This window comes from Pseudodesulfovibrio sp. JC047 (assembly GCF_010468615.1).
GTDB lineage: Bacteria > Desulfobacterota > Desulfovibrionia > Desulfovibrionales > Desulfovibrionaceae > Pseudodesulfovibrio.
The window spans coordinates 1-57,671 of the sequence record NZ_WUEH01000013.1 but is presented as its reverse complement, the minus strand read 5'-3'; the positions used below and the strand labels follow the sequence as shown (position 1 = coordinate 57,671).

The 57,671-nt window shown below is 50.0% G+C and carries 56 protein-coding genes and 1 tRNA gene (1 of these 57 running past the window's edge); 13 read left to right on the top strand and 44 right to left on the bottom strand.

Annotated features, from left to right (window positions below; translation table 11 throughout):
- On the bottom strand, positions 1-160 hold the beginning of the coding sequence (gene rsmD / locus GO013_RS10160) for a 16S rRNA (guanine(966)-N(2))-methyltransferase RsmD (RefSeq protein WP_163810737.1). It extends 401 nt beyond the left edge of the window; the window shows 160 of its 561 coding nt (coding positions 1-160); the start codon lies at positions 158-160; the stop codon falls past the left edge of the window.
- Positions 161-162: 2 nt separating this feature from the next.
- Positions 163-1,770, bottom strand: coding sequence for an MBL fold metallo-hydrolase (locus GO013_RS10155; RefSeq protein WP_163810735.1), 1,608 nt, complete (start codon positions 1,768-1,770; stop codon positions 163-165).
- 170 nt (positions 1,771-1,940) lie between these two features.
- Between GO013_RS10155 and GO013_RS10150 the strand changes: the two genes are divergently transcribed.
- Together GO013_RS10150 and GO013_RS10145 are read left to right on the top strand one after the other, a co-directional pair.
- Positions 1,941-2,600 (top strand): TIGR00730 family Rossman fold protein, encoded by a 660-nt coding sequence (locus tag GO013_RS10150; RefSeq protein ID WP_203529512.1) that lies wholly within the window; start codon positions 1,941-1,943, stop codon positions 2,598-2,600.
- Positions 2,601-2,606: 6 nt separating this feature from the next.
- Complete coding sequence (locus GO013_RS10145) at positions 2,607-3,509, top strand: DMT family transporter (RefSeq protein ID WP_163810734.1); 903 nt, start codon at positions 2,607-2,609, stop codon at positions 3,507-3,509.
- 180 nt (positions 3,510-3,689) lie between these two features.
- Here the strand turns inward: GO013_RS10145 and GO013_RS10140 are convergent, their stop codons facing one another.
- Genes GO013_RS10140 through GO013_RS10125 form a run of 4 tightly spaced genes read right to left on the bottom strand, consistent with a single transcriptional unit; the run spans position 3,690 to position 6,469 of the window.
- The gene (locus GO013_RS10140; RefSeq protein WP_163810732.1) at positions 3,690-3,932 is read right to left on the bottom strand and encodes a hypothetical protein; all 243 of its coding nucleotides are present in this window, start codon (positions 3,930-3,932) and stop codon (positions 3,690-3,692) included.
- Positions 3,932-5,464: a 2,3-bisphosphoglycerate-independent phosphoglycerate mutase gene (gene gpmI, locus GO013_RS10135; RefSeq protein ID WP_163810730.1), complete on the bottom strand. Its 1,533-nt coding sequence runs from the start codon at positions 5,462-5,464 to the stop codon at positions 3,932-3,934. The genes GO013_RS10140 and gpmI overlap by 1 nt, the downstream gene beginning before the upstream one ends.
- Positions 5,465-5,482: 18 nt before the next feature.
- Positions 5,483-5,851 carry a ribosome silencing factor gene (gene rsfS, locus GO013_RS10130; protein WP_163810728.1) on the bottom strand — a complete coding sequence of 123 codons (369 nt, stop codon included), beginning with the start codon at positions 5,849-5,851 and terminating at the stop codon, positions 5,483-5,485.
- 27 nt (positions 5,852-5,878) lie between these two features.
- Complete coding sequence (locus GO013_RS10125; RefSeq protein WP_163810726.1) at positions 5,879-6,469, bottom strand: nitroreductase family protein; 591 nt, start codon at positions 6,467-6,469, stop codon at positions 5,879-5,881.
- Positions 6,470-6,792: 323 nt separating this feature from the next.
- On the opposite strand from GO013_RS10125, the gene GO013_RS10120 reads away from it, so the two are divergent.
- The 3 genes from GO013_RS10120 to GO013_RS10110 all read left to right on the top strand — a co-directional run bounded on the left by GO013_RS10120 (position 6,793) and on the right by GO013_RS10110 (position 9,185).
- A complete protein-coding gene (locus tag GO013_RS10120; RefSeq protein ID WP_163810724.1) occupies positions 6,793-8,097 on the top strand; it encodes a phenylacetate--CoA ligase in 1,305 nt (434 codons plus the stop codon).
- Between the two features lie 26 nt (positions 8,098-8,123).
- On the top strand, positions 8,124-8,555 hold the full coding sequence (locus tag GO013_RS10115) for an ACT domain-containing protein (RefSeq protein ID WP_163810722.1): 432 nt from the start codon (positions 8,124-8,126) through the stop codon (positions 8,553-8,555).
- Between the two features lie 288 nt (positions 8,556-8,843).
- On the top strand, positions 8,844-9,185 hold the full coding sequence (locus tag GO013_RS10110) for an Hpt domain-containing protein (protein WP_343219562.1): 342 nt from the start codon (positions 8,844-8,846) through the stop codon (positions 9,183-9,185).
- A gap of 20 nt (positions 9,186-9,205) precedes the next feature.
- Here GO013_RS10110 and GO013_RS10105 read toward each other — a convergent pair whose 3' ends face one another.
- Entirely contained in the window at positions 9,206-10,585 is a 1,380-nt protein-coding gene (locus tag GO013_RS10105) for an MATE family efflux transporter (protein ID WP_343219561.1), read from the bottom strand.
- A 105-nt stretch (positions 10,586-10,690) separates the two neighbouring features.
- Between GO013_RS10105 and cls the strand changes: the two genes are divergently transcribed.
- Positions 10,691-12,127 (top strand): cardiolipin synthase, encoded by a 1,437-nt coding sequence (cls, locus tag GO013_RS10100; protein ID WP_239057821.1) that lies wholly within the window; start codon positions 10,691-10,693, stop codon positions 12,125-12,127.
- Positions 12,128-12,179: 52 nt separating this feature from the next.
- Here cls and dapB read toward each other — a convergent pair whose 3' ends face one another.
- Genes dapB through uvrB form a run of 4 tightly spaced genes read right to left on the bottom strand, consistent with a single transcriptional unit; the run spans position 12,180 to position 18,117 of the window.
- Positions 12,180-12,959: a 4-hydroxy-tetrahydrodipicolinate reductase gene (gene dapB / locus GO013_RS10095; RefSeq protein WP_163810716.1), complete on the bottom strand. Its 780-nt coding sequence runs from the start codon at positions 12,957-12,959 to the stop codon at positions 12,180-12,182.
- A 38-nt stretch (positions 12,960-12,997) separates the two neighbouring features.
- Positions 12,998-15,052, bottom strand: a complete 2,055-nt coding sequence (gene ligA / locus GO013_RS10090; protein ID WP_163810715.1) for an NAD-dependent DNA ligase LigA — start codon at positions 15,050-15,052, stop codon at positions 12,998-13,000.
- Between the two features lie 23 nt (positions 15,053-15,075).
- Positions 15,076-16,110: a potassium channel protein gene (locus GO013_RS10085; protein WP_163810713.1), complete on the bottom strand. Its 1,035-nt coding sequence runs from the start codon at positions 16,108-16,110 to the stop codon at positions 15,076-15,078.
- Positions 16,111-16,113: 3 nt separating this feature from the next.
- Positions 16,114-18,117 carry an excinuclease ABC subunit UvrB gene (gene uvrB / locus GO013_RS10080; protein WP_163810711.1) on the bottom strand — a complete coding sequence of 668 codons (2,004 nt, stop codon included), beginning with the start codon at positions 18,115-18,117 and terminating at the stop codon, positions 16,114-16,116.
- A gap of 74 nt (positions 18,118-18,191) precedes the next feature.
- Between uvrB and GO013_RS10075 the strand changes: the two genes are divergently transcribed.
- Positions 18,192-18,668 (top strand): hypothetical protein, encoded by a 477-nt coding sequence (locus tag GO013_RS10075; RefSeq protein WP_163810709.1) that lies wholly within the window; start codon positions 18,192-18,194, stop codon positions 18,666-18,668.
- Positions 18,669-18,674: 6 nt separating this feature from the next.
- On the opposite strand, the gene aat is transcribed toward GO013_RS10075, so the two are convergent.
- The 4 genes from aat to GO013_RS10055 form a co-directional block, all read right to left on the bottom strand.
- Positions 18,675-19,367, bottom strand: a complete 693-nt coding sequence (aat, locus tag GO013_RS10070) for a leucyl/phenylalanyl-tRNA--protein transferase (RefSeq protein ID WP_163810707.1) — start codon at positions 19,365-19,367, stop codon at positions 18,675-18,677.
- 58 nt (positions 19,368-19,425) lie between these two features.
- On the bottom strand, positions 19,426-21,726 hold the full coding sequence (gene clpA / locus GO013_RS10065) for an ATP-dependent Clp protease ATP-binding subunit ClpA (RefSeq protein ID WP_163810825.1): 2,301 nt from the start codon (positions 21,724-21,726) through the stop codon (positions 19,426-19,428).
- A gap of 8 nt (positions 21,727-21,734) precedes the next feature.
- A complete protein-coding gene (locus GO013_RS10060; RefSeq protein ID WP_163810706.1) occupies positions 21,735-22,049 on the bottom strand; it encodes an ATP-dependent Clp protease adaptor ClpS in 315 nt (104 codons plus the stop codon).
- A gap of 78 nt (positions 22,050-22,127) precedes the next feature.
- Positions 22,128-22,724, bottom strand: coding sequence for a class IV adenylate cyclase (locus tag GO013_RS10055; protein ID WP_163810704.1), 597 nt, complete (start codon positions 22,722-22,724; stop codon positions 22,128-22,130).
- A 46-nt stretch (positions 22,725-22,770) separates the two neighbouring features.
- On the opposite strand from GO013_RS10055, the gene crcB reads away from it, so the two are divergent.
- On the top strand, positions 22,771-23,148 hold the full coding sequence (gene crcB, locus GO013_RS10050; RefSeq protein WP_163810702.1) for a fluoride efflux transporter CrcB: 378 nt from the start codon (positions 22,771-22,773) through the stop codon (positions 23,146-23,148).
- A 21-nt stretch (positions 23,149-23,169) separates the two neighbouring features.
- A complete protein-coding gene (locus GO013_RS10045) occupies positions 23,170-23,508 on the top strand; it encodes a DUF190 domain-containing protein (RefSeq protein WP_163810700.1) in 339 nt (112 codons plus the stop codon).
- 57 nt (positions 23,509-23,565) lie between these two features.
- Here the strand turns inward: GO013_RS10045 and GO013_RS10040 are convergent, their stop codons facing one another.
- The 19 genes from GO013_RS10040 to GO013_RS09950 all read right to left on the bottom strand — a co-directional run bounded on the left by GO013_RS10040 (position 23,566) and on the right by GO013_RS09950 (position 42,729).
- Complete coding sequence (locus GO013_RS10040) at positions 23,566-24,663, bottom strand: chemotaxis response regulator protein-glutamate methylesterase (RefSeq protein WP_163810698.1); 1,098 nt, start codon at positions 24,661-24,663, stop codon at positions 23,566-23,568.
- A 23-nt stretch (positions 24,664-24,686) separates the two neighbouring features.
- Complete coding sequence (locus GO013_RS10035; RefSeq protein ID WP_163810696.1) at positions 24,687-26,864, bottom strand: chemotaxis protein CheA; 2,178 nt, start codon at positions 26,862-26,864, stop codon at positions 24,687-24,689.
- Between the two features lie 140 nt (positions 26,865-27,004).
- The gene (locus GO013_RS10030; protein ID WP_343219560.1) at positions 27,005-29,074 is read right to left on the bottom strand and encodes a methyl-accepting chemotaxis protein; all 2,070 of its coding nucleotides are present in this window, start codon (positions 29,072-29,074) and stop codon (positions 27,005-27,007) included.
- 170 nt (positions 29,075-29,244) lie between these two features.
- On the bottom strand, positions 29,245-29,775 hold the full coding sequence (locus GO013_RS10025) for a DUF2062 domain-containing protein (protein ID WP_239057820.1): 531 nt from the start codon (positions 29,773-29,775) through the stop codon (positions 29,245-29,247).
- A 3-nt stretch (positions 29,776-29,778) separates the two neighbouring features.
- Positions 29,779-31,830: an elongation factor G gene (gene fusA / locus GO013_RS10020; protein WP_163810695.1), complete on the bottom strand. Its 2,052-nt coding sequence runs from the start codon at positions 31,828-31,830 to the stop codon at positions 29,779-29,781.
- Positions 31,831-31,832: 2 nt separating this feature from the next.
- The gene (locus GO013_RS10015) at positions 31,833-32,708 is read right to left on the bottom strand and encodes a hypothetical protein (RefSeq protein WP_163810693.1); all 876 of its coding nucleotides are present in this window, start codon (positions 32,706-32,708) and stop codon (positions 31,833-31,835) included.
- A 32-nt stretch (positions 32,709-32,740) separates the two neighbouring features.
- Positions 32,741-33,469: an outer membrane protein assembly factor BamD gene (locus GO013_RS10010; protein ID WP_163810691.1), complete on the bottom strand. Its 729-nt coding sequence runs from the start codon at positions 33,467-33,469 to the stop codon at positions 32,741-32,743.
- 8 nt (positions 33,470-33,477) lie between these two features.
- A complete protein-coding gene (trxB, locus tag GO013_RS10005) occupies positions 33,478-34,398 on the bottom strand; it encodes a thioredoxin-disulfide reductase (RefSeq protein WP_163810689.1) in 921 nt (306 codons plus the stop codon).
- Positions 34,399-34,401: 3 nt separating this feature from the next.
- The gene (gene trxA / locus GO013_RS10000; RefSeq protein WP_163810687.1) at positions 34,402-34,722 is read right to left on the bottom strand and encodes a thioredoxin; all 321 of its coding nucleotides are present in this window, start codon (positions 34,720-34,722) and stop codon (positions 34,402-34,404) included.
- 151 nt (positions 34,723-34,873) lie between these two features.
- On the bottom strand, positions 34,874-35,962 hold the full coding sequence (gene tsaD / locus GO013_RS09995) for a tRNA (adenosine(37)-N6)-threonylcarbamoyltransferase complex transferase subunit TsaD (protein WP_163810685.1): 1,089 nt from the start codon (positions 35,960-35,962) through the stop codon (positions 34,874-34,876).
- A complete protein-coding gene (gene fbp, locus GO013_RS09990) occupies positions 35,962-36,993 on the bottom strand; it encodes a class 1 fructose-bisphosphatase (RefSeq protein ID WP_163810683.1) in 1,032 nt (343 codons plus the stop codon). The genes tsaD and fbp overlap by 1 nt, the downstream gene beginning before the upstream one ends.
- Before the next feature lie 30 nt (positions 36,994-37,023).
- Positions 37,024-37,812, bottom strand: a complete 789-nt coding sequence (locus GO013_RS09985) for a hypothetical protein (RefSeq protein WP_163810682.1) — start codon at positions 37,810-37,812, stop codon at positions 37,024-37,026.
- A gap of 69 nt (positions 37,813-37,881) precedes the next feature.
- Entirely contained in the window at positions 37,882-38,694 is an 813-nt protein-coding gene (locus GO013_RS09980; RefSeq protein WP_163810680.1) for a tetratricopeptide repeat protein, read from the bottom strand.
- Positions 38,684-39,001 (bottom strand): septum formation initiator family protein, encoded by a 318-nt coding sequence (locus tag GO013_RS09975; RefSeq protein WP_163810678.1) that lies wholly within the window; start codon positions 38,999-39,001, stop codon positions 38,684-38,686. Before GO013_RS09975 ends, GO013_RS09980 begins: the two co-directional genes overlap by 11 nt.
- 5 nt (positions 39,002-39,006) lie before the next feature.
- Positions 39,007-39,285, bottom strand: coding sequence for a hypothetical protein (locus GO013_RS09970; RefSeq protein ID WP_163810675.1), 279 nt, complete (start codon positions 39,283-39,285; stop codon positions 39,007-39,009).
- Positions 39,286-39,572: 287 nt separating this feature from the next.
- Positions 39,573-40,154 (bottom strand): CDP-diacylglycerol--glycerol-3-phosphate 3-phosphatidyltransferase, encoded by a 582-nt coding sequence (pgsA, locus tag GO013_RS09965; protein ID WP_163810673.1) that lies wholly within the window; start codon positions 40,152-40,154, stop codon positions 39,573-39,575.
- Between the two features lie 7 nt (positions 40,155-40,161).
- Positions 40,162-41,043, bottom strand: a complete 882-nt coding sequence (locus GO013_RS09960) for an Mrp/NBP35 family ATP-binding protein (RefSeq protein ID WP_163810672.1) — start codon at positions 41,041-41,043, stop codon at positions 40,162-40,164.
- Positions 41,044-41,100: 57 nt separating this feature from the next.
- Positions 41,101-42,069 carry a DUF368 domain-containing protein gene (locus GO013_RS09955; RefSeq protein ID WP_163810670.1) on the bottom strand — a complete coding sequence of 323 codons (969 nt, stop codon included), beginning with the start codon at positions 42,067-42,069 and terminating at the stop codon, positions 41,101-41,103.
- A 15-nt stretch (positions 42,070-42,084) separates the two neighbouring features.
- Positions 42,085-42,729, bottom strand: a complete 645-nt coding sequence (locus GO013_RS09950; RefSeq protein WP_163810819.1) for a protein-L-isoaspartate(D-aspartate) O-methyltransferase — start codon at positions 42,727-42,729, stop codon at positions 42,085-42,087.
- Positions 42,730-42,896: 167 nt separating this feature from the next.
- Here GO013_RS09950 and GO013_RS09945 point away from each other — a divergent pair, with 167 nt between their 5' ends.
- From GO013_RS09945 to GO013_RS09935, 3 genes are all read left to right on the top strand, one after another.
- Positions 42,897-43,328: a CBS domain-containing protein gene (locus tag GO013_RS09945; protein WP_163810668.1), complete on the top strand. Its 432-nt coding sequence runs from the start codon at positions 42,897-42,899 to the stop codon at positions 43,326-43,328.
- Positions 43,329-43,490: 162 nt separating this feature from the next.
- Positions 43,491-44,843, top strand: a complete 1,353-nt coding sequence (locus GO013_RS09940; protein WP_163810667.1) for a M23 family metallopeptidase — start codon at positions 43,491-43,493, stop codon at positions 44,841-44,843.
- Positions 44,844-45,010: 167 nt separating this feature from the next.
- Positions 45,011-45,553, top strand: a complete 543-nt coding sequence (locus GO013_RS09935; protein ID WP_163810665.1) for a hypothetical protein — start codon at positions 45,011-45,013, stop codon at positions 45,551-45,553.
- Between the two features lie 72 nt (positions 45,554-45,625).
- On the opposite strand, the gene lon is transcribed toward GO013_RS09935, so the two are convergent.
- From lon to GO013_RS09890, 9 genes are all read right to left on the bottom strand, one after another.
- Entirely contained in the window at positions 45,626-48,088 is a 2,463-nt protein-coding gene (gene lon, locus GO013_RS09930; protein ID WP_163810663.1) for an endopeptidase La, read from the bottom strand.
- 110 nt (positions 48,089-48,198) lie between these two features.
- Positions 48,199-49,452: an ATP-dependent Clp protease ATP-binding subunit ClpX gene (gene clpX / locus GO013_RS09925; RefSeq protein ID WP_163810661.1), complete on the bottom strand. Its 1,254-nt coding sequence runs from the start codon at positions 49,450-49,452 to the stop codon at positions 48,199-48,201.
- A 9-nt stretch (positions 49,453-49,461) separates the two neighbouring features.
- Entirely contained in the window at positions 49,462-50,067 is a 606-nt protein-coding gene (gene clpP, locus GO013_RS09920) for an ATP-dependent Clp endopeptidase proteolytic subunit ClpP (protein WP_163810659.1), read from the bottom strand.
- A 281-nt stretch (positions 50,068-50,348) separates the two neighbouring features.
- Positions 50,349-51,830, bottom strand: a complete 1,482-nt coding sequence (gene tig / locus GO013_RS09915) for a trigger factor (RefSeq protein ID WP_163810657.1) — start codon at positions 51,828-51,830, stop codon at positions 50,349-50,351.
- Positions 51,831-51,880: 50 nt separating this feature from the next.
- A tRNA-Leu gene (locus GO013_RS09910) sits at positions 51,881-51,964 on the bottom strand.
- Between the two features lie 70 nt (positions 51,965-52,034).
- Positions 52,035-53,414, bottom strand: a complete 1,380-nt coding sequence (thiD, locus tag GO013_RS09905) for a bifunctional hydroxymethylpyrimidine kinase/phosphomethylpyrimidine kinase (protein WP_163810655.1) — start codon at positions 53,412-53,414, stop codon at positions 52,035-52,037.
- A 92-nt stretch (positions 53,415-53,506) separates the two neighbouring features.
- Entirely contained in the window at positions 53,507-53,935 is a 429-nt protein-coding gene (locus GO013_RS09900; RefSeq protein ID WP_163810653.1) for a hypothetical protein, read from the bottom strand.
- Between the two features lie 121 nt (positions 53,936-54,056).
- Entirely contained in the window at positions 54,057-54,944 is an 888-nt protein-coding gene (locus tag GO013_RS09895) for a MerR family transcriptional regulator (protein ID WP_163810651.1), read from the bottom strand.
- A 167-nt stretch (positions 54,945-55,111) separates the two neighbouring features.
- Positions 55,112-55,555, bottom strand: coding sequence for a hypothetical protein (locus GO013_RS09890; RefSeq protein WP_163810649.1), 444 nt, complete (start codon positions 55,553-55,555; stop codon positions 55,112-55,114).
- A 289-nt stretch (positions 55,556-55,844) separates the two neighbouring features.
- Here GO013_RS09890 and GO013_RS09885 point away from each other — a divergent pair, with 289 nt between their 5' ends.
- Positions 55,845-56,237, top strand: a complete 393-nt coding sequence (locus GO013_RS09885) for a MucR family transcriptional regulator (protein ID WP_163810818.1) — start codon at positions 55,845-55,847, stop codon at positions 56,235-56,237.
- A 26-nt stretch (positions 56,238-56,263) separates the two neighbouring features.
- Here GO013_RS09885 and GO013_RS09880 read toward each other — a convergent pair whose 3' ends face one another.
- A complete protein-coding gene (locus tag GO013_RS09880) occupies positions 56,264-56,923 on the bottom strand; it encodes a TetR/AcrR family transcriptional regulator (RefSeq protein ID WP_203529506.1) in 660 nt (219 codons plus the stop codon).
- Positions 56,924-57,671: the final 748 nt, after the last annotated feature.

The following is a 57,671-nucleotide window of genomic DNA, read 5'->3' as shown; positions in this document are numbered from 1 at the left end:
CTGCAAACATGTCAATGACACGAACTGTCGCAAAATCCACACCCCGCGCCATCAGCATGGAAAAAATGGATTCACGCACTTTCATGGTGGCCGGTCGATAGCCCGGCCCTTCGCAGGTTTTGAGCCTGCGTCCCTTGTATTTTCCGCCAACAATTCTCATAGTTACATTTCCGAGACAAGTTCAACAATATGACGATTAATATCAAGCAGTTTGTCTCGTAATTCCGCCTGATCGACCCATGGCCGGTCCTCGACACCTTTCACCCGTTCCCGCAACTCCTCGTACAGTTTTTCGGAATCCGCCAACAGGAAACTCCAATCCACCCGGGGGCGGGCAACGGCCATATCCACCACAGGCTGAAATTCCCGCCCGGGTTCCAATTCAATTTCTTCCATATATTCAGGAATATGCACTTCAAAACCAAATTTCTCGGTAATAAGTGCACCAAATTCCTTCTGGACCTCGGCTTCGCCGTGCACGAGAATGACCTTCATCGGTTTCCCCTGCATCGTCCCCAGCCAATTCATCAGCTCATCCTGTCCGGCATGGCCGGAAAATCCATTGATGGTAAACACCTTGGCGTTAATCGCCACTTCTTCACCAAAAATCCGAATCTTTTTCGCACCGCCAACGATCTTTCGCCCGGGTGTTCCAACGCCCTGCCATCCGACAAAGACCACACTGGCACCAGAACGCCATAAATTATGCCGCAAATGGTGCTTGATACGTCCGGCATTCGCCATGCCGCTGGCGGATATCACGACTGCCGGACCTCGCGTCTCATTAATAGCCTGCGATTGTTCCCGACTCTCGGTAAATTTCAGATTGGGAAGATCCAGAGGATTCTCCCCATTCTTGATAAGCTCTTGTGTTTCATTGTCAAAAAACTCAGGGTGCTTCCTGAAAATTTCCGTCGCACGGATTGCCAACGGGCTATCCAGATACACGGGCATGTCGTCGGGCAGTTTTCCCTGTTTTCTCAACAAAAACAAGCTGTAAATAATCTGTTGGGACCGTTCCACGGCAAACGCCGGAATAACAACCTTTTCTCCGTGCTTGTAGCTATAGGCAATGGCCTCGCCCAGTTCTTCCAGACTTCCTTCTTCATCCTTGTGATTTCGATTCCCGTAGGTCGATTCGAGAAACAGGTAGTCTGCGCAATCCACATCGCTGGGGTCCTCGACAATCAACTGTTCAGGTCGGCCCAGGTCGCCCGAAAAAACCGCCTTGGTCTTCTTGCCGTCCTGCTCATATTCGATTTCAATAAAGGCCGACCCCAAGATATGCCCGGCATTCATATAGGTGACCTTGATTCCTGGCGCGGGTTCAAATGTCTCCGAATACTTAACGGTCGCGAACAGCGGGATGGTCTTCTCGGCATCTGGAATGGCATACAATGGCCGTACCGGCTGCCCACCGGTCCGCAACCGCTTGCGGTTGGTCCATTCCGCTTCCATCTCCTGAATGTGCGCACTGTCGAGCAACATGATCTCCAACAAATCCCGAGTTGGTGCCGTGCAATAGATGGGATTCTTGAATCCTTTGGAGACAAGAGCCGGAAGGAGTCCGGTATGATCAATATGCGCATGGGTTATCAGGATAAAATCCAAATTTTTCCCATCATAATTCTCAAGATTCCAGTTCCGCTTTTCAATTTCCTTATTGCCCTGATGCAAACCGCAATCAACAGCAAACCGCGTGTTCCCACATTCAAGAATATAGCAGGAGCCACTGACGGTTCGAGCCGCGCCCATGAAAGTAATTTTCATTGATGTTCCTTTGCTTGTCATCTCCCTGTGGAAAGTGGCAAAATCCGCTTTCGAAAGAAGAAGAATCTGTGTACTGTGTCTACAAGCGGGATTCGATATCCGCCGTCACAATTACATGCCTTATAAACCGTTTCCAGGCAACAATTCCAATCGACATCCAAGGAGAATTCATGATCCACCGCTCCAAACAATATCTCATTGATGACCTGTCTATCCACGAGTCCTGGCGGCTTTTCAAAATTATGTCGGAAATCGTGGACGGATTCGAAAACCTTTCGGAAATCGGCCCTGCGGTTTCCATGTTTGGCTCAGCCCGAGTCAAACCGGAAGATCCTCTCTATGAAAAAACCGTGGAACTCTCCAAGGCACTGTCAGATGCGGGCTACTCCATCATCACCGGCGGAGGTCCGGGGCTGATGGAAGCGGGCAACAAAGGCGCGTATGATAACGGAGGCGAATCCATCGGTCTGCATATTCACCTGCCCATGGAACAACACAACAATCCATACATGAATATCAAGAGCGAATTTCGGTATTTCTTCATCCGCAAGCTCATGTTCATCAAATACGCGCTGGCCTACGTGGCCCTGCCCGGCGGATATGGCACGCTGGATGAACTCTCTGAAGCACTGGTGCTGATCCAAACACATCGCATCAAGCCGTTCCCCATCGTCCTGTTCGGCACGGAATTTTGGGGCGGGCTCATCGACTGGTTCAAGACACAGCTTGTCACCAACAAATTCTGCAATGAAGATGACCTCAACCTGTTCTTTGTCACCGACGATGTCGAAGAGGTCGTCAATCACATTAAAAAACACGTCATCATTTAAACACCCGTGACAAACAGCAAAAAAGCCATTTTCTTCGGGCTGGTCACCGTGGGCATCTGGTCCACGGTGGCCTCAGCCTTCAAAATAGCCCTGACCGAACTGGACCCCTTCCAACTTCTGCTCATTGCCTGCACCACATCTATTGTGGCCCTGGCTGGAATTATGGCCTTTCAAGGCACCCTGCATCAACTTTTCGCAATGCCACGCCGTGAGATGCTCCGTTCGGCCCTGCTTGGCATACTTAATCCGTTTCTCTACTACATCATACTTTTCAAAGCGTATGACCTGCTTCCGGCACAGGAGGCCCAACCGATTAATTACACTTGGGCCATCACCCTCTCTCTTTTGTCCATCCCACTTCTGGGCCAGAAGATGTCAAGTAAGGACTTGGGAGCCATCTGTCTCAGCTATTTCGGTATTGTGGTCATTTCCACCCATGGCAATCCCTTCTCCCTCGAATTCTCCAACCTCACCGGCGTCGGCCTGGCTCTGGCAAGCACGGTTATCTGGGCGGTGTATTGGATTTTCAACACCCGGAGCACCGCTGAACCTCTGGCAGGACTTCTGCTTGGATTCCTCTGCGCGTTCCCACTCATTCTTGTGACCACACTCTGCGTCTCAGAGCTGCCAACAGTCTCCACCAAAGCGGCCCTTGCTGCGCTCTATGTTGGCATTTTCGAAATGGGTATCACGTTCGCCCTTTGGCTCACCGCCATGAAGTACGCCGCGACCCCGGACGGCGGCGGCACAGCCCGTATCGCGAATCTCATTTTCCTTTCCCCATTCCTTTCGCTCATCTTCATCCATTTCCTCGTGGGAGAAGAAATCCTGCCCGCGACTGTTGCTGGTCTCGGCTTCATTGTGGCTGGGAATTGTCTCATGCAGTACAAAAAGTCGGCAACGAAATAACACATCCACTCAAAAGACACTTTCAACAACATCAAATGAAGACGCCGTATCTCGACAATAAAAGCTTTTATAAATCAAATAAATATACTTTTATCTAGATTTTATTGAGAGAAAATCTATAAAAAAAAGCCGGTCAAATCCTTCAGGATTTGACCGGCTCTCTTTGTCTCGAAACGATGATTATAAAAAGTCCGGGTCAATCCCGGCCTTACCGCCCGCAAGAACAAGTTTCATGTACCGAATGGTCCGATCATCCACCGGGACAATCGGAAAATTTTCCCGGCACGCGTCACACTGCGCCATGGCAGGACGGGACGGGGCAATAAGAGGGACTTCCCGGCCACAATGCGGACAGGGATACAGGAATATCAATTCCATACCTGTGGGCTTGACCGGGGTCAGAGGCTTCTTTGATTCAACCATTATCTTCTCTTTTTGACCAGGTTCTTTCCGGTCATTTCAGCGGGCTGCTCAACGCCCCACAATCCAAGGATCGTCGGAGCCAAATCGCCCAGAATCCCCTCTTCAAGCTCAGCATCTTCACACCCTTTTTCAATATATACCAAAGGAACAGGATTGGTCGTATGCGCGGTATGCGGACTGCCGTCATCGGCAATCAACTTTTCGGCATTGCCATGGTCAGCGGTCAATAACATGCGCCCACCAGCTTCCAGAACCGTTTCCACAATCCGGCCCACACACGCATCCACGGTCACACACGCCTGTTTTGCCGCATCGATGATACCGGTATGTCCCACCATATCCAAATTGGCAAGATTGCAGACGCACAGGTCATATTCCGGGAATTTGCGTCTGAGCGTATCAGTTACTTCGTCCGCACTCATTTGCGGTTTTTGATCGTATGTCGCGACCTCGCGAGGCGAAGGCACCATGACCCGATCCTCATTCGGGAACGGGTCTTCCCGCCCACAATTGAGGAAATAGGTCACATGCGCATATTTCTCGGTTTCGGCAATTCGCAACTGCTTCATACCCTGACCGGACGCGACTTCCCCCAGCGTTCCACTGTAGGTTTCCGGCGGAAACGCCACGGGCATGGGAAACGAGGACTCGTATTGTGTCATGGTCACGAAATCCGCCATTGCCGGCACCGATTCACGCGGGAATTCGTTGAAATCCGATGCATAAAGCGAACGGCACAACTGCCGTGCTCGATCTGCCCGGAAATTGAAGAAAAACACGCCATCTCCATCACCGATCTGCCCATCCACACCGTGGATAACACTCGGTTTGATGAATTCGTCTGTCTCATCCCGATCATACGAAGCCTGTATTCCGGACATGGGATCGGTCATGGTCACACCTTCCCCGGAAACCAGTGCCTTGTACGCAAGCGCATTGCGATCAAAACGCTTATCCCGATCCATGGCCCAATACCGACCACTCACGGTCGCAATTCGCCCAATTCCAATCTCGTCCATCGCGGCTATCAACTGCCGCATATACCCCAATCCGCTGGTCGGCGAGGTATCCCGCCCATCCATGAAGGCATGGACAAAGACTTCGGGCACTCCCTGTTCCTTGGCCACCCTGAGCGCGGCATAGATGTGGTTCTGATGACTGTGAACACCGCCATCTGAGACCAGACCCATGAGATGCAAACGGCCACTTCCGGCCTTGGTCTTTTCCATCAGGCTCAAGAGCGTTGGATTTGCGTAAAAACTGCCGTCCTCCAACGAAAGGTCAATACGAGTCATGTCCTGATAGACGATACGACCGCCACCGATATTCATATGACCAACTTCGGAATTGCCCATGAAGCCGTCAGGCAGTCCCACAGCCCGTCCCGAACAGGTCAGACGGGTGTTGGGATACTGTGCCAGAAGCCTATCCAGATGAGGCGTTGGGGCGTTACGAACGCAATTGCCCTCGCTCTCGGGCGCAATGCCCCATCCGTCCAGAATCAACAGCAGTGTTTTCTTCGGTTCGGCCATTTCGCCTCCAGCCATTGGCTAAATTTCGAGTTGCGGTGCTTCCGCCCACATCCCTTCGATATTGTAAAATCCTCGCAATTCATCCAGAAAGACATGAACCAGCACGTCATTCAGATCAACGAGGACCCACTCACCTGTTTTATGCCCTTCCATACTCAGGAATTCGATATTCTCTTCAGCGGCCTTGTCCAAAACAAATTCCGCCAGGGCCTTGGCATGTTTCACACCACGGGCAGAAACCACGATTGTCATATCGGTGACCGAACTCATTTTCGAGACATCGATAGCCACAATCTTTTCGCCCTGTTTTTCATCAAGCCATTGTGCGACTCTCCGAGCTTTGTCTTCACTCTTCATCTGCGCAAATTTCTTTTCTTTGTTCAACAATGTAATCCTCGTATCTTTCGATACCTTTTAATCTTTTTCAGGGTAGCACCCAACAAGCAGCTCATCCATCCCACGTTTGGGAACATGGTGTCTGCCATCGTCTCCACTCCAATACGTGATACTGCCGTCAGAGGGAAGCGGTTCCACAACCACATCCTGAGTGGGAACACCCAATGCCAAGACCAACAGTATATCGTATTTTTCGGACAGGTCGAGTACCTCGCCCATCTTTTTTCTGTTACACGTTCCGATAATACATCCGCCAAGACCTTTTTCAACCGCTCCAAGCATGATGGACTGACTGGCTATCCCGTGATCACATCCGGGATCATCCGCCAGATCCTTATCCAAAAGCATGATGATATAGCCGGTTGGCCGCTCTCCTTCTGCCGGACCTTTCCAATCCTTGAGGTATCCAGCCCAGCCCAAAAGGGGAAACAAAGCAGCGCATTGGTCCGGGTCAGTCACGGCAAAATATTTCAAAGGCTGCATATTCCTTCCCGACGGCATGAATCGAGTCAATGCAATCAGTTCGACCAATGTTTCCATGGCAACAGGACGAGACTCGTCAAAAGTCCGCCGTGACCTATTTCGTTCCATCAATTCCCTGAACTGCATATATCCTCCATTCAGTGATCGTTTCATAGCCATGTAATGCACTTTGCCCCGGTTCGCAATGGCTGGTCGTATGGAGTCCTCACGGCAAACACTGTCGGGGCTCGATAAACCTCTTGACGAGGTCTGGAACATGAGGCAGTCTCAGCGTCATGAAAAATTGCTACGCATTTCGCTTCTTTTTCTTCTTTATGTGCCCCCAGTAGGAGGTTCGTGGAGTATTTTGGAGCGAAAAAAAACGCTAACACAGACCACGGGCCGAAAGGACCGTGGTTTTTTATTTTGTCACCACTGGCCGATCAAGGCCGTGCAAGGAGGCTCACGGAATGATTTACGACATCAAAAACGAAACCCTGCCAAGGGAGGACCTGGAAAAACTCCAGCTCCGCAGACTTCAGGCTTTATGCGAACGCGTCTATGCCACTGTCCCCTTTTACAAAAAATCCTTTGATGAAAAGGGAGTAAAACCGCAGGATATAAAAAGTCTGAAGGACCTTACTCGGCTGCCATTCACGGTCAAGCAGGACCTCCGTGACCAATACCCCTTCGGCCTTTTTTCCGTGCCCAAAGACCAAATCGTCCGCATTCACTCCTCGTCGGGCACAACCGGCACGGCCACCGTTGTCGGCTACACCAAACGAGACATCCAGAACTGGGGCGAACTCATGGCCCGCGCTTTCATGGCTGCCGGAGCTTCGGCCAGCGACACAGTTCACAACTCCTATGGCTACGGGCTGTTCACTGGCGGACTGGGCGTTCACTACGGTGCGGAAACACTGGGAGCGACCGTTGTCCCTATCTCCGGTGGAGCCACCAGACGACAGGTCGCCCTGCTCAAGGACTTTGCCCCGGACGTCATCTGTGCCACCCCGTCCTATGCATTGTTTCTGGCCGAAACAGGAAAGGAAATGGGGATCGACATCAAAGACCTTCCACTGCGCGTCGGCATTTTCGGTGCAGAACCATGGACCAATGAAATGCGCCTCGAAATCGAACAGAAACTCGGTATCAAGGCCATTGACATCTATGGACTGTCCGAAATCATGGGACCAGGCGTGGCCATTGAATGTCTCGAAGCCCAAGATGGTCTGCACATTCAGGAAGACCACTTTCTGGCAGAAACCATCAATCCGGAAACAGGCGAACCTGTCGGCCCGGGCGAAGAAGGCGAACTCGTCTTCACCACCTTGACCAAAGAAGGAATTCCCCTCATCCGCTACCGGACTCGCGATCTGACAAGCCTGAACACCGCCCCATGCAAATGTGGCCGAACCACGGCCCGTATGAAACGTATTTCTGGCCGTTCCGATGACATGCTCATCATTCGTGGCGTCAATGTCTTCCCCTCACAAATTGAATCCATTCTCATAAAAACCGAAGGGTTAACACCGCACTATCAACTTATTGTTGATCGGCAGGCCAACCTGGACACGTTGGAAGTTCATGTCGAAGTCAATGAATCCATCTTCTCGGATGAGATTAAGAATTTACAACGGGTCGAATCAAAGGTAATGAAAAACATTAAAGAATTCCTCGGCGTCACCGCCAAGGTAAAATTGGTCAGTCCCAAGGAGATTGAACGCTCCACGGGCAAGGCCAAGCGCATCATTGATAAGAGAAAAGAAGGCTAACGCCTCCAATTCAGAAGGAGATCATTATGAAAGTAGACCAACTCTCCATATTTTTGGAAAACCGTGCCGGACGTCTCGCTGAGGTCACCCGCATCCTGTCCGAGGCTGGCGTCAACATCCGTGCGCTTTCCTTGGCAGACACTTCGGACTTTGGCATTCTGCGTCTTATTGTTTCCGACTTCACCAAGGCCAAGGACACACTGAAAGAAGCCGGATTCACTGTTGGGCGAACCTCGGTTGTCGCTGTGGAAGTATCCGATGTGCCTGGCGGGTTAAACGCCATCCTCACCATGCTTCAAGAATCAGGAATCAACGTGGAATACATGTACGCCTTTGTCCAGCAAAGCGGCAACTCAGCCGTATTGATCTTCCGGTTTGACCGAACCGATCAAGGCATTGAGCTGTTGCATAAAAATAACATCGCCACAATTCCTGGCGACACACTGTACGCCATGTAATATCTCGTTAAAACACGATAAAAGGGGTGAAAACTGTCTGTTTTCACCCCTTTTATCATTTGGACATCATATCTCGATCGACAAAAATATAATCCCACCAGACCAACGATCCATGTATTCTTTCCCATATTCCTCCGAATCACAATTCAACCGTCAACTTCCGCCATCCACCTCCTCCACATGAACCGCTTTCTGCTTCAAAGATGTTGCCGAAAAACGCACGGCATCGTATAAGCAGATACTTCACAACACTGACACCATGGCGGTGTAGATATGAGGATTTCGTCAGTGCACAAAGATATTATAGACAGTAAGTTTCTGGAATCAATGGCAGATAAGCGATCATTTCTCAAAAGAATGTTCACGGTGTTCATTTCTCAAGAACCCAAACGCATTCAGGAAATCAAGAACGCTCTTCATGCGCAGGACAATGAACGATTGCGCCACCTGGCCCACTCTCTCAAGGGAGGTGCCGCGACCATTGGTGTTGAGCGGGTGCGAGAGTGTTGCCTCAACCTTGAAAACGCCTCTAGGGCAAATGATATGGAAGCGGCCAATGCACATTTTGAGACTCTGGAAGTCGAAATGCGCAATGCATACGCGTTCATGTTCGACTTTCTGGCAGAATAGTCAAAACCGTCTTCACTCCTTTACCGCAAGGCGCTCTTTTTTGCCGTCTTTTGTGCGAGTGGCGCATCTCCGATCCCCGGCCACAAGCGAACAATTCCAAAACCCGCGCGGATAAAGGTCCACAGCGCGGTGACCAGCCAAATGAAAACCAAAACATTTGACGGCTGGAAAAAACGCATCATCCAAAGACACGCTCCGCCAATCATGCACGCCACCAACATGGCATTTCGCAAATAGCGAAAATCCCCTGTGCCCCAATGAATACCATCGGTTGCAAAGGACAATGAGCCGAGAGGCTGCGTCAAGGCGACGACAATCCAGGCCGGACCGAATATCCCGTGTGCAGTCGATGGCACCAAAAGCCAGGCCACCCCTTGCTCAGCCAACAGCATGAACAGACACAACACCGTCCCTGTCCCCAGGCTCCACAAACAAACCACACGAGCTACCCGTCGCGCTTGCATACGATCCGCCGCTCCGACAAAATATCCCACAAGACTCTGGCCAGTGACGGCAAAAGCATCCAGAAACAACGCCGAAAAAATGTAAAATTGCCGAATGGCCTGATACGCAGCACCTTCATTCGGGCCATACTGGTTGGCCACACGGGTACACAACGCCAAAAAAACCAACACGGCCCCGGTCCGAATGGAAAGGTCGCCCCCCACCTTCATGAGCCTTGCTACATCGGAACCATGCACTTTCCACGTCCAGCCGAGCCGACGCCAGACACCCCACACACACCAGACTGCACCAATCCACTGACTGATTGTACTGGCAATGGCCGCTCCAGCCACGCCCAAAGGCGAAAGACCACCGCTGCCAAAAATAAGTATCCAATCAAGCACGATGTTGAGAAGATTGACGGCAACGGCCACATACAGTGGGGTATGCATATCCTGAAGCCCCCTGAATGCGCCAAAACATGCCAAAGAAATAAGCACAGCCGGCGCGCCGACAAGTCGATAGGTCATATAGTCACAAGCCAGATCATTGACCACACCCTCAGCTCCGAACAGCGCGGCGATAGGCGAAAGGAATCCGATTGTCCCGAAAAGTAGCCCCCCTCCAAACACCAGGGCCAACAAACAGGCCAACGAGACCACTCTGGTTGCCCGTTGTTGCTCATCACGCCCGAGAGCTTGGGCGACCGCTGTCTGTGTCCCGACACCTAAAAAGGTAAATGCCCAGAATAACGAAGTAAACGCCACGGTTCCAACCCCGAGAGCCGCAACAGGTTCAGCCCCGGCCAAACGAGCGACAAACGCCGTATCGGCAAGTCCGGTCAACGGTTCGGCCACCAGTGAAAACAAAACGGGAAAGGCCAATCGAACCAATGTCCGATTCGGTTTTTTTTGAAAAGGGTGTTCTTTTGAACTTTCTCTTATCGTCTCAGCCACTTTGACAATCTCCCTGTGTACAAACCATGCCCAATGCAATAAAATACGGTTGTTGCACTTTTCTTTTATCCTGTATTTCTGTTAACTCGGTTCAATATGGAATCAATGGAACTTTCATTTCTACTCTGGCTGGTCAGCCTTTTTTACACTGTCATGGAAATCACGGCAGTGATAACCGCAGTTATTGCAATTCACGACACCCGCACGCCACAGGGAGCTGTGGCCTGGGCCATTTCGCTGGTCACATTTCCACTGCTCGCTCTCCCATTATACTGGATTTTCGGACGATCGAAATTCCATGGGTATGTTGACGCCATCCGGACCGGGCAAAAAGAATTCCTCCGACTCATTGGCGATGCGCACGACATCCCGGCCATTCGCCATCTCCATGAACGTAAACAACCGCACGCACCACGCACGGTCTTTGAGACACTCTCCGGCATCCCATATCTCGGTGGAAACGCATTGGAATTGTATACGGATGGTACTTCCACATTTGATGCCATCTTCGCAGGGATCGAAAAAGCGACCAAATACGTGCTGCTCCAATTCTACATTGTTCATGACGACATGCTGGGCAATCGGCTCAAAACACTCTTGATCCGCAAGGCGCAGGAAGGCGTCCGTATCCATTTCCTCTACGATGAAATAGGCTGTCATTCAACGCTGGCCACCTATTGGCAAAGTATGCGTGACGCCGGTATTGAAGCCTGTCCATTTCATACCACCAAAGGACGACACAATCGATTCCAACTCAATTTCAGAAACCATCGAAAAATTGTTATTGTAGATGGTCAGACCGCTTTTGTCGGCGGGCATAACGTCGGGGACGAATACCTCGGAATATCCACACAATTCAAAGGATGGCGCGACACCCATATCCGCGTAAACGGCCCGGGCGTTCTCGGTGTTCAACTCTCTTTTGCCAAGGATTGGTATTGGGCGACGCGTCATCTGCTTGATCTGGATCTGACCATGCCGACTCCAGTAGGAAACGCAGAAGTTCTGGCCCTCGGCACCGGCCCGGAAGATGCTCTGGAATCCTGCTCGCTCATGTTCATCCGAGCCATTGAAGCCGCACAACATCGTTTCTGGACAGCCAGTCCCTATTTCGTCCCGGACAGCGCGGTCATGAAAGCCATCCAACTGGCCGCCCTGCGAGGTGTGGACATCCGCATCATGCTCCCGGAAAAGGCCGACCATCAACTGGTCTATCTGGCGGGATTTGCCTGTCTCAAGGAACTGGACCTACCCAATGTCCGTGTTTTCCGCTACACCGAGGGATTTCTTCACCAAAAGGTCTTTCTCGTGGATGACATCCTGGCTGGTGTCGGCACCGCCAACCTGGACAATCGCTCATTCCGATTGAACTTCGAAATCACCATGCTCATAGAGGATGACAATTTCTGCGCGAAAATGGAAACAATGTTTCTGGAAGACTTCACGCACTGTGTCGAAACCATTCCCAACGAAATCGACGCAAAAAACTTCATCCAGAAAACATGCATCAAATGCGCCCGGCTCTTGTCTCCGATCCTGTAAAAAAAACGGGAGCCTTTACTCAAGGCTCCCGTCATTTCAAACAGTATAATACCTAGAAGATGTCGGCCATGGCATACAGCGAACCGGGTTGCTGTTCTGACAACCATTTTGCCGCACGTAACGCGCCAGAAGCAAAGGTCTCGCGAGAATGTGCCCGGTGCGTGACCTCGATGCGCTCACCCGGACCAAAGAAATACATGGTATGATCGCCCACGACATCACCGCCGCGAAGGGTCTGGACACCAATCTCCTTGTGAGGCCGTTCACCGATAATACCGTCACGACAGTGTTTCTTGACATCATCGTATTCCCAGCCTCGGGCCTCGGCCAGACATTGCGCCAATTTCAGGGCCGTTCCGCTCGGAGAATCCTTTTTCATCTTGTGATGGGTCTCGACCATTTCCATGTCATAGTCCTCACCCAACGCCTTGACGAGTTCAGGCAGGACCTTGAGCAAGACATTCACGCCAACAGACATGTTGGGTGCCCAAAAAAGCGGAATTTCCTTGGCAAGAATCTCAAGTTCAGCCAGTTGGTCTGGATCGAACCCGGTCGTTCCAATCACCGCCGGATTGCCATATTTTGCCGCGATTTTCGCCATGGCGACAGAGGATTCCGGAGCCGTGAAATCAACAATCACGGCACCAGGGACTTTGGGAAGCAAGTCGTCCAGACAATCGGCCGTCAAACAGCCGTCATAATTCAGACCGCCAGCATTTCCCTCTCGCTCACATACGCCGACGAGATTCAATTCGGTATCCGCCAGAGCCAGATTGACCAGCGTGGTGCCCATACGCCCTTTTGCGCCCAGTACGACAACATTGGTAGCCATCACTCTCTCCTTGTCTTCTTGTGTCAAACACACACCACTTAGTAGTCCAGCAGCGTCATCTGTCTTTTTTCTTTCTTCTGACCGAGTAAACCCGTGAAAGTCTCGAAGTCAATAATTTCAAGGCCGAGCTTCTCTGCCTTGGCAATCTTCGACCCAGCCTTTTCACCAGCCACGACATAATCGACTTTCTTTGAAATGGTCTTCGAAATGCCTCCGCCCTGCGCTTCAGCCATGGCCTGCGCCTCACTGCGCTTCACAGGCAAAGTGCCGGTAAAAATGAAAACCTTCCCGTCCAAAAGACGCGAACCAGAGACTGGTTCTTTCGTCCCCCTAGTCGGCCAGAATCCCAACTCCTTGAAACGATCGAACATGGCCTGTGTCTCTGCGCTCTGCATGAAATCAGACACACTGTCCGCCACGATCGGCCCGACATCATCCAAGTCCTGCAACTCCTCACGGGTCACCGTACTGATGGCATCCAGATCATCAAAATCCGCAGCTAACGTTTTCGCAGTCTGCTCTCCGACATGGCGAATCCCAAGCCCGGCAATAAATCGCCACAAAGGGGCTTCCTTGCGGGCCTTGGCAATGGCCGCCATGAAATTTTCAGCGGATTTGTCACCCATCCGTTCATATTTCAACAGATCGGTCTTTTCCAGAGCGAACAACTCGGCGGGAGATGTCAAAACGTCATCTTCGACCAATTTCTGCACCCATTTTTTCCCCACGCCTTCCATATCCAATCCAGCCTTGGACACAAAATGGATAATGCGCTGCACGGTTTTGGCCGGACAGAGGGGATTGGTACACCGCACCGCCTCGCCGTCCTCTTTGGCCGCACTCTGACAGACGGGGCAGTGCGTCGGGAAAACATATGGTTCGGCAGACGCCGGACGTGCATCGAGATCAACAGACAAGACCTGCGGAATAACATCCCCGGCCCGCTGAATGAGCACGGTATCACCGACGCGAAAATCACGCTCTTCAATATACCCCTTGTTGTGCAAAGTGGCCTTGGACACGACCACACCGGCCAGTTCCACAGGGTCCAATTCGGCAACAGGCGTCAAGACTCCAGTCCGACCAACCTGAATACGGATGCTGTTCAATCGGGTCTTGGTCTGAAGGGCCGGAAATTTCAAGGCCAAGGCCCAACGGGGAGCACGAGCGGTATATCCAAGCTCTTCCTGCAATTCCCGATCATTGACCTTGGCGACCACGCCATCAATCTCAAACGGCAAGCCCGCGCGTTGCTCTTTGAGTACTTCGAAATACTCAGCAACCTCACGACTCGAAGCACAGACCTTCGCTTCCGGAGGGATGGCAAACCCTAGGTCCTTCAATCCATCCATGACCGCTTTCTGCGTCGTCCATTCCTCGGCAGATCCATCCGTCCACTCAACCCGCCCGATACCATATCCCAAAAAACGAAGCGGTCGCGATGCCGCAACTTTGGGATCGAGTTGGCGAATACTCCCTGCCGCAGCATTCCGAGGATTCGCAAAAACCTTGTTTCCAGCTTCTTCCTGCCGATGGTTCAAAGCGGCAAAATCACGGTTCGACATGACGACTTCGCCACGGACTTCCAGCAATTCTGGAACGGCATCTCCCCGCAAGACAAGAGGAAGATTCATGACCGTTCGCATGTTATGCGTCACCTCTTCACCGATCAGTCCATCACCTCGCGTGGCGGCCCGGACAAAACGTCCCTGTTCGTAAATGACCTCCATGGCCAATCCATCCATTTTGGGGTCAGCCCAATACTCGATATTCTGTTGCCCAACGGCCTTGGAGACCCGCTCAGTAAAACTATACCACGCATCAAGGTCCATGCCGTTGTCCAAACTGTACAACCGCAGGGCGTGTTCATACGGAGTAAACCCTTCAGCCGGTTTTCCGCCCACCCGCTTGGTTGGAGAATTGGAATCATCCAATTCAGGATATTCCGCTTCCAATCCAGCCAATTCGCGAAACAATGCGTCGTATTCGGCATCGCTGATTTCAGGAGCATCCTGCACATAATACAAATGATTGTGCCGCTCGATTTTTTCGCGCAGCAAAGCAACGCGTTCAGTAACGTCTTTTAAAGCCATGGGGTTAATAATCCACCGTTATATTATAAGATTTCTTTAATTTCTTCGAGATTCAACTTCTTGCCGACCGCCAAAAGCGTATCATTTGCGTCAATCACTTCCCTGGGACCAGGATTAAACACCATGTCACCAGAGGATTTCTTGATCGCAATAACAATCAAATTGAATCGAGGACGAATTTTGGACTCGATAAGATTTTGGCTTACCAGTTCTGACGCAGGAGAAACCAGCAGTTCCTCCATTTGAAGATCAATGCCGCCACGGACAGCCAACTCCATGAAGTTGGTCACTGTCGGGCGCAAGACATTCTGTGCCATGCGCACCCCACCAATAAAATGAGGGAGCACCACCCTATCGGCCCCAGCCAATTCCAAACGAGAAATATGTGATTTGTCCCCGGCACGGGCCACAATATTGATACCCGGGTTCAGTTGACGCCCGGTCAACGTCACGTAGACGTTAGCCGCTTCGCTGGACAAAGCGGAAATAAGCGATCTGGCATGAAGCAATCCGGCACTCAACAAGACTTCATCGCTCGTGGCATCCCCTTCGATACACAAAATGCCATCCTGCTCCATCTTGTCAATCAACTCGGGGGAATGCTCGATCACCACGATATCATGCCCTTCAGCCGCAATTTCCTGAACCACGATACTACCGATACGACCGTGCCCACAGACGATAAAATGATCCCTCAATTGATGTATTTCTTTCATCATCTTGCGCTTACCCCATAATATTTGCAAACGACCGTCAATCAGGATTTGAGCGAATGCACCAGCGATATACACAAAACCGCCAACACCGGCCATAATCAAAAAAGCCGTGAACAATCGTCCTTCTTCCGAAAGCTGATTGACTTCCATGAACCCGACAGTGGAAAGCGTGATGACCATCATGTAAAAGGAACTAATAAAGTCCCAATGCTCATAGGTCATGTAAAAGCAAATTCCCACCATGAAAATAAACAAGAGATACACCACACCAAGGACGACACTCCAAAACGAGCCGAGTTTCGACCTCAGACGAAGCATTCGTCGATGGACTCTCTCAATCATCGTCTACCCCAGCTCAAGGATTCGCTCTTGAAGCATGGCAACTCGGTCCCTGAGTTCCGCTGCCCGCTCGAATTCCAACTCTTTGGCCGCCTCACGCATGTCCCGCTCAAGCCGCTTGATATTCTTCTGCAAAGTCTTTGGATCGGCTCCATACTGCGCCGCGTCTTCCGCCGCCAGACCGACCGTGGCCGGTCCGAGAGTCACTCCACTCAATTCGCCAAACAGATTATCCACTTTCTTGCGAATCGTTGTCGGCGTAATCCCGTGCAACGTATTGTGTTCCTGCTGTTTCTGACGTCTGCGTTCGGTTTCATCCATTGCCGAAGCCATGGAATCCGTGACCTTGTCCGCATAAAGAATAACCTTGCCGTCAACATTCCTCGCCGCCCGTCCAAATGTCTGGATCAGCGAACGAGCCGACCGTAAAAAACCTTCCTTGTCGGCATCCAAAATAGCCACCATGGACACTTCAGGAATATCCAATCCCTCCCGAAGCAAATTGATCCCGACGAGCACGGAAAATTCACCGGCCCGGAGCGACTGAATAATCGCCATGCGCTCAAGGGTGTCGATATCCGAATGCAGGTACTTGGACTCCACGCCCATCTGGTTCAGATACTCGTTCAAGTCTTCGGCCATGCGCTTGGTCAACGTCGTGACCAGCACCCGCTCATCCATTGCGTGTCTTTTTTTACATTCCGACAGCAAGTCGTCAATCTGTCCGTGCGTCTTTCGAACCTCTATTTCTGGATCAACCAACCCGGTAGGCCGAATAATCTGCTCCACCACAACCCCCTGGGCCAGATCCAGCTCCAAATGACCGGGCGTGGCGGACACATAGACGGCCTGCTTGATACGCTCTTGAAATTCTTCATAATTCAAAGGCCGGTTATCCAATGCCGACGGCAGTCGAAACCCGAAATCAACCAAAGTGGTCTTCCGGGATCGATCGCCCTTGAACATACCCCCGACCTGAGGCAAGGCAATATGCGATTCATCCACAAACAAAATGAAATCATCAGGGAAATAATCCAGCAACGTCGCCGGAGGCTGACCGACATGCCGTCCGTCCAAATGCAATGAATAATTTTCAATACCACCACAATATCCAAGTTCCTCGATCGTTTCGAGGTCATACATGGTCCGCTGTTCAAGCCGTTGCGCTTCGACCAGCTTCTGCCGTTTTTTGAGATCGCTCAACCGAAGCTGCAATTCATCCCGAATGTCCCGTGTGGCTCGATCCAGATTATCCCGATCAGACACGAAGTGACTGCCCGGATAAATAACCGTTTTCCTGAGTCGATCCTTGACTTCACCCGTCAAAGGGTCTGTCTCGGAAATGGAGTCTATTTCATCCCCGAAGAACTCAATCCTCAGGGCCTTTTCCCGACTGTACGCGGGAATGATTTCAACAACATCGCCACGCACACGAAAGGTTCCGCGATGAAAATCATAGTCATTGCGTTCATAATGGATTTCCACCAACCGCCCAAGCAATGATTCCATGGTCATGGTCTGCCCCTCTTCCACGGGAATCACCATCTTGGCATAAAAATCCGGGGAACCAAGGCCATAGATACAGGAAACAGAAGCGATGATGAGGACGTCCTTGCGGGTCAGCAAAGCATGGGTGGCGGCATGACGCAGTTTATCGATATTGTCATTGATGGACGAATCCTTTTCAATATACACATCGGAGTGTGGAAGATAGGCTTCCGGCTGGTAATAGTCATAATAACTGACAAAATATTCAACCGCGTTGTCGGGAAACAACCCACGAAATTCCGTATACAACTGGGCAGCCAGCGTCTTGTTCGGCGCAAGAATCAACGCGGGACGATTCAATGTCGCCACCACGTTGGCCATGGTAAAGGTCTTGCCTGTTCCGGTCGCGCCCAGCAAGACCTGATCGCGCACCCCACTTTGCAAGCCATGAACGAGTTCGGCGACAGCATCCGGCTGGTCGCCTTTCAGAGTATAGTCACTGACAAGTTTAAAATCAGGCATTTCCTGTGCATCCCGGGCTTGAGATCATCTGCCAAACCACGTAAGAACCAATAATAAAAACCAAGGAGACCACCATGGATATCACCGTTACTCCCCCGACTTCCCCACTCCCTATCGATCGCGCCTTTTGCCTTTCCATGGTCATCAAAAGCTTCAAAGGCCGGCGCAACGTCGAAGTTCACCTATTTCGCGCACGATGGGACGATTCAGCCAATTCCCAGACGGACCTCGACTCACTCATCGGAGCACCCTTCGATCCGGCCCATACGGACCACAAAGGCAGCCGAACCGTCATTTTGGAATCCTTCACAGACACTGAACGCGACCTTATTATCAACTACCTGAAAGAACAGTATTCCACAAGACTCACAGCCATCCGTTCCATGCCCCTGACGTTCCCGGTCCCCCTCGGGTTGACCGGCCTGTCACAGGCGCAGGTGAGCAAAAACATCGGGTTTATCGAATTCGAAAGAATCCCGAGCTATTCACTCGAAATTCCACTCAAAGGCCTGTACGATTTAAGCCAGCACCCTCCCATCGTGGAAGGATAATTCTGGCTACGCCGGGCCATCAAAAGTCCATCCGCCACTTCGGGAAGGACATTCCAATCCTTCTCGAACCTTTTGAAGGAATTCATACCGCTGCACTTCTCGTGCGCCAAATCGAAGAAGATGATGTGTTGTCTGCTGACAATCAATCAGATTGAATCCCCATCTTTCGAGCTGGGCAACCAAAACGGCAAACGCGGCCTTCGACGCATCCGGCACGTGATAAAACATGGATTCCCCATAAAAAACCGAACCAAGTGCCACTCCATACAGCCCTCCGACCAAGGTCTCTCCCTGCCACGCTTCAACGCTATGCGCAAAACCCAGCTCATGCAACGTCACATAGGCGTCTACCATGTCCTCCACAATCCAGGACCCTTCCTGCTCAGGTCGAGGACAGCATGCACACTGCCGAATGACCGAACTGAATTGGGTATCCATGGTAAAGGTAAACGTCTTTTTATTCAGCACACGCCGCAGACTGCGCGACACATGCAGTTCTTTGGGAAAAAGGACCAAACGAGGATTGGTTGACCACCACAAGATGGGAGAATCATCTCCGTACCAGGGAAAAATTCCATTGGCATAGGCATTCACGAGCCGTTGGGGACTGAGGTCGCCTCCCACAGCCAGCAAACCGTCAGGGTCAGCCTCTTCCGGGTCCGGAAAGACCGGTTCGTCAAAAAGTCGATAGATTGTCATCTGTTCACACACAAAAAAGGGCAGCTCCAGCCACCCTTTTCGTCAGTATCATCACTAATTATTGTTTTTTACCAACAGCTTCATAAGAAAACACCAATTCGCCAGCGGAAGATTCGCCCTGTTTTTTACCCGTGGTGTGATCGACGGTCACGACACCGCCTTTCATCAGGGAGCCAAAGAGCAATTCATCCGCAATGACATCCTTGATTTCCGTCTGAATCGCCCGGCCCATGGGACGCGCCCCCATGGTCGCGTCATGCCCGACATCCGCCAAATATGACCGAGCCGTGTCCGTGAGCGTCACGAACACGCGTCGATCCTGCAACTGATCATTCAGTTCTTTGATAAACTTGTCCACGATCAGCTCCATAACCGGCTGTTCCAACGCCTTAAATGTCACGATAGAATCCAGTCTATTCCGAAATTCCGGGCTGAACAACTTTTCCAAGGCCTTCATGACTCCACCCTGCCGATCAGCGGATTCGTTGCGCTTGAACCCGATCGCTCCCTTGGCCATCTCACGCGCTCCAGCATTGGAGGTCATAAGCAGAATCACATGCCGAAAATCGGCCTTGCGCCCGTTGTTATCGGTCAAGGTCGCGTAGTCCATGACCTGAAGCAAGATATTGAACACATCGGGATGCGCTTTTTCGATCTCATCGAACAGCACCACACAATGCGGTTTTTTCCGCACGCCTTCGGTCAAAAGACCGCCCTGGTCAAATCCGACATAGCCCGGAGGGGCCCCAATGAGGCGAGCTACAGCGTGTTTTTCCATGTATTCAGACATATCAAAACGCAAAAAACTGATCCCGAGGACATCGGCCAATTGACGAGCAAGTTCGGTCTTGCCGACACCTGTGGGGCCGGTCAAAAGGAAACTGCCCACCGGACGCCCCGCCTGTCGCATTCCGGCCCGAGAACGTTTGATGGACTGGGACAACGCGGTCACAGCCTCATCCTGCCCAAAGACCACACCCTTCAGGTCCGTTTCAAGATTCTGGAGTCTCGCCCTATCGGACACTGTCAGACGACGGGCCGGAATCCGAGCCATCCGCGCCACGACCTTTTCGATATCAGCCACCGAAATACGATCACCCTTACGAGTTCGGGACGACAACTTATACAAGGCACCGGCCTCGTCCATGACGTCAATGGCCTTATCCGGCAAGAAACGATCAGTAATATGTCGCTCTGACAATTCCGCTGCGGCTTTCAAGGCAAAATGCGTATAATTCACACCGTGAAATTCTTCATAGTGCGGTTTCAAGCCTTTGAGAATGGCAACAGTCTCTTCCACGGTCGGTTCGGCAATCTCAATTTTCTGGAACCGGCGAGACAACGCTCGATCCTTTTCAAAATGATTCTTGTACTCTTCGAAAGTCGTTGACCCGATGCACCGAATCTCACCGGATTGCAGCAGCGGTTTCAAGATATTTGACGCATCCATGCTACCGCCGCTGACAGACCCGGCTCCCACGATCGTGTGAATCTCATCCACAAACAGGACAGCGTCCTTGTTCTGCTTGAGTTCAGCCAAGACCCCCTTGAGACGTGCTTCAAAATCTCCACGATATTTGGTTCCAGCAAGCAAAGCCCCCATGTCGAGGCTGTAAATTTCCGCATTGAGAAAATCCTTGGGAACATTGCCTTCGACCACCATCAGGGCCAACCCTTCGGCCATGGCGGTTTTACCAACACCGGGATCACCCACAAAAATGGGATTGTTCTTCCGACGACGAGACAAAACCTGCACGGTCCGTTCAAGCTCTGGTCCTCGACCAATGAGCGGATCGATCAATCCTTCCGCCGCCCGTTCCGTCAGATTCACCGCATATTCCTTGAGAGGACTCTTCTTTTCACCCGGTCGGGCCTCAAACGGATTGGATTTGGTGGGGGAGTCTTCATCCAAGTCGCTCCATTCTTCACCCATGGACATGCCATGAGAAATGACCTCAAGGATATCCAGGCGGGATACATCGTGGGTCCGCAAAAAATACACGGCGTATGAATCCTCTTCGTCAAACATGGCGGCCAGCACATCACCCACGTCAACCGTGGTCTTGCCGGACGCTTTTTTCTGCCAAACGGCCCGTTGCAGGACTCGACGAACGCCAAGTGTCTGAATGACCTCGGATTCCGTTCCTTCGGGCAAAGATTCCATATTCTCCGCAAAAAACCGGCCAAGCTGGTCCCTGAGATGGTCCATTTCGGCACCGCAAGCCGCCAGAATCTCCTCTCCCAGTTCCTCAATGGAAATGGCATACAACAGATGTTCCAATGTCAGAAATTCATGATTTCTGCGCTTCACCTCATTGACAGCGGCCGTCAATGCACTTTCAAGTTCCTTGCTGAGCATCGTCATATCTATTCACCTTCCATGCTGCACTTGAGCGGAAAGCCTGCGCTTTTTGCCAGCCTGTGCACCAGATCGACTTTAGTTTCAGCCACTTCGGCAGTATATGTACCGCATACTCCGTACCCTTTGTTGTGGACGGAAAGCATGATGGCCGTCGCCTGTGCTTCGTTTCGACGAAACACCCGAACCAATATTTCAACCACGAAATCCATGGTCGTATAATCATCATTATGCAATAGGACCTTGTACTTTCGAGGCTCTCGAACTTCTCGCTCATCAAAAACTTCAGCCTCGAACCGGTCGCCAGAAAAAGGGTTACTCATAGTTTATTCTCTCCAAAAGCACTGTCTTCCTTACCTTGCAATATAAATTCCTTTTCACCGGCTGTCGAGGGGCGAATCTCATTCTTTCTCAAGTTGGGCGACCAGTCGGGCACGGACTTCATCGGCAAAGACGAAACTTTCGTCCGAGGCAAGCCCTTTGGCCTGACGGTCTATCCGATTCAATGTATGATATGTTTTTGTTGTTGTCTCGTGCCCATCCAGACCAATGGCCTTTGCGCAGGCATGAACAGCGGCCTCAGTTCCCTCTATCTCCACAAAACACCCAAACGGCAATAAATCCAGACAAATGACGCAATCCATGAACCGCCATTGCTCCCGGATTTTTTCGTATGAGAAAAACACCTTGAACCCGATCACTTCCAACGCAGTCTTCATGGTCAAAAAATCCCCGACCCGCGTCTCTATTTCATCAAAAACTTTGAGAGAAGACGGGACCTCGACCAGAGGAGGTCGCTTAACCGTCAAAATGGCTTTACCCTGCTTGTGCCGAAGCCTCAACAAAATCGAGTGTTGCTTCAGCGATCTTTCGGCATCATCAAAGACCAGATTTGATTCAAAATATTTCCCCAGATGTGTTGCCCCGGCTTCCTGCAAACGGAGACTCAAAGACTCCAAGTCTACCCGTAAGAATTTCAACTCACATTCAAGGACCATTGGCTTTCTCCCATTGAATTGCTATACACGCCATGAGGATAACGAAATGTTCACAAAATTACTCTATCTTTCCCTTGGTGGCGCGGCTGGGACCATGTCCCGTTATTGGTTGTCCGGGGTCGCCCAACGCATGATTGGTGGATCATTTCCCCTTGGGACATTTACCGTAAATGCGCTTGGTTGTCTGCTTTTTGGAGCGGTTTGGGGATTTTTCGAAAATCGGCTGCTTCCGGGCAGTGAAATCAGGCTGCTCGTATTGACGGGATTCATGGGCGCATTCACCACTTTTTCGACCTATATGTTCGAGACCGCCGAGCTGGTTAAATACGGCCAGATGCTCACCGCTCTCCTCAATGTCGTTGGTCAGAGCATTGTGGGACTCGCACTTGTTCTCACGGGCATCGCCCTTGGTCGATTACTCTAATGCTTCACTTGGGAGGTCTGCATGAAACTGCTCGAAAAAGCTGAACGAATTAGAATCTACATTGGTGAAGATGACAAGCATAAAGGGATGCCTTTAGCCGAAGCCATCGTCAAAGAAGCCAGACAGTTAGGGCTGGCCGGAGCCACGGTTTTTCGCGGCATGAGCGGATTCGGTGCCAACAGCCGTATCCACACAACCAAAATCCTCCGATTGTCAGAAGACTTGCCCGTTGTCGTAGAAATAGTTGAACACCCTGACCGTCTCGACAGTCTGCTCGATCACCTGAGCGACATCATGAGCGAAGGCATGGTGACGCGAGAACCTGTCAACGTCATGCTCTATCGACACGCAAAGAAATAACGCCTTCGCAATACTCATTCCGAAGGCACTTTTTCTGTATCAATCGAGACCTGAGTGCTATCCACAAGCCCGAACAACCTCTTCGGCTATTCGCGAAAGAGGCAAAATCTTTTTGACGCCCCCGGTCTTGATAGCCTCATGCGGCATTCCGAACACCACACAACTGGCTTCATCCTGTGCAATGGTATACGCTCCGGCCTCATATAACTCTTTCATCCCCTTGGCCCCGTCATCCCCCATTCCAGTCATGATGGCGGCAACGACATTGCTTCCGCCATATCGAGCACCGGACCGAAACAGCACATCCACGGACGGACGATGGCGGGAGACCAATGGCCCACTTTTCACCTCAACATAATACCGGCCACCGGTTCGCTTCAACAGCATATGCTTGTCCCCCGGAGCAATCAGGGCCTGTCCTCGACACAAGGCATCACCGTTTTCGGCTTCCTTGATATTGATCGCACAAATCGAATTCAATCGATTGGCAAAGGCTCGTGTAAAATGTTCAGGCATATGCTGCACAATGGCAATGGGTGGACAATTGATCGGTTGGGCTTCCAAAAAGACCTTGAGAGCTTCTGTCCCGCCGGTAGACGCGCCAACCAGACAGACTTTTTCCGTGGCAGCGACATGATGTACCGTCCCCTTTGCAAGAACGGCATCCGCAGACAACTTCGGACGAACTGCAATTGGAGCAACAGGTTCCCGTTTTCTGACAGGCCGGGGCTGTGCCGAACGAGTTGTGGCAGGACGGGCCAGGGCCGCTGCCTTGACCTTGTCAATAAGCCGAATACTCGACTCCTCCAAAAAACGTTTGGTGCCAACACGGGGCTTGGTGATAATTTCAACAGCACCGTACTCTAAAGCCTTGAGCGCATTGTCAGTCCCTTTTTCCACGACCGAGGAACAGATCACGACCGGGACAGGATGTTGCTTCATGAGCTTTTTCAAGAAGGTCAGCCCATCCATGCGCGGCATCTCGATATCGAGCGTAATCACATCAGGAATTTCCTTTTTCAACCGCTCGGCAGCGACATAGGGATCAAGAGCCGTCCCCATGACTTCTATTTGCGGATCAGAAGAAAGAATTTCCTCAAGGGTCTGCCGTACCACGGCAGAATCATCAACAATCAATACACGAATCTTACGCATTTCTTTCCTCGCACACAAAAATTCTATTTGGACTCGGCAACCACTCGCCGGACCAGGCCCGGGACATCCAGGATCAAGGCAATGGATCCATCACCCTTGATGGTCGCACCGGAAATGCCTTCCACGTCCTTATAGACCCGTCCCAGACTTTTGATAACAGTCTGATGTTCACCGATCACGGTATCCACGACAATCCCCACCCGGCTGCCTTCCACGCCGGTAATGACGATCTGCTCGATGGGAGGGCTGTCCCCTTCCACTTCAAACCAATCCCGAATATGAATATATGGCACAATTTCACCGCGAAGATGCAATATACGTTGCCCGGAATCACTTTCATTGACCTGCTCTCTGGTCAATTCGACGCACTCTTCGACCAGCGACAGCGGAATGACATAAAATTCATTTTCCACCTTGACCTGCAAACCATCAATAATGGCCAGCGTCAACGGCAACCGAATGGTAATGGTCGTTCCCGTTCCAGGCTTGGAATCAATATCAATCGTCCCCCGCAGGGAATCTATGGCCCGTTTGACCACATCCATACCAACACCGCGACCCGACACACTGGTCACTTCCGAAGCTGTTGAAAAACCGGGTTCAAATATAAGTTTGAGCAACTCTTTTTCGGTCAATTCGGCATCACGAGAAATCAAACCTCGTTCAACACCTTTTTTACGGATGACCTCACTCCGCATTCCTTTACCATCATCAGTTATACGAATCAGGACTTCGCCCCCGGAATGTTCTGCCGCAAGCATGATGGTTCCCTGAGCCGGTTTGCCCTGGGCAACCCGCTCTTCCGGAGATTCAATCCCATGATCGATACTGTTTCGTAACAGATGCACCAGAGGATCACTCAAACGCTCAATAACGGTCTTGTCCAATTCCGTTTCCGCACCGCTGGTCGACAATCCGATCTGTTTTCCGAGATCGGCGGATAAATCCCGAACCAACCGTCTGAACTTGCTGAAAGAAGTCCCAATAGGAAGCATTCTGATACCAAGTGTTGAATCCCGCAGCTCGTCACTCAACCGCTCCAGCTCTTCAGCCAAAATGGTCATTGTCGGATCATTTCTTTCACTGATGACCTGAGAAATCTGCGCCTGAACAATAACCAGTTCACCGACAAGGTCCACGAGATAATCCAGTTTATCCGCTGCGACACGAATACTGGACATCACTTCCTGCCGCTTTTTATGGGCGACCTGATCCTTGACTTCTCCCTGTCGCTTGACGGCTTTCTTGACTGCTTTTTGCGTCACCTTCCCGTCTTCCGCCAAGATTTGCCCCAGCGGTTTGGTGGCTTTTTCCTGTTTTTTCAACGCGGCGTGAACATCCTCTTCACACAAATCTCCATTCTGCACGAGAATTTCACCAATTTTGGGAATGCACTCCTCATCAGGCACTCCGGCTATCTCGACACTCGATTTCGAATCATTCGCCTCTGATTCAGGTTTGGAGGCATCGACGGGCTGCGTTGACGGCGTCGGGACAGGCTCAGTCGCACCGGCCGGATGAATGTCAACCGACACATTCGCCGTCAAAAAGAAAAAGACATCCTCCACGGCATCGGTCGCTTCCGCTGTGACCAAGTGCAATTCCCACCCAGTGCCAGTATCGCGATGACGGGAAAGAACGGATAATTCGCCCAACCGATCCAGTTCTTCAAAAAAAAGTTCGACAGCCTCGACATCCAGATCCGCATCCCCTTGCGGTTTCAGCGAAATATGGAATGCATGCAATGACTGGTCCGACTGTTCGTCTCCAGTCGGTTCTATCTCGGAGGATTCGGCTTCTTCGCCGCCCTGTTCTTCGTTCTCCCCTTGGACAAGTTCTTTCAGGCCAAGAAAGATGGTTTCCATATTTTCCGCATCCACACTCCCGGCATCGTCAGCATCGAGCATATTCTTGATATGATCCCTGGCCTGAAGCGACAAACTACACAAAGCGGGCGACACGGGGAGGTCTCCATTCCTGACCATATCAAAAACAGTCTCAACCTCATGGGTGAAACCAGCAATTTCATCAAACCCGAACATCGAGCCTGACCCCTTGATGGTATGCAGGGCACGAAAAATCTGATTGACCAGATCCATATCGTTGGGAGCTTCTTCAAGCTCCAATAACGCCCCTTCCAACTCACGCAAAAGGTCGTATGCTTCCTCTTTGAATATCTGCCTGTTCAGATCATCTGACATTCGGCACTCTCCTGAAATCACGTCAATATATGAAATTCTACTCGCTCAAACGCACGCTGCTGCGTGTCCTTTCAAACACTATATCACTCATATCAAAACAAATAGCCCATTATAATCTTTTCAAAAAATCACGAATTCTCCTATTTGCCAAGAAAAACAATTTCGGCCCGAGCGGTTTCTTCGTCAAAAGGCTTCACAACCACATCGATTTTCTCATTTTTGAATACAGCTGCACCCAAAAGTATCCCTTCAAAATAATCAAAAAGGCCACGAGAAGACCTATAATTCATGAACAAAACAGTTCCCTTATCCTCATACGTGAATGAAGGTGGTTTAATCCCCGGTTGCGCCTTGGTCAATTGTGTATGCACCTCATTCATACGCAGATAAAAATCCTTCAAAGACTCATTCTTGAAATGTCCCGGATACAGCGCGTTGAATTGGCCAACGGAGAATTGCCCGAGTCCCAGAAAAAACCGACGCGTGGTCACACCAACAATACGGGATACACATTCCGCCATTTGCAGCAGGACCTGATCCGGATAGCTTTCCGTGGACAAAAAGACAGGATTCCCCAACGAGTCCTGCATGGTCGCATACACGTCCTCGCCAAACTCGCGTAACACATAATCCTGAGTCAGCTTCGGCAAAACGCCCTTCATCTCACTTTTGGACTCACGAAGCGCGGTTTCTCCATCCCCGTCCCGAAAGTCCTGAGACACATTGAGCAGATCCCGAGCCAATTCAGCCATATCACGAGTGGCACAGGCTGCCTGTCCAGCGGCTTCATCAGCGTCCTCGGCAATGACCGCGATTTCCTCGACGCGATGCATGACCTCTTCTGCCGCCGCAGACTGCAACTCTGCGGCAGTAGCGATTTCAGCCACCCGTTCGACCATACCATGAATGCTTTCCATGATATGCTGCAACGTCTCACCGGCCTTGTTGGATAAGGAGGTACTCGCTGCGACCTGCTTGGCGGTGGCCCGCATGGACGATGTGGCTTTTTTTGACCGGGTTTGTATTTTTTTGATTGCGGACTCTACTTCCTGCGTGGCGGTCACCGTTTTTTCCGCCAACTTACGCACTTCATCAGCCACCACGGCAAACCCCCGACCAGCATCACCAGCCCGGGCCGCTTCAATAGCCGCGTTCAGAGCCAGCAGGTTCGTCTGATCGGCAATATCATTGATGACACCGATGATTCGCCCGATTTCACCTGCTTCCATATGTAACTTGCCAACTTCCTGCTCCAAAAGAACCGCTTCATTGGCAACCTGATTGATCGCCACAACCGCCTTGTCTACCATGGCAACACCGTCGGAAGCTGAGGTATTGGCTTCGTCCGCCGCGCCTCTGGTCGCCATGGCATTTTTGGCCACTTCAATCACAGTCTCCGTCATATCTTCCATGGACAAGGCCACTGCGGACGTCTGCTGGCGTTGTTTTTGCGCCCCTTGAGCCTGATCATCTGCCGAAGCCGACAAAAGCTCAGTTGCCGAAGCAACGTGTTCCGCAAGCCCACTGATCCGCTCTCCGGCCTGAGTCATATGCTGTTGTTGATGTTCAATTTTACGAGTATTCTCAGAAAGCTCAGTCAAATCAATAAATGAAATCACTGCGCCGAGACGTTGTCCCTCATAGTCATGGATACAATTCACAAAAAGCTGCACGGGAAACGTTCGTCCATCCCAAAGGACCAGATCAACTTTCTGTGCAATGGGATGCCCCGTCTCAAGAGCCTGTTCGGTCAAGGAAGTCCCATCCAAGTTGTACAACGCCTGACTGACGGTCTTCCCTATGATCTGCTCTGTATCTTTCTGGACCATATCGACAAAAGATCGAGAGGCACTCTGAATGACACCGTCTTGATCGCACACACATGCGGGACTTCCTAGTTCTTGAAATGCTTCCTTGAAAAAAACTGTTTGTGTACAGGCACTTTGCATGGCCTGAGCGCAGGCTTCCAATGCCCCGTCAAAGACCTGTGCCATTCCCGGCGCAGAATCAAGGCCGGCCGCAATTTTTTCCAACGCTTTCTGAATCCGTTTTTGGCGCGCACGGGAAAATATCCCGGCAAAAACGAGCATAATCAAGACACAGAAAACACCGATGCTGTATGCCCCCCATCCCCCGATTGCCGAGGCAGCAGCAAACACGCCACAGACCAGCACACCAAAAACACTCAGTTCCATGAGTCCGATAAACACCGCCCAAACTCCCTTTGCGAATCGAGTCCCATAAATTTGTATGGAAATAACATGAATTACTACAAAATGAGTACATTTAATCCAATGCAAAAGCAAACCAGCAACGAGAAAAAAGCACTGTCAGCAAAAGCTGACAGTGCTTCAAAAACACCAAAATCTATCGAGGAAAACTACCGCCCCACTTTTTTCCGTAACAAACGGATCGCCCGCCGCTGACGATATCGTCTGACTAAAAATAACGTGATGAAATACGTTGCAATGGTCGCGGGAATCCCAAAAACCAAGCCTCCAACAAACATAACGGCAAAGACTTGCCAACCGGCAGCGAGCAGTTCTGTCATTTCCAGATGCGAAGGATCGAACACCACATGATCGAATGGCATGACGGCACGACCAACGAGAAACAAAAAGTAATAAAATGGAACCATGGTCGCGGCATTGGAATAACACGTGGCAAGCCAAGCGGCCAATTTGTTAACCCGCAGACAAAAGGCCAACGCGATGACAACCACGGATTGAAACGGCATAATAGGCATGGATCCTATGAACATGCCCAGAGCACAGGCTGTCGCCAGATTTTTCGGCGATGAATTCTGACGCATCAAACGAAGGGACCAGTACCGAATCCATCGTTTGCTCCGGATCCACCAGTCCCGACTCTTTTTTTCCTCACGAAAAGAAGGACGATTCAAATCACTCAAGAATTACTCCAACACATCAAAGCGTGAAAATTTCATGACAAACCCGGCTCTTCCCTGTGTGGAAGACCGCAGGTCCGTGGAAAATCCAAAAAGTTTGCCCAACGGCGCAAGCCCTTGAACCACTTTTTGTCCCTGGCGGTCAATCATATTCTCGATTTTTGCCCCTTTGGACCCAAGCAATCCGACAACCTCACCAACAAAATCTTCCGGGACCGAAATTTCCACCCACATGAGGGGTTCCATCAATTTCGGATCAGCCTGCCCAAGAGCGTCCTTCAACGCCATGGCAGCCGCCATCCGATACCCAACAGGGCTGGATTCGCCTTCCTGTCGCCGTAGGCCAGACACACGAATACGCACGTCCTGCACCGGATACCCACGGACAACACCACTTTGCAAGCCGTCTGAAATACCATCTTCAACCGCTTCAATCCACGCAGCAGGCCATTCTTCAAGCGGGACTTCAAAAACAATGTCGCGCCCCTGATCTCGATCCAATGGTTCAACGATCAAATCGACCGCACCGAAATGGGTCACTTCACCCAATTCCCGGTGAAATTCACCACTCCCCCGTCCCTGTTTGGTCACGGTTTCCTGATACACGACCTGCGGCTTGCCAACACGAGGCTCCAGCTTATATTCACGCTTCAATCGTTCTTGAATCACTTCAAGATGCAGCTCGCCCATACCAGAAAGAATAATCTGCGCCGTGTCCTCATCCCGCCTCAATGCAAGGGTCGGATCTTCCATCAGATACTTGTCCAGTACCTCATCAAGTTTTTCCCCCTCTGCTGCATTGCGAGGTTCAATGGCCAACGAAATCACCGGCTTGTAATCTGCAATCTGCTCCAAAAGAATTGGAGCGTCCTGTGTCGCCAAGGTATCTCCAGTCCGTGCGAATTTCATTCCGGCTGCCGCGACCATATCACCGGCAAACGCACAGTCGATCTTTTCCTTGCGTCCGGCATGAAGTCGAAACAGGCGAGCCACTCGTTCCGGCGTATCCTGTGTCACGTTAAACACGATATCACCCGCTGAAATTTTTCCAGAATAAATACGCATCATGGCCAGTTTGCGCCCAGAATCCAATGTCACCTTGAAAACCAATGCGGACAGCGGCTCCTTGTGTGACACGGCAAAGGACTGTCGAGTCTTGTCCACAGGATTCACGCCCGCTGCAACCGGGACATCCAACGGACTCGGCAAAAAGTCGCACACAGCGTCCAAGACAGGCTGAACACCGATATTCTTCAAAGCCGAACCGACCAACACCGGAACAACCTTCCGTGCTAACGTCGCTTTTCGAAGAGCAGCCCGAATTTTAGCAACAGGCACAGCTTCACCCGAAAGATAGAGATCGAGAATTTCCTCGTCTTCATCTCCAGCAACTTCAATGAGTTTTTCACGCCAAGAAGACAACCTGTCCGATTCTTCGTCCGTCAGATCACGGGCCGTATAGTCAACACCCTTGGTCTTCTGATCAAATTCGAGCCGTTGCATCGTCACGAGGTCAAAAACACCGGCAAAATCCTGCCCTTCGCCGTCAGGATATTGAATGGCCAGAGGATTCGCGCCAAGCTTTTCCTCCATAGAGGTCAGTACCGCTTCAAAATTTGCTCCCAACCGATCCATCTTGTTGACAAAGGCCAACTTGGGGACAGCATATACTTCGGACTGACGCCACACAGTTTCGGACTGAGGTTCCACCCCGCTCACTCCGCAAAAGACACCCACCGCTCCATCGAGCACCCGCAATGATCGCTCCACCTCAATGGTGAAATCGACATGGCCGGGCGTGTCGATGATATTAATCATGCACGGATCCCAACGACAGGACGTCACAGCGGACATAATGGTAATACCCCGCTCCTGCTCTTCCGGCATGTAATCCATGGTGGCCGTGCCCTCATGGACTTCACCAATTCGATGAATCTTTCCGGAGTAATACAGAATACGTTCTGTCAGGGTTGTTTTCCCTGCGTCAATGTGTGCGATAATACCAATATTGCGAAGCGTGCCAAGCACCTTCGCTGAAGGGGCGTTGCTCTTGCTCACTTTCAGGCTCCGATAGTCCAGGCGGTACGGTGAATATGAAATTGTTCAGGACGAAGATCCGGCCACATCCAACACCCTTCATGCCCAGGTCCCAAAACGATCCGAGACCGCATCAGGACATCATTAACCAATGGCTGCGGGACAAAGACAACATCTTCGATAGCCGCGAGAAAGGTATTGAAATCATTTCCGATATACGTAAATTTTTCAGAAGGGAAAAAACCTTCGGCACCAGCAACCACGCAGGAGACATCAGGCTGGGCAAAGGCGAGTGCATCCAGATCGATCGGCGTGTCCGTATCCATCCAAATCGCAATATTCTTTTCAAAAACAGGAGAAAAGACGGAGATTCTGCTTGGCAGAGGATGGAGACGAACCAGATCAGTCTCCGATGCAGTCATGTCAATAATCAGTCCCGACGCACTGCCGGTTGCCAATTCATCAAGCAAGGCCGAAATCTGATCTGACGACATGTCCACAACCTGATCATGACCCGCCAGCTCCAAAGCCGTTAACAAAGACGATGGCCATACTCCATCACCATGACGGACCACCAAAACATTGGCGATACCGCTGGTCAGTGCAGGGACCACTGCGGCGAGTAATCGGGCCGGGGATTCCATGGCTGCGTCACAAAGGACGACACAAAAATCCACCGGCTGAAAAGCATGAAGAGAATCAAATCCACCGCGCCACGATCTTTCAACGCGGCCTCCACGACGACTTCCCCCACCATACCAATCGTATAAACGGGCAATACACGTTTTTAAAAGCGCTCGATGAGGGGCGGCTGTTTCTGCATACGCTTGCGCAAAAAGGGTGTCGTCAACACCGAGTTCGTCGATAGAGTGTGGAAACTCAAACACCGTTTTCTGCATAGCGTAACTCGCCCATTCACCTTTTTTTTAAATTATAACCACTGCTTGATCCAGCGCATCCAGCTTCCCTGAATACGTTGGCGCTCCTCCTCGGACAAGGTCTTCTGATACTCAAAATAGGAGTATTCAGCACGCTTGATGGAGTAGTCCCGCAAGTCGGCAATGTCAGAGAAATTCTCCACAACATACTGATATCGATGCCAAGCCGGACCATATTGTTCTGTCCGCCAGAAAAAATCAGCCATGTACACTTCGTGTTCAGCCAATATCCGACGACTCTTGACGATTAAATGCTTGGCCTGCTCCGCGTACTGAGATTTGGGATAGGTCTCGGCCAAACGGTAGAGATATTCCAACCCTTCCTTGATGTTTTCCTGACGCCGATCAATAGACTTGAACATGCTGATGTTGGCGTTGGCGATCTGATACAACACATAGGGAATATTGTCGTTACTTGGATGTAACGCCTCAAACTCTTTATATGCCTCCAGGGCCAAAAGGAATTCTTCATCAAGAAAATACGCATCGCCCAAGGCCAATTCCCCCTTCAACGCAAAGGGGCTGAAGGGGAATCTGTCCTTCAATTTCGAAAAATAGTCCTGAGCATCGCCATAGTCCTTTTCATTCAGGGCTTCCACGCCAGCTTCATACAATTCTTGGGCTGTATCCTCGGGCGGAGGAAGAAAATAGTTGTCGATCCAGACGCACCCATTCAAGGACACAAGAACGACAAGAACCACAGGGATCAATAAACGACGCATACGGACTCCTAATCGCCCAACTGCTCAAGATATGAAAACGCTGCGGTGGCTGCGGTAGCCCCGTCGCCAACGGCGGATGCAACCTGACGGCACATTTTTGCGCGGATATCTCCAGCGGCAAAGACACCAGGAACATTGGTACGCATTTCAACATCAGTCACGACACCATTGGGCTCTTTCGTAATGGTATCAGGGACATAGTCCATGATCGGCTCAAATCCGATAAAGATAAACGTGCCATCCAGCGTCAACTGGGACGTTTCGTTCGTCGAGACATTGCGCAAAGCCAATGTTTCAAGATCATCTTTTCCCTGGATTTCATCGACAACGGTATTCCGAATAATCTCGATTTTCTCATGTGTGGTGCATTTATCCTGATAGCATTGAAGACCTCGAAAATCTTCACGCCGGTGAATAAGATACACCTTGTTCACGAGACGAGCCAGATACAGGGCTTCTTCCAAAGCGGAATTGCCCCCACCAATGACAGCAACGTCCCGATCACGAAAGAAATTGCCATCGCACAGGGCACAATAAGAGACCCCCCGGCCAAGCAAACGTTCTTCGCCAGGAACACCAAGCTTCCGGTAGCGTGATCCAGTGGCCAAAATAATCGTCTTGGTCTCAACCGTTTCATCACCGACAGTGATGGTATGAAGCGGATTCCCAACGGTGATACTTTTGACTTCATCACTGATGCGATCAAGCTCGTATTCGTCCAAGTGAGCTGCGAATTTATCAGCCAATTCCCATCCCTGAAGCCCCTTGGGGAACCCGGGATAATTTTCAATTTCGGCAGTCATCAAGACCTGGCCGCCCGGAGACAGCTTCTCAATCATGAGGACTTTTACACCGGCCCGCAAAAGATAAAGGGCAGCCGTCATTCCTGCCGGGCCGCCCCCTATGACTACGGCGTCATAAGATTTCATATATTACAATGCCTTCTTGGTGATCATTTCCTTGATACTGCTCTTGGAGACGGCACCAGTGCTCTGGTCAACAACTTCACCATCTTTAAAAAGAATCAATGTCGGAATGGCACGAATACCGTATTTGCCGGGAGTTGCGGAATTTTCGTCCACATTCATTTTAACGATCTTGATCTGGCCTGTGAATTCTTCAGCCAGTTCGTCAATGACAGGTCCCATTGCACGGCAAGGCCCACACCAGGGAGCCCAAAAATCAATAAGCACAGGGACATCGCTCTGCAACACATCCTGTTCAAAACTACCATCGGTAATCTGGTTCGCCATGGAATTCTCCTTTTTTTCTCGGCTTACGGCCGTCATATACAATTCTATCCAGGGATCGTCCGCAGCGAATTATCGCCGCAATTGTTTTCACAATTTATTCAAAATAGGTCCCCATGTACACTACTGTCAAGAAGGACGCAGTAAATTCTGTTTATCTCTCCAAGGGGCCACCTGAATGAATCCAGTCCTGTGGAACCACTCTTCCCCGTGGAACCGCTTCCAGCTCAAGGGTATGGGAATATCCCGCCTTGGCAAATTGCCATCCGGCAAAAGCGATCATTGCGCCGTTATCTGTACATAAGTTCAATTCCGGCAAGGTCAACCGCAGACCATATTTCTCAGCAACGCCCTTCATGGTTTCACGGACGCCGAAGTTCGCTGCCACTCCACCGGCCACGATCAAACTTTTCATCGGACCGCTTCGTTTCAACGCCCGCTCCACCTTGATTCGCAAGGTGTCGGAAACACTCCAATTGAAAGAAGCACAAACTCGGGCCAAGGCAGCTCGCTTTTCACCGCTCAAGGCGGCAATCGCCTCAGAATCAGCCATGGTATCAAACACCAGTTCAGGCTGAGTCGTCACATAATTGGCAACCGCTGTTTTCAACCCGCTGAAACTGAAATCCAGTGAATTATTGTCGATATACGGTCGGGGAAACAGTGTTGTATCGGGGACACTTTCCTGCCCCAATTCATCGATATACCGACCACCGGGATACGGAAAATTCAAACGTTTGGCGACCTTGTCAAAGGCCTCACCAGCCGCGTCATCCAATGTCCGTCCCAAAAGTTCAAATTCAACGGGGGACGAAATCCTGTAAATATGAGTATGTCCGCCGGAGACGAGCAGCCCCAATGCCGGGAACTGAATTTCACCGGTCAATCCCGGTGCCAGAAGATGCGCCCAAAGATGATTCACCCCGATCAACGAAGCGCCAGTCGAAAGACACAGTGCTTTTGCAAAGCTGACTCCCACCAACAAACTTCCGAGCAGTCCAGGACCACGGGCCACAGCCACCGCGTCAATATCCACCGGCTCAGTGTCGGTCTCTGTCATCAATTCACGAAAAAGGCGTGGCAACACACGTAGATGTTCACGAGAGGCGATTTCCGGCACCACGCCGCCGAACAAGGCATGGGTATCGATCTGGGTCGCAAGTTTTTCGCCCAGAAGACGCCCATCCTGCACAAGTGCAACCGCTGTTTCATCGCACGACGTCTCAATTCCAAGAATGAGCATTATTTCTTCTTTTGCCTCCGGGCACCGGCAACGAAGATATCCTGTACAATCTGGACATCATTCCGGGAACCACAGAAAAAGGGAACGCGCTGATGCAAGTGCTCTGGATCAATATCCATGATCCGATTCACTCCATCAATGGCCATTCCACCGGCCTGTTCAGCGAGAAAAGCCATCGGGTTGCACTCGCAGGTCAACCGCAATTTGCCCGTTGGTTTTTTCGGATCGCGCAAGTCGGCCGGATACATGAAAATACCACCATACAACAGATTCCGATGAAAATCGGCAACCAATGACCCTATGTAGCGCCCACTGTAGGGTTTACGAAGCGCGTTCTTTGGAGACTTGAAATACGCCAGGGTCTTTTTCGTTTCACGGTCCCAATACCGTTCGTACCCTTCGTTGACAGAATAAATCTTGCCCTGCTCAGGAATACGGATATTCGGATGTGACAAAATGAATTCGCCCACACTCGGATCAAGCGTGAATCCATGAACCCCATCGCCACAGGTGAAAACCAACATGGTCGAAGAGCCATATAAAATATAGCCAGCCGCAACCTGTTCATTTCCCTGCTGGAGCACATCGCCGGACATCAACGCAGCATCCGAACTGCTTTTGCGTTTGAATATGGAAAAAATCGTCCCGATATTAACATTGACATCAATGTTGGACGACCCATCCAGCGGATCAAAAATAATGATATATTCACCACGAGGCAACGATTCGGAAACCTCAATCACATCGGCATTTTCCTCGGAGGCCATCGCGCACAACACGCCGGACCGGGATAAGCGATGAATGAGAATTCTATTCGCATACGCATCGAGTTTTTTAACTTCTTCCCCCTGGACGTTCACATCCCCGGTAAACCCAAGAACATCAACCAATCCAGCCTTGTTGACAGCCCGAGATATAATCTTGGCTGACAAAACTATTTCATTGAACAGACGCGTAAACTGGCCTGTTGCCCCCGGCACCATTTTCTGGTGCAGGAGTATATGTTCAGTAACCGTAACTTGCTGTGGCATTCTCTTTATCCTTATCTGCCTGGTGATTCCTTAAAAAGGCCACCAGGAACCTTCCGCATTGGGATCAGCACTTTGTGTCGCGTAGACATATTGATCTTCGCCCACGTACCGTGTCAGCCAAGTGTAGTACCTGTTACCAACCTTGACCTGCCCTTCCACTTTTTTCTTGAGAATTTCTTCCCACTGCACGGCCAATATGGCTTCTTCATCCACATCTGCGCCAAGAGACCATACTCCCTTCCCCGGATGAATGATTATCAACTCCTCTGGGGCAGGACTCAGTCGCAACAAACTTCTCGGGTCAAAGCCAACACCAATTAGCCCCCGAAACGTCACGTCTTCAAAGTATGGCCTTCCAAGATACAACTCAGCCCCAAGATCGGAATAATCCACGACTGTCAGTAACTTGATTTGCCGCCATACCCCCTCGAAAACCAAGGGTTTAGAAATTTTCTTGACCGGCAATTCCGGTTGCATGAACATGATGGTACCATGCTCATCAGTTACAAGAACCCGATTGACCCAGGGAAAACGTGCCCGCAACAGGTCAAGCCAATCAACGCCCGGCAATGTATCCGTATTGTCAACAAAACGGATCAGGGACGTCAAAGGCCCGTCCACAGGCGAAATGAGTTTGGCCAATTTTTCCTGATTGGGATTGGAGAATTGATAGCTATCCGTATCAATTTCCGGCGGTGGGTCCACAAAATCTCTGGTGGTTTCCCAAGATTCCTTCGTATATTTTGCCGTGGAATCCCACACACCACAACCGCCGAGCAACATCAGCGCGGCGATCAGACTCAAAAATAAATATTTCATATATCCACTTTTCGTGAAGGGACGCTCCTCGCCACCGAATGGCAGAAGCCTGGTCCTGTTCAGCTTCGGTTAAGCCCGCACCCTGGCTTCAAAACGGGAAGCCAATGTTTCCAAGGTACTGATAAGGCGATTTTTGGCATGAACACTTAACACATCCGTATTTCCATCTTCAGCAACAGCGGGACCTTTCGCCCCGCGCTCCAACTGCACAATCCGATCCTTAAGTTCGGCCCGCCGTTCGTCGGACATGGTTGATTGCAACAATTCACGATAGATTTCAAGTGCGCCGTCTACATCCCCCTGCGATGCGAGCAAGTCCGCCATGGTTTTTGTTCGAAAAGCCATAACTCCAGAACGAAACACCGGTTCGGAATCATTCGATTCAAACTCGCCCGATTCAAACGCTTCATCATGCTCGTCATTCGAAACGGACGACGATAAATGCGCGCTGGGCGGAGGCAGAGGCATACCGACCAAACGCTTGGCCAAAGGGCCTATACCCTCAAAAATCACATCGGTCCACCGGATGGTTTCCCCAGAAATATTGGATGCCACCAGCATCAAAAAAACGGATAAATCACTTTTATCAGGCGGCAGACTTCTCGCCCAGCCACGCCAAAAAGCCGGATAATCCCGCAAAGGATCAATCACGCGCTGCAACTGATCGTGAACCTCGTCCTCACGTTTCAACTCCGTGAGCAGTTCAACCAGAAGCATCCGCGCTTCAAGGTAGTCTGGATGCCTGTTCAATCCCTGCCGCAGCGTCTTGACGGCCTTTTCGGGCAGACCATTTTCAACAAACAACTTTGCCAAAGGAAAAAACACCCTTGAACCGGGTTCCAACGAAAGAACTTCTTGATACCACTCAATTTTATCGCTCATCTGTTCCTTCTCCGCCGGGTTGACCGTTCTCATCCGGGAAAATATATAATAGTTCGTCCTTTTTTACAAAATTCATTTGCTCACGAACGACTTTCTCTTGGTACCCCTTGTCCGATTTGAGCTTCCGAATTTCCTGACTCAAATCCAAACTTTTCCTATCAACGTCATCAATCTTTTGTTGCAAAGACGTATATCGTCCCTTCAATTCAAGATACGCAAAAACCCCCTGATTACTCCAAATCAACCTGACCAGCAGGAAAAGATTGATAACCAAAAGTAAGACAACAAGGACAATTCGACCACGCATACAGCTTACTGAAGCCTCTGCTTCGTTTTTTTACGAGCCTTTTTTCGCGCCAATGGCACTTCAAGTTCCTTGAGAAAATTCGCCGTCGCCTTTTCAATTCGGACAACATCAGACTCACTCAACTCAACCGTATCAATCTTTTCCAAAAAAGACTTTAGCACAGCAAATTCATCCAATAATGAATGCCCGTGCTCCAACTTTTCAAGTTGAGGCTCAAGGTCCAAAATTGTTTGAAGGCAGTTCGTTATGCGAACAAGATGTTTCACTGAACTGGAGTCAGTCATAAATATCTCGCGGTTGTGTTAATATCTCCTGATTGAATAACCACTTTTCCAAGAAATTGTACAGACAGACGATACATGAATTTACCATGTATCCACCCACCTGTCACTATAGAATTTGCTAAACGATGACAAGTATTTAATTCGACTTTTCACCGAGCAGACCGGGACTTTTCTTGATTTTGTCTAGACATTTTTTTCTGAGCTGAGATGGAAAACAAAGACAAATTCCATTAAAAAACCGGGCAAAAAGCGTGCTTTTTGCCCGGTCAAAACATTTTCAAACATCCTTACTCTGCGACATTGATCCACTTTTTATAAAAGTTATACAGGTAGTTACCACCTGAAACAACCGTCAATATCAAAGCGAAATATAACAATATCTGCCCCAAAGGACGGGGGTCCCATCCAAACAAGGGATAGTGGAAAATAAGAAAACCAACAGCTAGAGACTGGGCCAAGGTTTTAGCCTTGCCCAATCGATCAGCCGCAACAACTTCTCCCATTTCCGCAGCAATGGCCCGCATCCCGGTGACAGCCAACTCACGGCAGATGATGATAATGACGACCCACGCAGGAACGCCCCAGCCATCGCCAAGTTTGACCAGCATAATGAGCAACGAGCCAATAAGAAGTTTATCCGCCAACGGATCAAGAAACTTCCCCAAATTGGTAATAGTGTTCTGTTGTCTGGCAATCTTACCGTCAAAATAATCAGTCATGCAGGCCACAAAATACAATCCAAACGCAAAATAGGACCCAAAACGAAACTGATACCACATCTCAAGATAGAGGAGGAAGACAACAACAGGCGCCGCAAGAATACGGGCCATGGTCAGACAGTTGGGCAGATTAAAGACGTTCTTGTTCATAGGAGCCTCAAGCGTGGGTTGTCGATGCCGCCTCAAAGCTCTTTTGAGCAGCTTCGGCTATGGTGTCGGCCAATTCAATAAGCGCAGTCTTTGCCTGGGAGTCCTCTTCAAGAAGGACAACGGGTGTTCCCATATCTCCAGCAACAACCGTTGCGGGATCAAGAGGAATCGCACCAAGGAAGTCAAGACCGTACTTTTCGGCCAAATCCTTGCCTCCCCCCTTCTTGAACAGGTCGATGGATTCATGACAGTGCGGACAAATCAATCCACTCATATTTTCCACCACTCCAAGCACGTTGGCCTGAGCGTATTGCAGAAAATTGATCGACTTGCGCACGTCGGACAACGACACCTCCTGTGGTGTGGTCACCACGACACACAAGGCCTCAGGGACAGTCTTGAGCACGGTCATGGGTTCGTCACCTGTTCCCGGAGGGGAATCGACAACCAGAAAATCAAGTTCACCCCACTGCACGTCTGATACAAACTGTCGAATGGCTGAGGTCTTCATAGGACCGCGCCACAGAACAGCCTGGTCAGGGTCTTTCAACAAAGACTCCATGGACACGACATGCAGGTTCTCATTGTACTCCTTAGGGACCATCAATGATCCCCGATCCACATCCAAGGTTCCAGAAATACCAAGAAGGGTCGGGACACTCGGTCCGTGAATATCCACATCCAGCAGACCGACCTTGAACCCACGAGCCGCCAACGCTGCCGCGACATTCACGGAAACAGAACTTTTACCGACTCCGCCCTTGCCGCTCATGATAAACAGCTTGTACTTGATCTTCTCCAGGGTGGTTTCAATCATCGCATCCTGGATTTTCAACTTGGCACTCGCCTTGTTGGCCCCACTACAGGAGCCGGAGCTGCACTCGCTCATATCCATTCTCTCTTTATAGTATTTTATCCCCGGCTTTCGAGGAATCACACCAGTGCCTCACTGATCGTGCGAAAAACGGTCAAGAGCCAGCACGACGATAACGCCGAGCACCGCCAACCCCACCGCAAAAAGCACATCACCACTCACCATGTCCGGAAGCACATTCTGCTCCCGCAGGACATGTACCTTCCCACGAATCACTGAAGTTTCCAAGACTTCTTTCCACGGCCAGACTTTTCGCAAGGCCCCGATCATAAATCCTGTCAACACGCTCACCGTGGCGCCATGCCATCGGTGCAGCAAAAAATGAAGTATCCGAGAAAAAAAGACGATCCCAACGCATGCACCGGCAGCAAACACCGCCATAATCACAAAATTATCCCATATAAACGGATTCTTCAGTGTCCGGGTGACATACTCATACTTTCCCAACATCAGCAGCAGAAATGCCCCACTGATACCTGGTAAAATCATGGCGCAAATGGCAATCGATCCACACAAAAAAATGAAAGGCAATGTTTCAGGCGTCGAAACCGGAATCATGCCGACAAGGAAATAGCTCCCGAGAGCACCCAACAGCACAAAACCAATATTGACAGCTGAGAAAGGTTGAATCTGCTTTCCAACCACAAATATGGATGCGGTAATCAAGCCAAAAAACAGGGACCACGTTTCCACCGGATGCGTATGCAACATGGTATTCATGATCCCGGCCATTGTGATCATGGCTGTCATAATTCCCAACAACAGACACACAAGAAATCGGATATGGACAAGGCGCACGGCCCCGGAAATATCCAACGTCAATACCCGCCGGACAACATCGGTATTAAAGGAACGAATGGCATCTACAAGCTGTTCATAAATGCCGGTGATAAAGGCTATTGTCCCGCCGGAAACTCCGGGGACAATGTCGGCACTCCCCATGCACACCCCTTTCAACCAGAGCAAAACTCCAGCCTTGAGTGTTCGAGGACCCGGACTCGCCATGAAAGCATCTTTGAGAGGCAGTGAGTTCTTGGACATACAGGAGACCTCCAACTACCAGCCGTGACTGCCCACCAGATCCACAAACGCGACATTTCCCATATCAGTTTGACGGACTACGCCGTCACGTTTTTCAACAAGAACAAGCATCTGGTTGCGCCTGGATTCACCGACCGGGATAAGCATTCGACCATGATCGGCCAATTGATCCACCAATGGTTCCGGAATCTCGGGACCTCCGGCTGTAACAATGATCCGATCATACGGAGCTTCGTCCGGCCAGCCCATGGTCCCGTCGTCAAGCTTCAGCTTAACAGAAAACATGCGCATTTTCATGAAGCGTTTACGAGCGGCATGAAAAAGTTTCTTTATTCGCTCGACCGTATAGACTTCCGCCCCCATTTCCCCAAGAACAGCAGCCTGATAGCCAGAGCCTGTGCCGATCTCAAGAATTTTCATCCCCGGCTCGATCTCAAGCAGCTCGGACATCAGGGCCACAATATATGGTTGTGAAATAGTCTGCCCCTCCCCGATGGGAAGCGGGCTGTCGGAATAGGCTTTATAGGCCAAAGCTTCCTCGACAAAAAGATGTCTGGGAAGCGTGGACATGGCTTCAAGCACCCGTGAATCATTCACGCCGCGAGCCTGTATCTGTTCGCGCACCATGCGCTTTCTCAACCGAACCGGATCAACCACCAAACACTCCTGCAATCAACGGTGTCCCACCAATGAAAAGACCTGCGGGATGCTGAACAGATTTTCCCTCTCAAGTCAACAAAAGCCGCAAAAAACACACACGATTTGGTTCACCCACCTTGACAGGATTCACGCTTTCACCGAAAATGCCGATAAACGAGGAGGAATACATGCTGAAGGTCAATGACCTTATGACATCACCCGTCTTTTCACTCAAGGAACGCGATTCCCTACACAGTGCTCGCCAGCTCATGAATCTTCAACGCATCAGACATATCCCCATCGTCACGGTTGACAACGTGTTCACCGGATTGATCACCCATAGAGACATTCTTTCCGCCACTATTTCCCATCTGGCTGAACTTGATCCAGAAACACAAAAAGAAATAGACGCGGGAATTCCCCTGCATGAAATCATGCGCACGGATATCACTTCAATCAGTACCGATACTCCACTCAAAAAAGCGGCCCAAATTCTCCTTAATCACAAGTACGGCTGTCTGCCCGTGGTGAAAAACGGTGAACTGGTCGGCATATTAACAGAAGCAGATTTCCTGCGTTTGACGATTCAACTCATGGAAGGTCTGGACGATCAGGACTAAGTGCCTTCGCACACGACACACGGGCCGTTCCTGTCAGGGGGCGGCTTTTTTTTCATGGGAACACCATCATAAACAGCAATTTCATTTTTCCTGTGCCTTTTCCTTGTGTCCGTTCTTCGAGTATTATAGAAATAGTCTAGATTTTTACCAATAGGAAGGAACATGAGTAACGAAACGAACTTCTCTCAAAAAAAGAAAAGCGGAAAAGGTTTTCCCCTCGTCCTCTTGACCATCATACTCATCTGCACCCTTGGCGCAGGACTGTTCATGATTTTCAGAGACACGACGGCACCGACCATAGCCATTGCACCCAACACCCAAAACCTGGGCAAGGAAAGTACGGTTGACGTCTCGGTGCAAGACCCTGGCAGTGGTTTAAAATCACTTGAAATTGTCGCAATCCAAGGCAAAAAGCGTATCCCTCTGGTCACCAAGGAGTACCCCGGCGGCATTATGGAGGCCAAAGAGGTCCTGTCTCTGGATTCGGGCATCATCAAGGAAGGTGAATTCACCATTGAAATCACAGCCCGGGATGCGTCCTTGTATCCCTTCGGAGCCGCCGGAGTCACCAGTGCGTCGCAAAGCTACTCGCTGGATCTGACGCCACCACGAATTTTTGTCCAATCTCACACCAACAACCTGAATCAGGGCGGCAGCGGACTCATGGTCTACTCCCTGTCCGAAAAAGTAGAAAACACCGGAATACAAGTTGGAGAACGGTTCTTCCCCGCATATCTCCAACCGGGACCAACCGGAAAATTCCAGTACTATTGCATTTTTGCCCACCCATGGGACACTCCATCCAACAAATTCACTCCGTTCATTACCGCCTCAGACAAGGCTGGAAACACGGCCAAACGGTCATTCAACTATCACACCAATAGTCGCCAGTTCCGGCATGACAAAATCAGGCTTTCCGATGGATTCATGGAACGAACCATCCCGGAATTTCAAGGACTTGTCCCCAATCAAGGCACACTCCTCGATCAGTACCTATACATCAACAACACCTTGCGGCAACAGAATCGGGCCAAGCTGCTCGAACTCGGCCGACAAACCAGCCCCACCATGTTGTGGTCCGGCCCATTCAAACGGCTTCCCAATGCGGCAAATCGTGCGACATTCGCCGATGCCAGAGACTACATGTACAAAGGCAGGAAAGTCGATTTCCAGACACACCTCGGCCTTGATCTGGCGAGTGTACGACAGGCAGCCGTACCTGCAGGCAATGACGGGATCATTGTCCACGCCGACTTTTTGGGCATTTATGGCAATGTCGTGGTCATCGATCACGGGCTCGGCCTTCAGTCGCTCTACGCGCACCTCAGCTCCATTGCCGTGGCCAATGGTGACCGAGTCACTCGCGGACAAACTATCGGACACACAGGGACAACTGGACTGGCTGGCGGCGACCATCTCCATTATGGAATCATCGTCTCAGGTATCCCGACCCAGCCGTTCGAGTGGTGGGACAAAAACTGGATTCGAAACAACGTGTTATCAAAAATCCAATAATCACCGGGGAGAGCCCCTCCCCAGATATCAATCAAATTGATCGCCCTGGAAACAGCCTGTTTCCAGGGCTTTTTTCCCCATAAAACGACCATCCTCCGGCACTTTTTCCCAGGCGCGATATTTGCATTTGTGACAAAGAGGTATTTTTTACCCAATGGAGTGCACAAATGCAGATTTCAGCAACAGCATCTTTACAACCGACAACGCCCAAGGCTCGCTCTTTGGTGCGAAACATTACCCCGGAAGGCGTATCGCTTGTTCCCGAAAAAACCGAAGAAGAAAAGCGTCTAGAATCCTCTTCCCTTCCCATCCAAAAAGAATTGACTCCTGAAGAGAAGAATCGTGTCGCTTTTCTAAAAAATATGCTCAGCCAACTCTTAAGCATGGGAGACGGTCAACCCACAGAAGAGCAAAAGGCCCGCATTAAGGAAGTCGAAAACGAAATTGCAAAGATCACCGGCGTCAAGCCCCATTCAAGCATTGCGGATGCAACTCACACAATGCCCAAAAAAAAGGATGACGACGAGGATGAGGCCAAACGACGACATATTGCCGGAATAGATCCAAAGGAAGCGCAGCATTTCGAACAGGAAAAAACCGGGAAAAACATAAATCCGGGAATGGTGATGCTTCAAAAAAACGCATTCTTCGCTCAATTGGCTTCATCACTGGAAAAGACAAACGCCCTTCATTCTTTTTCAGCCAAATAAGACACCAATTTTACATAAAGAAAGGCCGAACAGAAAACTGTCCGGCCTTTCGTTTTGATATATAAAAGGAAACTACTGACGCGCTGAGCGTTGCAATTCGTCCTTAAGCAATTCTGCGGCAATCGGAGCCTCTCCGTGTTTCGTGTGCCACACGGACTCAGATCCGGCTTGAAGCGCCTTGTCAATGACCTCATCTAAGGTCTTGACAGGAATGACCTCAAGATCCTTGAGAATGTCCTTGGGAACATCCTTGAGGTTCTTTTCATTTTCCGCAGGGATCAACACAGTCTTTATCAAACCACGATGCGCAGCCAACAACTTTTCACGCAGTCCACCGATGGGCAGCACCCGTCCACGAAGCGTGATTTCACCGGTCATCGCCAGATCATGACGAATGGGGATGTTCAACAAAGCGGAAATGAGTGCGGTTGTCATGGTGACACCTGCGCTCGGACCGTCCTTTGGCGTCGCTCCGTCCGGCACATGGATATGGATATCCACCTGCTTGTAAAAATCCGGTTTCAGACCGAGAAGATCTGACCGGGACCGGATATAGGAAACAGCGGCACGAGCGGACTCCTGCATGACATCACCGAGTTTGCCGGTGATCTCGACTTTTCCCTTACCCGGCATCAGCACGACTTCAACCAGCAGCATTTCGCCACCGAGTTGTGTCCATGCCAATCCGTTACACACGCCGACCTGCGACGTCTCTTCCCGTTCACCATAGCTGAATTTGGTCACGCCAAGCATCTTTTCCAAACCCTGCTTGGTCACGGAGATAACCTTATCGCGATTTTTTTCTTCCACAATCTTCATGGCAGACTTGCGACAGATTGACGCAAGCTCCCGCTCCAGATTACGGACACCGGCTTCCTTGGTATAATACCTGACAATATCGAGAATGGCGTTTTCCGACAATTTAATATTGTCCGCATTCAATCCATGCTGCTCAAGTTGCTTGGGCAACAGGAAATCCTTGGCAATCTCCACCTTTTCATTTTCCAAATAACCAGGCAAACGGATAATCTCCATCCGATCCTGCAACGGCAACGGAATGCCTTCCAGACTGTTGGCAGTCGTGATGAAAAAGACCTTGGACAAATCATAGTCCAAATCCAAATAATGATCATTGAACGCATAATTCTGCTCAGGATCGAGCACTTCCAGCAAAGCGGCCGACGGGTCGCCACGGAAGTCAGCGGACATCTTGTCCACTTCGTCCAGGCAAATGACCGGATTGTTGAATTTCACCCGCTTCAAAGACTGAATAATCTTGCCAGGCATGGCTCCGACGTAGGTACGACGGTGGCCACGAATCTCCGCTTCATCACGGACCCCACCCAAAGAAAGGCGAAGGAATTCACGATCCATGGACCGGGCAATAGATTTCGCAATCGACGTTTTACCGACACCAGGAGGCCCCACAAAGCACAGAATAGGCCCTTTCATGGTTTCAACCAATGTCTGAACCGCGAGATATTCAAGAATCCGTTGCTTGGGCTTTTTCAAACCGAAATGATCTTCATCCAGAATGGTACGGGCCTGTTCGATATCAACATCCTTGTCATTCTTGATGTCGTCCCACGGCAGGTCAAGTACCCAATCGATATAATTTCGCACCACAGTATATTCAGCACTGGACGGCTGCATGGTACGCATTTTCTTTATCTCTTTACGAACCCGTCCCCGATTTTCATCAGACATGGGTTTGGCGTCGAGCTGTTCTTCCAGCTCCAGGGCTTCGGCCTGGGGATCGTCATCGCGCCCCATTTCCTTGTTGATAGCCTTGACCTGTTCGTTGAGATAATATTCACGCTGATTTTTTTCCATCTGATCTTTCACACGTCCCTTGACGCGCTTTTCGATGGAAACAATCTCGATTTCTCCAAGCAACAATTCATAGACGCGCTCAAGCCGTTTGGACGGATCGAGTTCTTCGAGAATAGCCTGTTTGCGAGAAAACTCAATTTTCAAATGCGGCATGATCTGGTCTGCCAGCGGACCGGGTTCCTTGATGGTGGACATGGCCAGAATGGCTTCGGGAGCAACCTTTTTGTTGACCTTCCCAAAATCTTCCAATGACTCATGCACAGCCCGAATCAACCCTTTGGACTCGGAAGTGGATTCCTGACTTTCTTCCAAGGGAAGGAACGTCGCCTTGGTAAACTCTTCGTCATCCTCTCCAGAGGTCATCATGTCGTTTTCAGGCGTCCAAGACGCACGGGAAACCCCTTCGAACAGCACCTTGATGGTGCCATCAGGCAACCGAAGCATCTGCAATATCTTGCTCACCGTCCCCACACGATATAAATCGTCGGCTTCGGGATGCTCGGTCTCCGGGGTCTTCTGAGTGACCAGGAATATCTGTTTGCCATAATCAGCTACAGCGGCTTCAATGGCTTTTATTGACGCTTCACGCCCCACAAACAGTGGAACGATGGATTTCGGAAACATAACCACTTCCCGAAGAGACATCATGGGAAGGGTCTGGGTTTCAGGGGATTTCTTGCCGTCAAATCCAAAGGTCGGCATTGATTCCTCCGGTGGTTATATATGAAGCACCACTTCCACACAGGGAAGTGTTTGCCGTCGATACCGTGGAAATAATCTTCTCAGACGTATTGTCAACGTCCGGAACGAATCTATGCAGACTTCACTTCCTGATGGTACAACAAAAGCGGTTCCATGTCGTTCTCGACCACAGCCTTATTAATGACGCACTCTCGCACGTCCGGCATGGCGGGTAACTTGTACATGATGTCGAGCATGGTTTTTTCCAACACATTCCGCAAACCTCGAGCACCGGTCTTCCGTTCCACAGCCTGCTTGGCAATAGCCAACAGAGCATTTTCAGTGAACTTCAGTTCGACCTTATCCAGCTCGAAAAGCTTGCTATACTGCTTGACCAGCGCGTTCTTCGGTTCCTGAAGGATGCGGATCAAATCTTCTTCGGACAATTCCTGCAATGCAGTCTGAACCGGAATACGACCAACAAACTCGGGGATGAGACCGAACTTGATAAGATCCATTGGTTCGGACAAGGCAAAAAGTTCGCCGAGATCCATTTCCTTTTTGGCTTCAACCTTGGCACCAAATCCCAGCCCGGAGCCGGTCTTGCGCTGCTGCACGATCTTGTCCAAACCGATGAATGCCCCGCCCAAAATGAACAGGATATTCGAGGTATCCATGCGGATGAATTCCTGCTGCGGATGCTTTCGGCCACCCTTTGGCGGGATATTGGCTTCCGTGCCCTCAATGATCTTGAGCAATGCCTGCTGAACGCCCTCTCCCGAGACATCACGAGTGATGGACGGAGAATCCCCCTTCCGGGCGACCTTGTCGATTTCATCAATATAAATGATTCCACGGGACGCGGCATCAATATCGTAATCGGCATTCTGCAACAGCTGAACAAGGATGTTTTCCACATCTTCGCCCACATAGCCGGCTTCGGTCAGCGTGGTCGCGTCGGCAATGGCAAACGGCACTTTCAGTACACGTGCCAGCGTCTGCGCCAACAAGGTCTTTCCTGAGCCGGTCGGACCGATCAACAGGATGTTGGACTTGTCAATTTCAATGTCGTCCGCACCAGAATTCGCAGCGGCGTAAAACACCCGTTTGTAGTGGTTATGCACGGCAACGGACAGAATTTTCTTGGCCTGCTCCTGACCAATGACATATTGGTCGAGCAATTCCTTGATTTCCTGTGGCGGCAACAACCGACCATCTTCGAATTCTTCGCTGATGGTCTCCTGCGCCATGATGTCATTGCACAGCGCAACGCATTCGTTACAAATATACACATCGGGTCCGGCGATGAGCCGCTGGACTTCCACCTGTGTCTTGCTGCAAAACGAGCACCGTAATTCGGCTGGATTCGTATTTTTCTCAGTCATATTTCTGTTTTAACCCTTACTTTCGGCCACGTCTTCCCTGGACCGCATGACCTTGTCAATCAGGCCATATTTGCAGGCTTCTTCGGAAGACATGAAATAATCACGCTCGGTATCCTTCTGGATCTTACCGAGCTTCTGGCCGGTGTGTTCGACCAGGATACCATTGAGTTCATCTCTCAAACGCAAGATTTCCTGGGCGTGAATATGAATATCAGAAGCCTGTCCCTGCGCCCCGCCAAGCGGTTGGTGAATCATGATGCGACTATGCGGCAAGGCGTAACGCAATCCACTTTCACCAGCACTGAGCAACAAAGCCCCCATACTGGCAGCTTGCCCGAGGCACAACGTGGCCACAGGTGCTGAAATATACTGCATGGTATCATAAATAGCCATGCCAGCGGAAACCGACCCGCCAGGCGAGTTAATATACATATAAATTTCCTTTTCCGGATCTTCTGACTCCAGAAAAAGAAGCTGTGCACAAATCAGGCTTGCCACATTATCATCAATTGCGCTGCCAAGCAGGATGATCCGGTCTTTGAGCAGTCGGGAATAAATGTCGTATGCACGTTCAGTACGACCAGTTGTTTCAATGACCATCGGAATGGCGACCATGAACATCTCCTTGTCGGGATCTTATCAGGTTTATCGGACGGCGAATACGAAAATACCATATTTCTTTCGTACTCTCACTGGTCTTCAACGACCATTTCCGCCCTTTTTAACGTCTCTGTAGTATGAGATAATTCCCCTGTAAGGACAAGGGGAAACTTCTTTCGTGAACCTTGGAACAAATAGGTATCCCACCCACAAGGTCAAGGGCTCATCGCAAAAAAAACAGCGACCCGGACAAATCCGGGCCGCTGCGTTTTATTCTCGGCAGTGCAACAGATTCGTTAAGCGTCTTTTTCAGCCATGAATTTTTCAGCACGTTCCTGCAATTTGGCCAAGGAATACCCTTTGGCAGTCGATTCCTTGAGGCCCAGATTGGCAACAGCCCATTCTACGGCTTCGGCCTTGTTTTCAAACGTAATCAAGGCGTCCTTGGCAGGAGCAGTCGCTTCAGCTGGAGCCTTTGCCTCTTCGCTCGGAGCCGCGATCATTTTGACATCGGCTGCATCGTAAATCAATTCAGAGGCCTTGTCACACAACAACCGATCTTTCAACGGCACGATAAGGTTGTTGTCTTCGTAATATTTCTTGAGTTCATGCAGCGGTTGACGAGTCTGCATAGCCAACTGCGTCAAAGTGGCATCGATTTCTTCAGGAGAAATTTCCAAGGATTCCTTGTTGGCAACAGTCAGCAGGAAAATCTCTGTCCGGACAGTGGACTCAGCTTCTTCACGGAAATCGCCACGCAGCTCTTCAGGCGTCTTGCCCAAAGACTGGAAACCTTTACCCTGACGATCCAATTTGTATTCCAGATCCTGGATCAGACGATCGATGCGATCTTCAACCATGGCGGGCGGCAGCGGGAAATCCTTGATCTCACCAATGATGGAGGCAAGCAAATCAGACTGTGCTTTGGATTTGTTCATCTGCTTACGCTGAGAACCGTAGGATTCACGGATACCTGTCCGCATAGTCTCGATATCCTTGAACCCAGCCTTTTGGGCCACTCCATCACTCATCTCGGGAGTAATCCGCTCTTTCACGGCATGAAGTTTGGCCTTCATGGTCACGGTCTGACCAGCCAGATTTTCATTGATGAAGTCAGCGGGGAATGTCACATCGGTTTCGCCGGATTCACCAGCAGTCAACGTCTTGAGCATATCTTCAAACTCGGGCAGAGCCTGATGTTCGCCAAGTACCAAATCAAAGTTCTCAGCCTGAATACCCTCAACGATCTGATCATCCTGATAGGCACCAAAGCTGACAGAAACGACTTCGCCATCCTTGGGATTGCGAACGTCTTCGATCACTTTCACTTCGGCATTGTTGGCCAAAATGCGAGTCTCGACTTCTGCGACTTCTTCATCGCTCACCACGACGTCCAGTTCCTCTACCTTGAGGCCCTTGTATTCGGGCAGGTCGAGCTGAGGAGCGACTTCAAATTCAATTGCATAGTTGAAATCTTCATCACGAACCAATTCCTTGGCATCGACATCAATGCGGGACATGGGCTGAATCGACAGGCCACTCAAAATTTCGTTGATCTGATAGTTGATCAGATCTGTGGTGGCTTCACCGTAAATCTGTTTCCGATATTTTGATTCCACGATGGAAGACGGGACTTTGCCTTTACGGAATCCTTTGACATCAGCCTGCATACGATACAGGGCGATAGCAGTTGAGATTGCAGCATTGGCTTCTTCTGCGGGAACTTCCACAGAAATTTTCCGCTTAACCGGCGAGAGTTCTTCGACATTGTATTCCATGGAATGTATCCTCCTGAAGCGTCTTGAAAGACGAGTAATATGGCATTTTTTGGTGCGGGCGGAGGGACTCGAACCCCCAAACCGAAGGTACCAGATCCTAAATCTGGCGCGTTTACCAATTCCGCCACGCCCGCGAAAAGAACGTGCTTATTAAGCAAGCTCTACCAGATATGTCAACCTTACATGACAATGAAAAGCAAAAATCTACGAGTCTTTCGGGTCAAAAGCCATGAATTCGACGATTTTTCGGACAAGCGTCACAAGATCGTCAACATTCACTGCCCACAAATAGATCGTGGGTACACGCCCTTCACCACCTGGATCTCCTACACCATCAACGGTCTCGGGACCGTCATACTCCTTGAGTACCTCAAAGGCACCCCATTCTTCCAATTGCCCATTTTCCACGTTGACATATTCCGGCTTGCGGGCCGGTTCAAACCACTCAATTTCAACCCCTATATCATCTAGAGCCGCAACAAGCTTCGGTTGTCCATTCAAAGCCACAGCACAACCGGTTTGAGCACGAACCCTCCGAGCGGCCAGCAGAACCGATGCGGTTCGTACAGACACTCCGAACTCTGGGTACCCAACCGCTGAAACGACTCCTCTTACCGAGGAAAAAAATCCACCGGACAAACCGCACACATCGTCACGGTTCTCCGCAAAAGGTAAGGCCACGGCCACATTGCTCACTGAGCGAGAAAAAAGTTGTTGTGCACCGTCCATAGCCACAATTTTGCGAGCAAAGGTATCAACTTGAGCCATCACGTTTTGCCGAGAACGCTCCTGCAACCACGGAGCAAGATGATTGGGTGGGCCACCCCCCGCACCGATTCGAGTCCCCGCTCGCAATGCCAAATTCAAATATTTCTGAGCCTGAGCGATGGCTGCCACCGGGTCCAATCCGTGGGCCAGACCAGTCGCAATAGCGGCAGACAAAGTACACCCTGTTCCGTGCGTACACTCGGTATCCACCCGCGCTTGCATCAGCGGAACCGGCTCGGAATCCGCAGTGAAAAACCAATCGGTCACTGCAAGGGAATCTGCATGGCCACCTTTGATAAGCACGGATTTTGGCCCCATCGCCAACAAGATATCCGCCGCCTTGAAAATATCTTCCCGAGACTCAATCGAAATCCCGGTAAACAACGCTGTTTCCGGCAAATTCGGCGTTATCATGTCCGCCAACGGAAAAACCAATTCGACCATGGCAGACACAGCGTCATCTTCCAACAGCTTCGCTCCGGATGTTGAAACACACACAGGATCAACAACCAAGGGGAATGTCCTGCCGGTCAACAACGGCGCAATAGCCTTGATGATAGGCGCGGAAAACAACATCCCGGTCTTCGCCGCATCCACTTGAATATCTTCAAGAACCATTGAAAGCTGCAAAGCAACAAAATCTGGAGACGGAGCGGAAATATCACCCACGGCATGGGTGTTTTGCGCGGTCAATGCAGTGATAACACTGGCCCCATATCCGCACAGCATGGATATGGTTTTCAAATCAGCCTGAATGCCGGCCCCACCGCCGGAATCAGAGCCGGCAATAGTCAGGACACACGGAAGACGATTCACACAAACCTCCAAAAAAAACGACGCCCCGCAGGCAAAACAACCCGAACGGGACAATCGCATCAAAAAATATAAAGAGGCCGAACTGCCCGAAATTAACCGCAGGACAATTTGACGTAATCTTCAACAGAAACGCCATTCCACGCCTTGCTGACCCAATACGCGGTGGCCCAGATCATAAGGGCTGTCGCCTGCAAATCCGTCAACCGACGCAACTTGACTTCAAGGTTGGATTTACTGGCACCGTGTTGAATATGGACGCTATGTTCGTCACAGGCCTCCTCCACCCGAAGAAGCAGATAGGCCTGCTTTGACTGGTTGGGCAACAACTTCACTTCTTTGTGCGACTCAAGAATCGTCTTTAGTTCAGCGACAGAAAAATCACTGGACACTGTACGAATAGACTTAAAGAAGACATCCACAGCCCACGGCAGGATGAATTCAGCACCAGCACTCTTGGTCTTGAAATAGTCCTTGAGCCATTTTTCCTGATCTTGTGTAATTCTTGCTGCGACCTGGGGCATACCTTCTCCTCCAAATGAACCGGGGAACATACAAGCTGTGGGTTATTTAGCAAGAGTTATATAAGCAATACGGTCAAAGGAATCAAGAGTTTTTCTAGATTTTTATTAAATAAAAAACAGACTAATCCTTAAAGACCATCCGCAACTGCCTGAAAAGCGTCAATAACAAGGCATCTGGGGCATCATTCCCATCGACATTCAACCGAATAATTTCAGTCACGACATTCTTGCTTGGCGTAACGGTCCGCTTGGCAACCAAGACAACATCTTGCTCTCGCCCGCTGTCCTTATCTTCCATTCGCACAACCAAAACCCAATGACCATCCTGCTGACGCCACGACGTCTCGACCTTCATCAAGTCCGACTCTTTGCGCTCAATAAGTTGAACAAAATTTTCCAAAGAAAATGCTTTCTTACCCTTCCCCTGCACACCTAGGAACTCACCTCCGGATGCAATCACCAGCGGACTTGCCAAAAATTCTGCAGAAGGGAAATCAAGCCCACCAGAAGCTCCTCGCCCAGAGAACTGCCGTTTCAAAGAAGCAAGCTCATTCTTCAAAGACTCAATTTCTTCACGCTGTACCTTTTCTCGATCCAAACGGAATTCTCGCAAAGCGGCAATCTCATCTCTCAACGAACGGATTTCACTCTGGAAAAGAGACTGGTTGTCCAACACGTCAGACATGCGAGACAGAACGCCTTTCAGATCAATAAAATCCTTTGGCGAGACAGACTGATCATACGACTGATCACATTGTTGATCATTCATTAATACACTGAATTTAAGTGCTAATTCTCTCTCAATTTGTTCAGTTGACCAGTTGTCGTTGAACATTTGACGAATCCTCCTGAAAATTTCCAACACCTCGACAGGATACCGAGGACGACGCCCTTCGCCGCCCTCTGACGGAATATATTTTGTAAATTTATCCTTATAATATACGATTGTTGACGGCGGAATATGTAATTGCCGACCAACTTCTCGCAGACTGATAAACTTCCTATTCATCAAATTTTTCCTTGTTGTTCACTAATCATTCTGTTGTTCAGAGTAACGAAAAACAAGGCCATGTCAATACCTAATTAAACAACAATGAACATAAGTGAACATGAATAACGACAAAAAAAAGCGTATCGAAAAATTCGATACGCTCAACATTCATTCTGAAAAACAGATTAATTTTCGAGGTCAGCGCGCACATCCTTCAACGTCATCAAGACTTCCTGCATCTTGCCACGAAGTTGTTCATCATCAATCGTATTCCCTAAATAGGCTGCTTTCATCGCCATCTCATTGACCAAATCATGTGCGATCATCTTCTTGATCTGCCCAGGTATCTCAGTCTCCATCTCAACCATTCGATTATCTAGACGAGAAACGTCTTCACGCAACACGCCCAAACTCTTTACTTCATCCGTCAGTCCGGCAATATTCCTGTTCATCCCAAAAAAGAATATTATTAATAAAACACCGACAAGAAGGGAAACAATAATCGCAACTTTGCTCATATCCCTATTCGCTTCCACCACGCTTGCAGCAGGCTCGGATTGCAAAGAAGCCTCAGTCTCTTCGGCGTTCACGGTTTCCAGCTTGCGGACATTGTTTTCATCAGAATCCATAGTACCTTCTCCATTGATGCTTTGTTCTCCAACACTCCCAAACGGGATTAATATACGTTACCAAGGCATTGGAATCAAGAAATTGCCAACGTCTTTTTACATATATTTAAATCCCCAAAAAACAAGAATTGATGTAGCTCACGGCTTTATGGAAAGCAAATTATCCATTCTCCTTGACAAGTCAGCCTTTTTACCATGTATAGTTACGCAGATTAGTAATTTTGATGTGTCATTTCCCTATTACTGTACTATAAAATGGCACATTCACATGTATATCAAGGAGCTATTCATGGAAGACTACCTGAAAGAAGCATTGGAAATCGTCAAAGCTCAAGCAAGCGTACGCACAATGACGGAAGATGAAATCACTTCCATGGTTCAAAAAATTGCTGCGGGTATCAAAGCGATATCGGATGGGGACACACTCACACCAACGGACGTTGCCGCCGTTGACCCCAAAAAAGCCATCAGGGAAAAATCTATCCTCTGCTGTGTCTGTGGCAAAACATTCAAGGTCATCACCAAAAAACACCTTGCAAGCCACGATTTAACACCCGAAGAATACAGAGAGAAATTCGGATATAAAAAGAAATTACCGTTGGTCTGCAAATCGCTTCAACGTGAACGCCGCAAAAAAATGAAAGAAATGAAATTGTGGACCAAACGAGGAAAAAAAGCCTAAATGTCACCAAGAGAGGCCCGTTCAATTCAACGAGCCTCTTTTGGTGTGAACATCCGTTCAAAAAGTGTATCTAACGTATCCTCGATCCGTTTCCAACCCGCTTCCGATTGCAAATCCACGCCTCCCAAACTCTGGTGAATTCGAGATCGAACAGCAAGAAAGTTGATTGCTCCTGCCATAATGAGCACCAATGCAGTCAAATCAACATCCGACGGCGGCTCTTCTTCCATCAATTCAAAGAACTCCAATGCTGTTTTTACCCGCACTTCTTCCAAGACTTCGGTCAACTCATTGCGTTCAATCGCTTCCCAAGCCAATATCTCGAGAGTATGCGGACGACGCAAGATGGCCTTCAGATATCTCTTAAAAAACAAGGACATCAAGACATGAGACGACATCCTTTCGATGGAATTCACGTCCTCGCCCAATAATTCCTCTGCCGTTGGCCAAAAATCGACAGTTTGACTATAGGCAGCCATAAGTCCATGCAACCCATGAAAATATCGGTAGATCAATTTCTTATCGACTCCAGCCTCTCTAGCGACAAGATTGACTCCCAATTTTTGAAAACCAACTTCGGACACGACCTTGCCAACCGCCCTGATAAGACGTTTTTTCGTCAGCTCTTTATTCCGAATAGGGACAACATTCGGTACAATCTTCAAATTCGCCACAGCATCTCCCATACGACAACAGTATAGTTTCAGTATTTCAAACTCACACGCCAATGACAATGATTGTTTTCCACCTCCAAAAAATCAGCCTAATTGCGTAATGTCCCCCTCGCAAGAGACGTTTTCTATGGAGACCAGCCCTCCACAAGGGGCACCTTCGGTGAGACCAGGACGCTGTCCTGGACCTGCCAGAGAACCCTTTGAAAAGGGTTCTCTGGACTCTCCTAAACTTTTTGGGTCGCTTCGCGAAGGCTGTCGGCAGCGTGAGTTCGTGCGGCTCCCTGGAAGAGCGTTGTAAAAAATTGCATTTTTTACAGACTCGATAAAAAACTTAAAACGCATTCTTTTTGCAAAGCTCTCTTACTTCTTAACCCATCCCCTCCTTCTTCAATCCCACTCAATGAATGTCGTGGAGCCTCGCAGAAGGCGCGATACAAAGTTCTGGAGGGGAGTCCAGAGGGGAACCTCTTCCAAAAGGTTCCCCTCTGGCCGCCGAAGGCATCCCACATCCCATACCCCAGACGACAGCTGTGGCCTCACGCTGACGCGCGCACCTGCCGAAGGCACATAAAAAGTTAAGGAAAAGAGAGAGATAGGGAGTCTGGGGGAAAGGGAGAGAAAGGTACAATCCGGGTACATAGGTAACACATTAGTCCGGGAACACTGGTAACACTTTTAAGCATACAGCTTGGAGGTGCCATGACCTGGAAAAAGGTAAATCCTATGGATGAAAGATTGAAGTTTGTTATTGAAGTCAGTT

Excerpts from the sequence above, each read along its gene's own strand:
- GO013_RS10155 (WP_163810735.1), bottom strand. The coding sequence starts at position 1,770 with ATGAAAATTACTTTCATGGGCGCGGCTCGAACCGTCAGTGGCTCCTGC.
- GO013_RS10150 (WP_203529512.1), top strand. The coding sequence starts at position 1,941 with ATGATCCACCGCTCCAAACAATATCTCATTGATGACCTGTCTATCCAC.
- GO013_RS10140 (WP_163810732.1), bottom strand. The coding sequence starts at position 3,932 with ATGGTTGAATCAAAGAAGCCTCTGACCCCGGTCAAGCCCACAGGTATG.
- gpmI (WP_163810730.1), bottom strand. The coding sequence starts at position 5,464 with ATGGCCGAACCGAAGAAAACACTGCTGTTGATTCTGGACGGATGGGGC.
- GO013_RS10125 (WP_163810726.1), bottom strand. The coding sequence starts at position 6,469 with ATGCAGTTCAGGGAATTGATGGAACGAAATAGGTCACGGCGGACTTTT.
- GO013_RS10120 (WP_163810724.1), top strand. The coding sequence starts at position 6,793 with ATGATTTACGACATCAAAAACGAAACCCTGCCAAGGGAGGACCTGGAA.
- GO013_RS10115 (WP_163810722.1), top strand. The coding sequence starts at position 8,124 with ATGAAAGTAGACCAACTCTCCATATTTTTGGAAAACCGTGCCGGACGT.
- cls (WP_239057821.1), top strand. The coding sequence starts at position 10,691 with ATGGAACTTTCATTTCTACTCTGGCTGGTCAGCCTTTTTTACACTGTC.
- dapB (WP_163810716.1), bottom strand. The coding sequence starts at position 12,959 with ATGGCTACCAATGTTGTCGTACTGGGCGCAAAAGGGCGTATGGGCACC.
- ligA (WP_163810715.1), bottom strand. The coding sequence starts at position 15,052 with ATGGCTTTAAAAGACGTTACTGAACGCGTTGCTTTGCTGCGCGAAAAA.
- GO013_RS10085 (WP_163810713.1), bottom strand. The coding sequence starts at position 16,110 with ATGATTGAGAGAGTCCATCGACGAATGCTTCGTCTGAGGTCGAAACTC.
- uvrB (WP_163810711.1), bottom strand. The coding sequence starts at position 18,117 with ATGCCTGATTTTAAACTTGTCAGTGACTATACTCTGAAAGGCGACCAG.
- GO013_RS10075 (WP_163810709.1), top strand. The coding sequence starts at position 18,192 with ATGGATATCACCGTTACTCCCCCGACTTCCCCACTCCCTATCGATCGC.
- aat (WP_163810707.1), bottom strand. The coding sequence starts at position 19,367 with ATGACAATCTATCGACTTTTTGACGAACCGGTCTTTCCGGACCCGGAA.
- clpA (WP_163810825.1), bottom strand. The coding sequence starts at position 21,726 with ATGCTCAGCAAGGAACTTGAAAGTGCATTGACGGCCGCTGTCAATGAG.
- GO013_RS10060 (WP_163810706.1), bottom strand. The coding sequence starts at position 22,049 with ATGAGTAACCCTTTTTCTGGCGACCGGTTCGAGGCTGAAGTTTTTGAT.
- GO013_RS10055 (WP_163810704.1), bottom strand. The coding sequence starts at position 22,724 with ATGGTCCTTGAATGTGAGTTGAAATTCTTACGGGTAGACTTGGAGTCT.
- crcB (WP_163810702.1), top strand. The coding sequence starts at position 22,771 with ATGTTCACAAAATTACTCTATCTTTCCCTTGGTGGCGCGGCTGGGACC.
- GO013_RS10045 (WP_163810700.1), top strand. The coding sequence starts at position 23,170 with ATGAAACTGCTCGAAAAAGCTGAACGAATTAGAATCTACATTGGTGAA.
- GO013_RS10040 (WP_163810698.1), bottom strand. The coding sequence starts at position 24,663 with ATGCGTAAGATTCGTGTATTGATTGTTGATGATTCTGCCGTGGTACGG.
- GO013_RS10035 (WP_163810696.1), bottom strand. The coding sequence starts at position 26,864 with ATGTCAGATGATCTGAACAGGCAGATATTCAAAGAGGAAGCATACGAC.
- GO013_RS10015 (WP_163810693.1), bottom strand. The coding sequence starts at position 32,708 with ATGCAGAAAACGGTGTTTGAGTTTCCACACTCTATCGACGAACTCGGT.
- GO013_RS10010 (WP_163810691.1), bottom strand. The coding sequence starts at position 33,469 with ATGCGTCGTTTATTGATCCCTGTGGTTCTTGTCGTTCTTGTGTCCTTG.
- trxB (WP_163810689.1), bottom strand. The coding sequence starts at position 34,398 with ATGAAATCTTATGACGCCGTAGTCATAGGGGGCGGCCCGGCAGGAATG.
- trxA (WP_163810687.1), bottom strand. The coding sequence starts at position 34,722 with ATGGCGAACCAGATTACCGATGGTAGTTTTGAACAGGATGTGTTGCAG.
- tsaD (WP_163810685.1), bottom strand. The coding sequence starts at position 35,962 with ATGCTCATTCTTGGAATTGAGACGTCGTGCGATGAAACAGCGGTTGCA.
- fbp (WP_163810683.1), bottom strand. The coding sequence starts at position 36,993 with ATGCCACAGCAAGTTACGGTTACTGAACATATACTCCTGCACCAGAAA.
- GO013_RS09985 (WP_163810682.1), bottom strand. The coding sequence starts at position 37,812 with ATGAAATATTTATTTTTGAGTCTGATCGCCGCGCTGATGTTGCTCGGC.
- GO013_RS09980 (WP_163810680.1), bottom strand. The coding sequence starts at position 38,694 with ATGAGCGATAAAATTGAGTGGTATCAAGAAGTTCTTTCGTTGGAACCC.
- GO013_RS09975 (WP_163810678.1), bottom strand. The coding sequence starts at position 39,001 with ATGCGTGGTCGAATTGTCCTTGTTGTCTTACTTTTGGTTATCAATCTT.
- GO013_RS09970 (WP_163810675.1), bottom strand. The coding sequence starts at position 39,285 with ATGACTGACTCCAGTTCAGTGAAACATCTTGTTCGCATAACGAACTGC.
- pgsA (WP_163810673.1), bottom strand. The coding sequence starts at position 40,154 with ATGAACAAGAACGTCTTTAATCTGCCCAACTGTCTGACCATGGCCCGT.
- GO013_RS09960 (WP_163810672.1), bottom strand. The coding sequence starts at position 41,043 with ATGAGCGAGTGCAGCTCCGGCTCCTGTAGTGGGGCCAACAAGGCGAGT.
- GO013_RS09955 (WP_163810670.1), bottom strand. The coding sequence starts at position 42,069 with ATGTCCAAGAACTCACTGCCTCTCAAAGATGCTTTCATGGCGAGTCCG.
- GO013_RS09945 (WP_163810668.1), top strand. The coding sequence starts at position 42,897 with ATGCTGAAGGTCAATGACCTTATGACATCACCCGTCTTTTCACTCAAG.
- GO013_RS09940 (WP_163810667.1), top strand. The coding sequence starts at position 43,491 with ATGAGTAACGAAACGAACTTCTCTCAAAAAAAGAAAAGCGGAAAAGGT.
- GO013_RS09935 (WP_163810665.1), top strand. The coding sequence starts at position 45,011 with ATGCAGATTTCAGCAACAGCATCTTTACAACCGACAACGCCCAAGGCT.
- lon (WP_163810663.1), bottom strand. The coding sequence starts at position 48,088 with ATGCCGACCTTTGGATTTGACGGCAAGAAATCCCCTGAAACCCAGACC.
- clpX (WP_163810661.1), bottom strand. The coding sequence starts at position 49,452 with ATGACTGAGAAAAATACGAATCCAGCCGAATTACGGTGCTCGTTTTGC.
- clpP (WP_163810659.1), bottom strand. The coding sequence starts at position 50,067 with ATGGTCGCCATTCCGATGGTCATTGAAACAACTGGTCGTACTGAACGT.
- tig (WP_163810657.1), bottom strand. The coding sequence starts at position 51,830 with ATGGAATACAATGTCGAAGAACTCTCGCCGGTTAAGCGGAAAATTTCT.
- GO013_RS09900 (WP_163810653.1), bottom strand. The coding sequence starts at position 53,935 with ATGCCCCAGGTCGCAGCAAGAATTACACAAGATCAGGAAAAATGGCTC.
- GO013_RS09895 (WP_163810651.1), bottom strand. The coding sequence starts at position 54,944 with ATGAATAGGAAGTTTATCAGTCTGCGAGAAGTTGGTCGGCAATTACAT.
- GO013_RS09890 (WP_163810649.1), bottom strand. The coding sequence starts at position 55,555 with ATGGATTCTGATGAAAACAATGTCCGCAAGCTGGAAACCGTGAACGCC.
- GO013_RS09885 (WP_163810818.1), top strand. The coding sequence starts at position 55,845 with ATGGAAGACTACCTGAAAGAAGCATTGGAAATCGTCAAAGCTCAAGCA.
- GO013_RS09880 (WP_203529506.1), bottom strand. The coding sequence starts at position 56,923 with ATGGGAGATGCTGTGGCGAATTTGAAGATTGTACCGAATGTTGTCCCT.